Below are 56,841 nucleotides of genomic sequence, written 5' to 3'. Positions count from 1 at the left end.
GCACTGCGGCCGGACGCGGCGCGCGCGAAGGTCGCCTGGGCGATGGCGGTGACCGGGGAGGCCAGGTCGAGCGCGGTCTGCACGGTCCAGCGCCCGGTGCCCTTCTGCCCGGCCGCGTCGGCGACGATGTCGACGAAGGGGGCGCCGGTGGCGGCGTCGACGTGGGCGAGGACGTCGGCGGTGATCTCGATGAGGTAGGAGCCGAGGCGGCCGCCGTTCCACTCCCGGAAGATGTCGGCGATCTCGGCCGGCGCGTACCCGCCGACCTGGCGCAGCAGGTCGTAGGCCTCGGCGATGAGCTGCATGTCGGCGTACTCGATGCCGTTGTGGACCATCTTCACGAAGTGCCCGGCGCCGTCCGCGCCGACGTGCGTGGCGCACGGCTCGCCGCCCACCTTGGCGCTGATGTCCTCGAACATCGGCCCGAGCACGGCGTACGACTCGGCGGAACCGCCCGGCATGATCGACGGCCCGTGCAGCGCACCCTCCTCGCCACCGGAGACGCCGACGCCGACGAAGTGCAGTCCCTTCTCACGCAGGGCGGCCTCGCGGCGGCGGGTGTCGGCGAAGTGGGCGTTGCCGCCGTCGATGACGATGTCACCTGGTTCGAGGAGCGGTACGAACTCGTCGATGACGGCGTCGGTGGCGGCGCCCGCCTGCACCATGATCATGAGGCGGCGGGGGCGTTCCAGGGCGGCGACGAACTCGGCGGCGGTCTCGGCGCCGACGAAGTCGCCCTCGCTCCCGTACTCCGCGATCAGCGCGCGGGTGCGGGCCGGGGTGCGGTTGTGGACGGCGACCGGGTAGCCGTGCCGGGCGAAGTTCCGGGCCAGGTTGCGGCCCATCACGCCGAGGCCGGTCACGCCGATGGCTGCGGATGCGTTCACGGGGGGACTCCGTTCTGCGGACGCGTGCTGTGCCCGGAGGTACGGGTCGACGGCGGGCGGGCGTTCAGTTCCGGGACGATCACCTGGGGGATGTGGTGAACACCAGGCGCCGGCCGGGCTCGACGGGGGCGGTCCAGGCCTCCTCGACGTCGGCTAGCGGCACTTCCCGCGCGTCGGCGGTGAGGGTGCCCCGGGTCAGTTCGGTCATCAGGGACGGCAGTTCGGCGACGATGCCACGGGCGGTGACCGAGCCCTGGCCGCTGCCCATGAGCCGCAGGTTCGCCGCGCGCAGCACGGCGGAGGGGAGGGTGATCCCGGGGCCGGCCGTGGCGCCGATCTGGATCCAGTCCAGCGGGGCACCGCGGTCGGTGCGGCGGGTGAGGACGGCCGGGAGGGCGCGCTCGGTCGGCGTACCCCACGTGTAGTCGAGGACGACGTCGACGTCCGCGGCGGCCTCGCCGAGGCGGGCGTCGGCCTTGTCCGGGTCGCCGGCCAGGGAGACCACGTCGGTGGCGCCGAGGCCGCCGAGCAGTTCCAGGCGCTCGGGGTCGCGTCCGGCGGCCACGATCCGGTCGGCGCCGAGGTGCCGGGCGATCTGTACGGCCATCCGGCCCGCGTTGCCGGTGGCGCCGAGCACCAGGACGCTCCGGCCCGGCTGAAAGGTGATCCGGCGGCGCAGCGCCACCCAGGACGACATGGCGGGATTCATGGCTGCGGCGACGGTCACCGGGTCGGCGCCGGCGGGCAGCGGGACCGCCCGGCGCGGGTCGAGGACCGTCCGCTCGGCCATGGTGCCGGGGTCCCCGTCGTCGGCCACGAAGTACACGACCTGTCCGTCGGGCAGCCGGCCCACGCCGTCGACGCCGGGGATCAGCGGGAGGCGGCCGTCGCTCGTGTAGTGGGTGCCCGCGGCACCGGAGCGGACCCGGGGGTGCAGACCGGCGGCGATCATCTCCACCGGCAGCCTGCCCTCACCCGGTTCGGGGGCGGGGAACTCCTCGAAGCGCGGCGGACGGTCGAACGAACGGACCACAGCGGCATGCATGTCGACTCCTCGGCTCACATTAGTTCGTGACGCCAATTAAATTAGTTCGTGCCCCATACCAAGTCAAGTAGTTGGGGGCGCGTACTAACGCCCGTAGGATGGAGCCATGCAGAACAAGCCAACCGCCGAAACCCCGGGCACGGCCGAGGACATCGAGGACCTGGGACTCGTGGACAGCCTCGCCCAGCTGTCGTTCCTGGTGCAGGGCGCGCTCGGGAAGGTCGCGGCGGAACACGGCCTGTCGGTCGTCCAGTTGCGGCTGCTCGGCGTGCTGCGCGACCGCACGCCCGGCATGCAGGAACTCGCCCACCACCTCGGCCTGGACAAGTCGAGCATGACCGGCCTCGTCGACCGCGCGGAGCGCCGGGACCTGGTCCGCCGCACCCCCGCCCCGCACGACCGGCGCAGCTTCCTGGTGTCGATCACCCCCCAGGGGCAGCAACTGGCCCGGCAGTGCGAGGCGCTCGCCGACCGGCAGATCCGGGACCTCGCGGCCCACCTGACCGACGCCCAGCGCGCCCGGCTCTCGCAGCTCGCGAGCACGGTGGTGAACCACCGCAGCCGGCTCTGAGCCGGGCCGATCATCCGAACAGGCGAAAGTCGTGGCGCCGGGCGCGTGGGGCCGCCCCCCGGCGCACCGCCCGTCAGAGGATCCGAAGATGCGAACGGATGATCTACGGCTCCTCACCGCCGCGCTGGTGCTCCTCCTGACCGGCGCGTTCCTCACCACACCCGCCAAGGCCGACGAGCGCCCGGCCCAGTGCGCCTTCGGCACGCGCAGCACCCCGTCCCACACCGCCCGCAAACGCGGCACCGACCGCACCGATCACGCCGATCGCACCGCCCGCTGGACCGCGCCCACCGTCGGCTACCGGCTCTCCGCCCGCTACGCCGCCAGGGGCCGCCTCTGGAGACACCGGCACACCGGCCAGGACTTCGCCGTCCACGCCGGCACGCCCGTGTACGCCGTCGGACCCGGCCGCGTCGTGGCCGCGACCTGCGGCGACGCCTTCGGCAACCAGGTGGTGTTACACCATCCCGACGGCTACTACACCCAGTACGCCCACCTGTCCGTCATCAACGTCCGCCGCGGCCAGCACGTCTCGACGGGCCAGCGGATCGGCTCCGCCGGCTCCACCGGGAACGCGGAGGGCCCCCACCTCCACTTCGAGGTCCGCACCACCCGGCACCTGGGCTCCGAGGTCCCGCCGCTGCCGTGGCTGCGGCACCACGGCGTGAGCGTGCCCGGAACGCCGTCCCCGGCACACCCCCACCCGGCCCCGAGCACCCCGGCCGCCCCGGCCGCGGGTCCGGCGCCGTCGTCCGGCGGGCCAGGACCCACGTCGTCGCCGGCGTCGGGGCACCGCCGACCGGCGAGGCCGCACAGGACTCCGAGGCCCCACAGAACCCCGGTGGGACAGTGGCTCCCGACGCCGGTGTGGGATCCGGCGACGCTGTGGAACCTGACGGCACGGTGAAGCGCGCCGCCGCCGACGGACCCCGGCCGTGGCACGCCGGATACCTGGTGCGCACAGGGTCACGGTATGACCACATGGCGTGGCCGCGGTGCGCGGAGCGGCCAGACTGCCTCCCATGGCACGTCTGAGGTTCCTGTGGGTCGCCGCGCTGGTCGCCCTCCTGCTGCTGCCCGTGTCCCGGCCGGAGGTCCCGCGGCCCGCCGCGCCCGGGCCCTTCGGGGCGTACGTCGGGTACGGCGCGGACGGGGTACGGCGGGTGGCTGCGCTCGGGAGCTGGCTGCGGGACCAGCCCCGGGTCGGGCACACCTACCTGCCCGGGGACGTGTGGCGGAACATCGAGGGCGCCCCGGACTTCGTACGGCTGTGGGCCCGTTGGCGGCAGGCCGAACCCGACCGGCTCCTCGTCCTCAACGTGCCGATGCTCGAACACACCGAGGCACACGTCCCGGACGCCGAGGTGCGCCGCCAACTGCGGCTCGGGGCAGGCGGCCGGTACGACGTCCACTTCCGCGCCCTGGCCCGGCGGCTGATCGCGGTCGGCGCGCCGGACACCGTCGTCGTGCTCGGCTGGGAGATGAACGGGGACACGTACACCCATCGCTGCGGGCCGGACCCCGCGGCCTGGCGGGCGTACTGGCGACGGATCGTGACCGCCATGCGATCGGTGCCGGGCGCCCGGTTCCGGTTCGACTTCGCGCCCAACCGGGGGCGGGACGCCGTCCCCTGGACCGCGTGCTATCCGGGGGACGGGTACGTGGACGTGCTGGGGATGGACGCGTACGACGCCCCGCGCGGGATGTCCTTCCAGGAGCAGGTCGCCGAGCCGTACGGGCTGCGGGCCCAGGCCGACTTCGCCCGGACCCACGGCAAACCGGTCTCGTACCCGGAGTGGGGGCTGTACGAGAACGGCGACGATCCGGCGTACCTGCGCGGGATGCTGGACTGGTTCGCGAGCAGCCGCCCGCTGTACCAGACGATCACCGACTACTGCCCGCACGGCGTGTGGGGGTGCCACGGCAACCCCAGGTCCACGGCCGTTTACCGGTCCCTGATGAGGAGCTGGCCGCCTCCGCCACGCTAGGAGTTCGCGCTGGACGGGCCGAAGAACTCGATCTCGGCGATGGCCACCTGGGTGCGGGCCGACGCCTGGTACGACGAGTCGATCGTGAAGCGGACGGAGACGACGTCCGCCGCGCGCAGGTCGCGGACCTGGCCGCCGGCCGCCTGGTCGAGGGTGAGTTCGCGGGTCAGGGACTTGCCGTCGGCGGTCTTTATGGTCGCCGTCAGGCGGTGCGGCAGGGCCGACTTGTTCAGCTGCTCGTTGTGGGTCGACTCGCCGGAGGTGATGACGACGTTCAGGAGCCGGGTCGGCTCGTCGAAGTGCGCCTCGACCCACTCGCCCTCGCCTGCCCCGGCGATGCCCGGGCCCCACCACGTGTTGTTCAGCCTGTCGAAGAGCAGTTCCGGCTTGTGGCCCGCGTACGCGCGGGAGGCGCGGTAACTGTCCGGGGGGACCGGGGCGCGCTTGGCGAAGTGGTCGCGGGTGGCGCTCACCGCCTTCGGCGTGTTGATCGCCAGGACCGTGACGCCGGTGAGGACGACGGCGGCGACGATCCAGGTGAGGACGCGGTCGAAGGTGCGGCGGAGGCGGGGGCGGTCGCCTGCCCACGGGGTCTCTCTGCGGCGGAAGTCGAAGATGCGGCGCCACCAGGGGCGGTGGGCCGCGGGGCCGGTGTCGGGGTGGCCGGCCATGGGCATGGCACAGCGGGTGCAGAAGTGGCGGTCGGGGCGGTTGGGGGTGGCGCACCAGGGGCAGGGGGTGCCGCCGTGGGCGCCGAGGTCCTCGCCGGGGGCGCGGACGGCGGTGGGGCGTTGGGGGGTGGGGCGGCCGGGGAGGACGGGAGCGATCGGTTGGGGGGCCGGGGTGGGGGTGGGCTCGCTCACCGGGATGAGGAGGCGGCGGGCCCGGTCGTGGTCGGAGGTGGGGGTGGGGGTGGGGGTGGGTGCGGCGCCGCTGTCGGCGGACTGCGGGTGGGGGGTGGGGAGGGGGGTGGTTTCGGCTGTGGGGGACGTGGCGGTGGGTGGGGGCTGGTCGCGCAGTTCCCCGCGCCCCTGAGGGGGCGCTGTCGTGGGCGGCGCTGACAGGTCGCCGTGGCCCTGAGGGGGCGCTGTCGTGGCCGGTGTTGACGGGGCGCCGTGGCCCTGAGGGGACGCCGTCGTCGCCGGTGTTGACGGGGCGCCGTGGCTCTGACGGGGCGCTGTCGTGGCCGGTGCTGACAGGTCGCCGTGGCTCTGAAGGGGCGTGTCCCCGTGGCCCTCTGCCGGGGTTGTCGCTGTCGTTGCTCGGGTGTCTCGTTGGGGGAGGCCGGTGCCGCCGTCTCTGCGGGTGAAGGCGTCCCAGTCGGGGGCGGCGGCGGAGTTGGCGGGGGGCTGTTGTGGGGTCTCCTCGGCGGTGGCCGCCCAGCTCAGGACCGCGCCGCAGGCGTCGCAGAAGGACTGGCCCGGTTCGGCGACCGTGCCGCACTCCGTGCAGTTCCGGTTGGTCGTCATCGCTGCGGGGTCCTTTCGGCGGACGCGGTCACCTGGACCGTGTAGGGCATGTGAGCGGGGCGGGCGGCGGCCACGAGGTGTTCCAGGCGGACCTCGTCGGCCGGGGTGGGGGCGGGCAGCGCGAGGTGGACGTGCAGGCCGGGGCGGGGTGTGCCGGGGAAGGGGCCCAGCGGGCGGGCGCTCCAGTCGGCGCCGCCGCTCTCCGTGATCTCCGGTGTCACGCCGAAGGCCAGCCGGACCGTCTCGGACAGGCCCCAGCGGGTGCCCCGGATCCGGTGCAGGTAGGCGGCCGCGGCCACGGCGGCCCGGAGCAGGGCCTCCGATTCCGTGCCGTCGGTCTCGGCGCCGACCCAGGTACCGAGCCACTCCGCGAAGTCCAGCGGGGCCAGCGCCGGGTCGAAGTAGCTGGGCAGGCAGTCGAGGACGTTCGGGATCGGGGCGATCACGTCGTCCAGGCCGGCGACGAAACGCAGCGCCAGGTCGTCGTCGGCGAAGACCGCGGGGAGCATCGCGCCGATGGGGACGGAGGAGCCGAGGCCGTCGATGGACCCTCTCAACGGAGGCCTCCGGTCGGGTTGTTGCCGGTCATTCGCCGATCACCCTCACCCGGTGGTCGTAGGAGAAGACCAGCGACGGGGCGTCCAGGTCGATGCGGTCGGTCGGGTCGCCCCGCTTGCCGGTCAGCGGGTCGGCGGGGTGCAGGACGACCTCGTCGACGAGTTCGATGCCGGGGACGCGTTGCAGCACCGCGAAGATCTCGCCGGACTGCACCGGGCGCCCGAACGGCCAGCCCTTGCCGTCCGCGCCGCCGGTCAGCGGGTCCAGGTGGCGGTAGAGGGCGTCGTGGGCCTGGCGGCGGACGCGGTCGACGTCCACGCCGCGGAAGGCGTGCACGGTGGCGACGACCGTGACGCCCTGGTAGAAGGGCGGGCCGACCGCGAGCCGGGTGCCGATCAGCCGGCGTTCGTCCAGGTAGCGGGTGATGCGGTCCAGCAGGGCGTCGCCGGGCACGAGTTGCTCGAAACGGAGGCGGCCGCCCGGGTCGGAGACCGCCTGGGGTACCACCAGGACCCGTACCGCGTAGGAGCCGTGCTCGCCCTCCTCGCCCTCCAGGCAGGTGATCCGGGCCGTCTCGGGCGCGGCGCGGCGGGCCAGCTCCTCGTAGTCGCGCAGGGTCACCGCCCGCTCCTGGGCGCGCAGCGTGATCGGCGCGCGCACCTTCGCCTCGGCGACCGTCTCGCCGTCGACCCCGCCCCGCGCGGCCTCCCGGTTGACCACGTCCGCGACGTAAGGGATGGAGGAGCGCAGGATCTGTACGGCTCCCCGGGCCACGTTGCCGTCCCGGCCGCCGCCGGTGCGGTAGCGGCGGGCCCGGATGACCGCGCCCTTCGGGGCCACCGCGCCGTACTGGCGCAGCGAGCCGTCCGGTTCGCGGACCGCGGGGCCGAAGGCGATCTCGCCGGTGGTCGCGTCGAGGGTGAGGTGCCGGTCGTACGGCCCGGAGGCCGCGAAGTGCGGGACGACCTGCCAGTCCACCCAGCCGCCCTCGCCGTCGTGCTCGGCGGTCTGGAGGAGGAGCGGCGGGTTGTCACCGACGACGGGGGCGTGGGCGAGCCGCAGGCGCTGGCCGGGCAGGCCCGTCGACTCGCCGAGCGCCTCGTCCTCGACGGTCTCCGCGTGCACGGCGGCCGTGGTGCCGCCCACCGTGCAGGCCTCGACGAACCGGACCGTCGGGGAGGTGGTGTAGAACGGCTGGTCGGCGTGCGGTTCGGTGACCCGGCAGCGCAGCCAGCTCGCCTCCAGGCCGCCGTTGCGGGACAGCACGTGGCCGCCGGGGACGTGCAGGACGACCTCGCCGGGCCGGTTCAGGCCGCCGGTGCCGTCCCGGTCGACCTCGCACTCCCGCCAGCCGTCCTCCGTCCACGCCTCCCACACCAGCGGGGGCTGCCGCGGGTCCACGCCGACACCGTCGACACGGCTGTCCAGGTCCAGGGCGACCGCGCAGTGCGGGACGGCGGCGGAGAGGCCGAGCAGCATGCAGTCACCGGGGTTCGGGGACTCGGTGAAGCACAACAGGTCCTTGCCCTCGGCGAGCTCGTGGGTGAGGTCGACGACCGCCGAGCCCTCCTGCTGGCGCAGCAGGTGCCGCAACTCGCTGGGCACGATGGTCAGTTCGCGCTCGGTCGCGAAGACCACCGCCTCCTGCGTCTCGGTACGGCGGGTCGCCACCTCGGTGCCGACCGGCACCGGGACCGCCTCCTCCTGGGCCGCCGACAGCCAGAACGTCACCTCCGTGCGGGCGGCGGAGGGCGGGAACAGCGTGATGCCGACCAGGTCCAGGAAGGCGAGGTGGTTCTTCTCCGGGACCCGGTTGAGGCGGTACACGATCTGGTCGGCCATGTGCGCGACCGTCTCCACCAGCGTGATGCCGGGGTCGGAGACGTTGTGGTCGGTCCACTCCGGGGCGCGCTGCTGGATGTAACGCTTGGCGTCGTCGACGAACTGCTGGAAGCGGCGGTCGTCGAGGTTCGGGGAGGGCAGGGCCATCGGGATCAGCGGTCGCTTTCGGAGGAGTCCGGGGAGGCGGGCGGCAGGTCCGGCTCGTCGTGGGAGGGGATGACGTAGAAGGGGAAGACCAGGCTGCGCGGGTTGTTGGTGCCGCGGATCGAGTAGCGGACGTCGATCATCAGCACGCTCGGGTCGGCACCGGTCGTGACCTCGACGTCCTCGACCTCGATCCGCGGCTCCCAGCGGTCGAGGCTGGCGTGCACCTCGTGCTGGATCCGGCCGGCGGTCTGCTCGTTGACGGGGGCGAAGACGAGGTCGTGGATGGCGCAGCCGAACTCCGGCCGCATCGGGCGTTCACCCGGGGCCGTGGAGAGGATGAGGCGGATGGCCTCCTCCACCTCCTTCTCGCCGCTGACGAGGGCGATGCCGCCGGTGGGGCCGATCCGCAGCGGGAACGACCAGCCGGAGCCGACGAACTGCTCTGCCATCAGTCCCGCACCCGCCCCTCCGGGAAGACCTGCCGGCCGCTCATGCCGGAATCACCGTCCCCGCTCATGCCGGGATCACCATCACCGTCAGTCCGCCCATCATCAGGTTGCCCAGGACCGGCACCTCCGGGGCCTGGATCCCCACCGTGGTGAAGGAGCTGATCGCGACGGCGGCGTTGCCGCGCAGCGACAGGGCGGCGTTCGCCATCACGTTCACGGCGGCGGCGTTCACGGAGACCGCGCCCGCGGGGGACTTGATGTCGACGAGTTCCGCGCTCTGCAGGGACAGCGGCCCCCCGCTCCTGATGCTGAGCGCGCCCGCCGCCTTCAGCGACAGGTTGGCGCCCGCCTCGACCGACACCGACCTGCTGCCCTTGATGGAGACGCTGCCCTTGCTGTCCACGGTGATCTCGGTCTTCTGCCGGTCCAGGAAGACGGTGAGCTTGTCGTCGCCGCTGGCCAGCCGGACGCCCTGTTTGCGGCCGCGCTGGTCGAGCAGGTCCATGCGGTTGCCGACCCGGTCGGAGACGGTGTGCCGGGTGGCCCGGCCGCGCATGCCGTCGTGCAGCGGCACGTCCTTGACCCGGGTCGGCTTGTCCTTGCCGTTGTAGAGGCCGCCGATGACGTACGCGTGGTCGAGGGCGCCGCGGTCGAAGGCGACGAGCACCTCGTCACCGACGTCCATCGGGAAGACCCCGCCGCCGCGCACCCCGCCCCACTGCATGGTCCGGGTCCAGTCGCTGACGTAGGTGTCGTCCAGCCACGGGAACTTGAGCTTCACCCGCCCCTGCTGGAGCGGGTCCTGGACGTCGGTGACGAGGGCCTGCGCCACGCTGAGCTGCCGGTCGCCGCCGGCGTCCCCGCCACCGCCGGAGGCGACGCCGTAGAGCGACCGCCACTGGCGGCCGCTGACGGTCACCCAGGTCTCGTAGTGCTTGGCGTCGCCGAAGACATGCCGTACCGAGGTGACCGTGTACTTCCCCTCGAAGGGGTCCCCGACGTCCGCGAGCGCCACCGGAACCCCCGGCCGCAGCTTCGGGTTGCCCCGCACGACCACCTCCACCTCGGCGAACGTCGACGTGACGTCGTCGGAGAGGGCGTCGGCCGCGAACTTCACCTCGGCCTGCTTGTCGTACGGCGTGCGCGTCTCGACCAGCTTCGACGTCTTGAACTCGCCGGCCGCCGCGGCCGGGGTGGTGCCGATGCTGTAGCCGGTGTTGTCGGCGGGGGTCACGGTCGCCGTGAGCGTCTTCTTCGTCCGTACGTCCCAGCCGCGCGACTCGACCTTGTTCACCTGGTCGGAGGCGGTGACCGCGGTGCGCAGCCGCAGGATGTCGTGCCCGGCCTCCAGGACGAACGGGCTCTTGTCGCCGTCGGTCTGCGGCGAGGGCGCCCCGGAGGCGCTCTTCTGCTTCACGAACTGGAACTTGCCGTCCGCGTCCACCGACATGACCATCTCGTTCTCGTCGGCGAGCCGGGCCAGGAAGTCCCAGTCGGTGACGTTCGACTGGCTGATGAACTCGTAGACGGTCTTGGTGGCCTGGATCCGCCCGATCGGCACGCCGTCCTGCGCGGCCAGCTTGCGGGCGATGTCCGAGGCGGTCTGGTTGCGGTAGGCGACGACGCGGCGCTGCCGCATCAGCCGGAACCCGTAGTCGTAGCCCCGGACCACCGCGTAGCTGCCGGTGCCGTCGTACTCGGCCTCCATCCCGGTGACCTCGCCGGTGAGCAGCGGGTCGCCGGTGCCCTGGCCGTCGGAGACCGGCGTGATCACCACCGGGGTGCCGAACTGGACGCCCAGCTTGCCCAGCAGTTTGCGGGCCGGGTCGCGGAAGGTCAGCTGGAAGGCTGCGGGCACCCCGACGCCCTGGTCCACGTGGGCGTCGACGAGATACCGCCCGTACTCCGAGGTGGCGGTCAGCTCCTTGCCGCCGATGACGACCTTGACGACGTTCGAGAAGGCATGCTTCACCATCAGGACCGCACCTCCTCGGCGGCAGGCAGCACCAGTTCCGTCCCCGTCGGCAGCCACCCGGGATCGTCGATGTCGTTCGCTTCCGCGATCGCCCGCCAGGCGCTCGCGTTGCCGTACTCCCGCCAGGCCAGCGACTGCAGCGAGTCCCCGGCGACGACCCGGTGCACGCGCTGCGCGGTGAGCGCACCGGACGTCGGGTTCTGTCCCGCGGTCTTGCTCGGGATCTCGTGCAGCTGGAGCCGGCAGCTGGCCCGGATCGGCATCCCGCTCGTCCCGAAGAGGGAGTAGGAGACGTCGGCGGAGGCGACGTACGCCGTGAAGTTGGCCGTCGAGAACGAGCCCCACTGGAAGACCACCCAGGGCGGCGACGGCTGCTTGGCGGCGATGCTCTTGCTGGTGACCTCGCAGCAGGCCAGCAGCGACTCCACCTTCTTCATCACGTCGTTGCTGTCCGGGTCGTCGGACCGGTCCAGGAAGATCTCCACGCTCATCTCGCGCGGGTGGGTGCCGAGGAACTCCGGCAGCGCGCCGTCCCGTTCGATCGGCGCCGCCGACGACTTCCAGTCCGCCCGCCGGGCGATCGACAGCTGCGCCGGGTTGAACTCGAAGCCGAACGTCTTGATGATGCCGCCCGGGCTGGTGCTGGTGCCCACGGGCGGCTCGTGAATCGCGAGGGTGGCCCGCACGAGGCTCTTGCCGGCGCCCCGGCTGCTCCTGGCCATGATCTGATCTGCCTCTCTCGGTCAGCTCTGACGGCTCAGTCCGTGAATCCGTGGTGGGCGATCTCCAGGACCTCCGTGGCCACGGACGGACTGCCCGCGTCCAGGGAGGGCCCCTGCCAGCTCACCGGCAGTACGTCCAGCAGCCCCCACCGGGCCACCTCCGAGCCGTCCGCGCGCAGCGCCGTGATCTGCCCGGTGGGCCGCTCGATCCCCGTCTGCACGGACGAGATCCACTTCGCGACCTTCGAGGTGTCCGGGGTGAGCGGGCGGGTCAGCCGGATGTGGGAGAAGGTGACGCGGGTCGGCAGCTGCCACACGAACCCGTTGTTGCCGCCCTCCTGCCGCTGCTCGATCTCCACCTGCGACGACAGCCCCTCGCACCCGTTGAAGTAACCGAGGTCCTCGCCGTCGATGGAGAGGCTGAACCAGACTGTGGTTCCCGGGTCCTGGCGATCCATCGGGAGGCCTTTCTGTGGGGTGGTGCGCGGTCGTCGTGATCAGGGGCGGTCAGGGTCGGTCAGAGGTGGTCAGGGTCGGAAGTCGCGGAGCTTGCCCACGCGTTCGCGGTCGCGGCGGAGTTCGGTGCGGACGTGCCGGGTGATCCGGTCGATGATCCGGTGGACGAGGGCGTCCACCTGGAACTCGGTGAGGGCGCGCGGATCGAATCCGCCGGTCTCGACCGCCGTGTAGCCGGGCGGCGGATCGTCGGCGGCCGAGGCGGAGGCGGAGTACCCGGGGGGCGGTGGGTCGTCGGGGGGCGGTGGCTGCCTGGACGTCTGGGTCCGGGGAGCCGCCGGGCGGCTGGTGTGGGTGGCCGGCGCCTTCTTCAGGGAGCTCGTCGGGTGGTGGCCGCCGGGGGACGCGGTGGTGAGGGCGTCGCGCTGGACGGTGACGCGACCGAGGGGGGCGACGGGGAGCGGGGTGGTGGCGGAGATCGGGGTGGTCGGGCGCAGGGTGACGGGCAGAGCGGGCGTGGGGGCGGAGGTGGTGGCCGGCTTGACCGGCAGGGCGGCGGGCGGGGTTGCGGCCCGCTGTACGAAGAGGGGCAGGGGTGCCGCCGGTCCGGTGGGAGGTGGGGTGGTCACGGGGAGAGGCGACTGGACCTGGCGCCGCACGGCCGCCTGGCGGCCCCCGGGGCCGGGCGTGGCGGAAGAGGCGGGGGCGGCGGTGCGCTGGACGAAGGGGGGGAGGGGAAGGGGCGAAGGCGGTGCAGCCGTCGCCGAAGTGCCCGACGTGGCGGGGCCGGGAAGAGCTGGTGGTGGCGTCGTCGCGGGGCCGGTGGAGGCCGGGCGGACCGGCTGGGTCGGCGGAGTCGGCTGGATCGGCTGGGCACGCTCGGCCGTCGTCGTGGGCAGGTCCGGGGCCGTCGCTCGCTGTACCGGCCGGGGCGCCGCGGGGACCGGTTGGGAAAGGGCGACCGGCTGGTCACCCGAAGAACCGCTCGACGAACCCCGCGAGGAACCAGTCGACGGACCGCTCGAGGAACCAGTCGACGGACCGCTCGAAGAACCAGCCGACGGACCGCTCGACGCCGGTTGCCGCTGCACGGACGGCACAGCCGCCCGACGGCCGACGGGCCTCGCGGCGGTCGCACTCGCGACAGGGCCCGCGACGGGGGCGCCGAGGCCGAGGCGGGGTGCGCGGGGAGTGGTCGTACCGGCACGCTGTACGGAGGCGCCGGCGGGACCCGGCTGCACCGGAGCGGGCCGGGCCGCCGCGGCCGGGTCGGCGGACGACGGGGAGGGTCCCTGCGCGCGCGGGTCCGGCGGGGTCTGCGCAGTCGGCAGGGCAGCGGAGGAGGGCTGCGGGCCCTCCGTCGTCCGCCGCTGTACGGGCACCTCACGGACACCGCTCCCGGCGGCGGACGGAAGCGGAGCGCCGAGGCCGGGGCGAGGGGCATCCGGGGTCGTCGCGGCACGCTGTACGGGAGCCGGCGCGGAAGGGGGCGTGGCCGCCGCCGTCGTCGAGGTGCCGGCCGCGTCGTTCCGGCCGGGCTCACCCGCTGGCATCGGCACGGCAGCCGGTACGGCTCCCCTGCCTGCCGGGCGAGGCGCTTCGCGTACGGCATCGGTTGCGCCCGCGCCCTCCCGCACCGTCCGCTGCACGGGCGCCTCGCGGCCACCGCTCGCGGCCGGGGATACCGAGGGCCGCGCGCTCTGCGGGACGGCCGGGGCGCGTGGGACGGGGGGCGCGGCGCCCGCCGAGGGCGAAGCAGCCGTGGCGGATTCCGTGCCGGTGGCGCCGGTGGCCGCTATACCGGAGGACCTGGGCGTCGGTGCCGAAGTCGCCCCCGTGCGACCGCTTTCCGGCGACGGCGGCGTGTGCCGGGCGGCCGGGTCCGTGACAGTACTGCGCTGCACTGACGCCGTCTCGGGACTGCCGGGCGAGGGCGGGGTCGGCGGGGCCGGGGTGCGGTCGCCGCCGCTCACCGCCTGCCGTTGCACAGGGGTGCGCGCCCCGGCGCCGGACATGCCGGAAGGCTCGCCGTCGCCCGGCGCCGTTGCGGATGCCGAGGGTGACGCAGGCGCCGTAGCAGGGACGGGAGGGGGTGTCGGTGTGGGCGAGGCGGAGGTCGTACGAGCCGTAGCCCCGGGCGACACGGGTACCGAGGCCGTACCACCGCCACGGCCGGAGGACACCCTGGTCGGAGTCGGATTCGGCCCCGGAGCCGTCGTGCTCGGCCGGGCGGTCGCCGGTGCGGCACCGGACGCGGAGCGCTGTACGGCGGCAGGTGCCGGCGCCCGTCCGGGGACCGCGGCCCGCGGAGCGCGCGGGGCGCCGCCGGATGAGGTGGGGCCGTCACCGCGCGGACGCGACCAGCCGCCGGTCACCCGCACCGGATCCCCGCCGCCGCCCTCGACCGTCCGCTGTACGCCCCCGGGCGGCGCCGTTTCGCCGCCCGCTCGGTCACCCTCACCCGACGTCGGCACCGCGCCCTCGGTGGCCGTCACCCGGGGTGCCGACGGCAGCGTACGCCGCTGCACAGCCGTCACCGACGGGCTCGCCGACGCCGTCGTCAGCGCGCTGCGGCGCGGCGGGACGGGAGGGGCCGGCGCGACGCGCGGACCGGTGGCCGGAGCCGGGGCGACCGGAGTCGGCTGCGGTGCCCATGCCACCGGCACCGCGCTCGAAGCGGCGGGGGAAGTGGAGGCCGAGGTCGCGGCAGCCGACGTGACCGACCGCTGGACAGCAGGCACCGCCCGCTGCCCGGACCCCGGTGCGGTGGGCGCAGATCCCTTGTCCTGGACGGTCGACGGGGCCGCCGAGCCCGGCGCGCTGTTCCCGTTCCGTTTCCGTACGGCTCCCGGTGTTACCCCGGTTCGCCGCGCGGCCGCACCACCACCATGCCGGCCCGCCGACGGCACCCGCTGTACCGCCGGCGCCACCGATCCGGCCGGTCCCGAAGATCCGGAAGGTCCCGAGCGTCCCGCCGAAGCAGCCGAACCCACGGCCCCGGCAGACCCAATGGATCCGGCGGACCCCGCGGACTCCCGGAACGTGGCCCGCTGCGGGTCCGTCGTGGCCGGCCGCGCAGTTCCCCGCGCCCCTGACGGGGCGCTTCCGCCCCCGACCGCCCGCAACGGCACCACCGGAACCGACGCACGGCGGCCGGCCGTCGGCCCCGCCGGCCCCGCCGCTGCCGTCGGCCCGGCCAACGGCAGTGACTGGACCGGACGTTCGAGGCCGGACACGGCCCCCGCGCCGGATGTTCCCGGGTGGCCGCCGCCGGCCAGGCGGGCGCTGGACTCGCCGTCCAGGACGGCGTGCGAGCGCGTGCCCGTGAACGACGGGTTCTGCCAGGTCGGCAACCGGCCGCCGAAACCGGCGTCCGCGACCGGCCCGCCGGCCCCCAGCGCACGCTGGATCGGCGGCAGCCCGGACCAGGCCGCCGCCACCACGGGACGCGGCGCCTCCGCGGGAGCCTCAGGCGCGCTCCCGCTCCCGGTCCCGGACTCTCCGGCCTCGGACCCGCGACCGCGCCCCCGTACCCGATCCCACAGCCCCACCCGTCAGCCCTCCGCCCCTGCGGAGGCCGCCGCCCTGGTCACCAGAGACGCGATCTCCGCCGTGTAGCGGCGGCGGTCGGCGTGCTCCAGGTCCAGGATGTCCTCCAGGTTCCAGTGGAAGTGGTAGGCGACGTACGCGATCTCCTCGTGCAGCCGGTCGGTCGCGTACGTCACGATTCCCCCAGGCGGCTCCCGCCGAGTTCCACTTCGAAGGGCTCGGAGCAGTGCGGGCAGTTGACCGCGGCCCGGGTGTGTCCCTCGGCGTTGATCTGACGGTAGAAGTCCTGGAGGAACGCCAGGTCGGAGGCGAACATGTTCTCCACGACCCCGTCGTGGACGAGCGGGAGCGTGCCGAGGCGGGTGATGACCCGGCCCAGCAGCACCACCGACAGGAACGCGGGGTTCTCCTGGACCCGGACGTCCCGCAGCGGGACCAGCTCGTCCCGGGCCGTCGACAGGCGCATCACGCCGTCGCGGTGGACGGTGCCCTGCTCGTCGACGTACCCGCGCGGGAGCTGGAACGGGAACTCCGTGCGCAGCACCTCGACGGGCGCCTCCGGTTGCTGAGGGGCCTGGGGCACCGCCGCCTCCGGTGCGAGCGGCGCCCCCACACCCTGGGCCCTGACAGCCGAACGCCTCATTACTCGATGACCAGTTCTTCGAACGTGATGGTCACCGTCTCGGTCAGCGCGGACGCCTCGCCCGCCTTCACCGTGCTGGTGTCGATCTTGCTGCACCAGGCGTTGCGCAGGTTGTAGCGCTTCACCGGGTTGTTCTCGAAGTCCATCATGATGATGGAGGCGTTCTTGCGGGCCGTGGTCATCTGGCCGTTGATCGACTCGTTGATCCACTGGGTGAACGACGAGGACTGGGTCATACCGCGGACGACCGTGCAGGTGCCGTTCTTCTTCACGCCCGGCAGGTTGCGGACGTGGTTCTTCCCGTCCGGCGTGTTCTGCTGGTAGGTGATGACGTCCTGTTCCATCGTCATGCCGCTGACCTCGGCGAGGTACTCGACCATCACGCCGTCGATCTGCAGGCCGAAATTGTGCGATGTGAGGGCGTCACCCGGCTGGAGACTCATGTGTTACTGCCCGTTCTTCTCAAGGTGCCGTGACAACAAGGGGATTGGGGACCGAGGGCCCGCTACTCCTGCAGCTCGCCGCTGCCGCTGCTGAACTGGGCCAGCCGGAAGATCACGAACTCGGCGGGCTTGACCGGCGCGATGCCGATCTCGCAGATCACGCGGCCGACGTCGACCGACTCCGGCGGGTTGGTCTCCTCGTCGCACTTGACGTAGTACGCCTCTTCGGGCCGCTGCCCGAACAGGGCACCGCTGCGCCACTCGTTGACCAGGAACGCGGAGATGTTGCGCCGGATACGGGCCCAGAGGTTGTGGTCGTTGGGCTCGAAGACCACCCACTGGGTGCCGATCAGGATCGACTCCTCCAGGTAGTTGAAGTACCGGCGGATGTTCAGGTAGCGCCAGGCCGGGTCGGAGGAGAGGGTGCGGGCGCCCCAGATGCGGATGCCGCGGCCGGGGAAGGCGCGGATGCAGTTCACGCCGATCGGGTTGAGCAGGTCCTGCTCGCCGCGGGTGATCTGGAGCTCCAGGTCGACCGCGCCGCGGATGACCTCGTTGGCCGGGGCCTTGTGGACGCCGCGCTCGGCGTCGTTGCGGGCCCAGACGCCGGCCACGTGGCCGGACGGCGGGATCAGCCGGGACTGTCCGGAGGACGGGTCGAAGGTCTTGATCCAGGGGTAGTACAGGGCCGCGTACTTGGAGTCGTAGCCGGCCGTCTCCTGGCGCCAGACCCGGATCTGGCGGGCGTTGAGGCCCGGCGGCGGGTCGATGACCGCGACCCGGTCGCCCATCAGCTCGCAGTGCGCGATCAGGCCGAGCTGGACGGCCTTGACGGCCTCCAGGTCGATCGCGCCGCGCTGGTAGGCGGCCATCAGGTCGGGGACGGCCACCATGGACACCTCGTCGACGGCCTCCAGGCCGCCGAAGCCGGTGCGGTCGGCCGAGTCGCCGAGGTAGTCGGCGGGGCCGGGGTGCGAACCGGCGCCCGCGACGGGGGACGCGGACGCCGGCGTCTGGGTCGGGGCCACGAGGGCCACCGTCTGGTTCTCCGGCCGGGCCAGCTGCGCGGCGGGCGCGGCCTCGGTCACGGTGATGAGCTTGGAGCGCTCCTTGACCTGGGTGACCACGTAGTTGCGGCCGCCCTTCTTCGCGGTCACGTCGAAGGTCTCGGCGGTCTTGCCGCCGTCCTTGACGACCAGCTTGAAGCGTTCGGCGGGGCCCTCGCCCTCCGGGTCGGCGACCTCGACGCTCAGGTCGCCGGAGGCGATGGCGCTGACGGTGAAGGTGCCGAGCTGCTTGGCCTCGCCGGGCGGCAGGGCGGCCGGGGCGGCGGCACTCCCGACGGCGGCGGGCGCGCCGACGGTGCCCTCGGCGTCTTCCCTGCTGCCGCCGACACGGACCACGTAGGCCGCCGTGCCGCCGTTGTTGAAGAAGCCGTAGACGGAGTGCGCGAGGTAGTACCCGTCGGTGAACTCACCGAAGGACGCGACGTACTGCGTCCAGTTGGTCACCAGCGTCGGCTCGTTCAGCGGACCGGTCGGGGCCAGGCCCACGAAGGCCGCCACCGACGTGCCCACCCCCTCGATGGGGCGCGAGCCGCTGGCCACCTCCTCGACGTAGACGCCGGGCGACAGGTAGGACGGCATGCTCTGCTCTCCTCGGGGTACGAGACAGGAACGCTTCCCACCCTCACGCGCGAAGCGCGTCCGCCGAAACGGCCACCGGTGCCCGGGCCCGGGCACATCTGTTGCCCCCAAGGGCAACCCCTGGGGGCAGCCACTCGCCGTACGTCACCGACCACGGGTCGGGAGCGCCTCGAATCCCCTTCGTTAACCGGTCCGTTCCCCGAACAACCCCTTGTGAACCCGTCCCGTTCACGCGTTACCCTGCACGGCCAGACGGGCTGCGTCCCGTCACGGGCGCCCGCACGCGCCACCAGGACGACGCGGACGGGGCCCCTGGTCCCGGCGGGGACGGGAGTGCGCGGGATGCGGCGGAGAGGGAAGCCGGCGGCGGGCGAGGGCGCGGCGAGCGGGGCCGGGGTGAGCCGCGCCGGCCAGGGCAGAGGCGAGGGACTCCTCCGCCGGCAGCCGTCGATGCCGGGTACGCCGGGCGGGCCCCCGGTCGCCGTGGAGATGCAGAAGCTGCAGAGCACGGCGGGGAACGCCGCCGTGGCCGGCCTGTTCGAGGGCGGCCGGCCGCCCGCCCCGACCCGCACTCCGCCGCCCGTACCCGCCGGGGCCCGGACGCAGGGGCCGCTCACGCTCCCCCCGTACCTGGCTGCGATGACCTCGGCGGGCCTGTCCACCGCCTCAGGACTGACCGGCCACCCGTTCGTCGCCGCGGAGGTGACCCGGGTCACCGGGCAGGCAGGCGCCGAAGTGGAGGCGATCGGGCAGGAGCTGGCGGGCCGGCCGGAGACCTTCTACGGCCGCGGGCGGGCCTTCGCCGTGCGCGGGGTGAACGGGGCGGTGCACGACGTCACCGTCGCCATCAGGCCGCGGGACGAGGAGGACGCCGCCGCGCTGTCGTTCGCGGACAGCGCCCAGGGCGAGGACGCCGACATCAAGGTCGACCACCTGCACAACTCGGCGGGCACGGTCGCCGCCGACACGGTCCGCGCCCGCCGGTGGGGCGCCGCCGCCTCCGGCACCGTCCTGGTCCCGACGCCCACGCCCGGCGTCCTGGGCGGCGCGCAGCTCGCCGGCGGAGCCGCTCTGACCTCCACCCAGGACACGCACTCCTCGCGCACCGTGTCCGAGCCCCGGACCTTCCGCAGCGGCGGCGGCACGGTCACGGCGCGGCGCCGGGTGAGCTATGTCGTGCGGATCAAGCAGCACGGCGCGCGGGGCCGGCACCTGGCGAGCGGCGACGGCTCCCTCGTCATGCGCGTCCCGCACGAGCACCTGGTGCCGCACGGCACCGTACGGCCCGTCCCCGGTCCGGAGCTGAGCGAGGAGCAGGCCACCTCCGTACGGCAGGCCGTGTCCATGGCGGCACTGGCCGTGGAGGACCCCGGTGGTCCGCACGGCGGCGGGGGCGGGCTGTTCGACACCGTCGCCTCCGTCCTCGCGCCGTCGGTGACCGCGCCGGGCGCCCCCGGCCGGGAGCGGCTGTTCCAGGCCACCTCCGGCACGACCGTGCTGCAGGACCTGCCCCGGCTCCTCGCGGGCTGGGTGCCCGGCGAGGACCTGCCCGCCAAGGACGGCAGCGCCGCGAGCGCGTACCGGATGCGCGCCGACATCGTGTCGCTGACCCCCGGCTGGGGTGCGGGACAGACCCAGCTGCGCACCCACCAGCAGAGCGCGCACGGCGCGGGCCGCACCGGCTCGAAGGGCGCGAGCGCGCTGTTCGGGGCCGGTCCCGCGGTCGCCGTCGGCGCCCCGGGGGTACCGGTCGCCCGGTTCCAGGGCATGGGCTCCGCCGCTCTGAAGAGCGCCCGGTTCTCGTCGTCCGACCAGACCGTGGCCACCCGGAAGGGCGCCGAGATCCGCGGTGACAAGGTGCTCTACCTCGGCCGGGTCAGGCTGACCGTGCAGGGCGTGGGGCCCGCGTCCCCCGCGCAGCGGCTGCACCCCGAGCGGCGCACGGCCGAGCACACCCTGGACAGCTGGGTCAGCCTGAACGCCCAGGAGGCCCGGCACCTCGGGCTGCCGCTGCCGGAAGGCGTACAGGCGGACCCCCTGCGCCGCAGGCCCACCGAGACCGCGCCCGACGGGACCGAGCGCGAGACCGAACGCCACCTGCCGTTCGGCGCCGTCGGCAACAGCGTCTCCCTCACCCACCTGGACGTGCGCCCCCTCGTCGAGGCGCTGGAGCGGCTGTTCGCGTCCCGGCCCGAACTGGCCGGCTATCTGCCGGACTTCGGCACCGGAGACCGGCCGGCGGGGCAGTCCCCCGACCCGGAGGAGGCCGAGGCGCGCATGCGCAACTACCGCGAGCTCGTCACCGTGCTCTCGGAGACCAACCTGCGGGCGAAGAAGAACCAGCTCCTGGGCGCCGGCGTCCCGGTGCGGCTGCGCCGGAAGACCACGCTGCACTCCCACGACGTGCAGGTCCGGGTACGCGGACGGGTCGGCGAGCTCAGCTATCTCGGCGACACCGACAACTGGCTGGTGCGCAGCAGTTCGGGCGTCGCCTCCGGCGGGCAGACCGGCCGCACCACCGCCCGCCGGGCCGGCGCACAGGGCAGCGTCAACGTCACGCTGCTGCCGGGCGCGCTGTCCTTCGGCGTCACCGCCAACGCCGCGCTGGAGAGCGCGCGCCGGGTCCAGGGCGGCCCCGCGGTCCGGGGCGACTCGCTCAACAGCGGTGACGTGCGGACGAGTACGTTCGGCACCCGGCTGCTGCTCGACGCCAAGGTCACCATGACCACCCGGGAGCGCACCCTGAAACGCTCCCTCACCCCCGGCGGCCCGGGCCGCGAGCGGCCCGAGGCCCGGACCGTCGCCTCGCTGGGCGACCTGGACGCCGCCGTACCGCAGCACTTCGACGGGAGCGCGGAGGGGCAGGACGTGGAGCTGAGCACGCCCGCCGCGCTCACCGTGGGCGCCGGCGAGCGCCGCAGGACGGCCGCCCGGCGGTCCCGGCCGGCCAGGTTCCACCTCGCTTCCGGGGCCACCGGCATCCACGACCTGCTGACCCGGCCGCCGGGTACGGACACCGAACGGCAGGTGCGGGACTGGGACTTCGTGGAAACCGTCGGAGACGGCGAGCAGCTGCGGCAGCTGGCCTTCCGGCTGCTCGCCCTGGCCGCGCGCAAGGGCGACCGGGACAAGCCGGGCGACACCGCGTACCAGGCGGAGGGCCTCGCCCCGCGCCTCGCGCTGGAGGAGCGGCTCGGCCCGGAGTCCATCACCGCGGCCCTGCGGCAGGCGACCCGTACCGGCTGGGTGGTCGGCGACCTGCGCCACGCCCGGCGCACGGCCGCGCTGAACGGCGCCGTCGGCACCCGGCTGGCCCTCACCAACCCGCGGGTCCTGCACCGCAGGCCGGAGCAGAACGGGGCGGGCGGGGCCGGCGTCGAGAACATGGTCCTGGGCGGCCATCAGGCGTCGGGGCAGCACGCGTCGACGACGAGCAAGGCGGTCACCTTCAACGGCACCGGGTCGGAGCGCGGCTCGGGGTGGACGCTGGCCCAGAGCGTGTCACCCGCCTTCGGGCAGGCGACGACCACGACGGACACGTCGACGACCGGCGGCACGATCGAACGCAACTCCGTCCATCCCCGCTCCAGGCCGCTCTACCTCGTCCAGTGCGACCTGTCCGCGTGGATGGTGGCCGAGGTCGCGGTGAACGGCCGCGGCCCGTACGCGATGTCGCAGCGGCTGACGGTGCCGGGCGCCGTCGGACTCTGGCTCACCGAACCGCAGTTGCGAAGGGCGGGCCTGCGGACGCCGGAGGAACGGGCCCGGGAGCAGGAGCAGGCGCTGGCGGAGACCGCGGACAGGTGGCGGCCGGCGGCCGGCACCCCGGCTGCGGGCAGCGCCGGTCCGGGGTCGGAGTCCGGACCGGGGCAGGGGACGTCGGAGAAGGCCAGGGGAGAACTCCCGGAGCGGGCGGAGGGCTCCGGCGGGCGGGAGCAGCGCGTCGCTCCGGCCGCACCTCCGCGGGACGTGTCCGACGTACCGGCGCTCGCCGCGCACCTCCCGCTCGGGGCCGGCATGGTCGAGGACATGCCCGACTTCGTGCCGCTGCTCGGACGGCTGCGGGCGGCGGTGCGGGACCGGGCGCTGGCGGCGGACCTGCTGCCGGCCCGGGTGCTGGACGACAGGTTCGAGAACGTGCAGCGGCTGCTGCGGGTGCTGGACCAGGACGGCGCGGTTGGTCTGCTCGCCGGTGCCATGGACGGGGGCGTTCCCGTCGAGCTGCTGCGGAACAGCTCCGTCCCCGGCCGCCGGGCCACGTCGTACCGGGCCGTCTTCCACATCCGCCGCACCGGGCCGGGCACCGTGGCCGGGCCGTCCGGGAACGACCGCGAGATGGAGTTCGCGACCGTCGCGTACTCACAGCGCGCGACCAGCCGTCAGGAGAGCCGCACCAGCGAAGTCGACGCCTCGCTGACCGGTGCCGGCAAGCCGCACGACGACCTGGTCGGCAGCGCGGGCGCCGTCGCCGGCCCCGGCATCGGGAAGACCACGTCGACCAGGCAGGCCGCGTCCGCCCGGACGCAGACCGGCCTGCGCACGATCGTGGACACCGAGGCAGGCTCGGTGAACGTGACGGTCCCCTTCCAGGCGGAACTCGAACTGCGCTCCGCGGACGGCCGGCTGGCGTCCGTGACCCTCGACGGTTCCTTCCTGCACCGCGTGCTGGACAACGACCTGAAGGCCCTGGCCCGCGCCCGGCCGGAGCGCACCGCGGGACCCGCCCGGGCAAGCGCCGCCCCCGTGCGCGACGCCACTCCGGCCGCCCTGGCCGCGTGGCGTGCGGACGGCGCCCGACTGCCCGTGGAGGCACAGGTCAACGGCTTCCGGGGCGCACCGCAGATACGGGAGCTGGTCGGCCGGGCCATGGCACAGGCTCACGTCGGCGGCGGCTTCCGGAAGGCCGGTGACGCCGCGCACCACGCCCAGCGGGAGGCGGTGTCCACCGAGTGGCTCACGGCGGCGTTGCCGCTGCTGGTGTCGGCCGGCGCGCAGCTGCCGCCGGTGCACGTGTCCGGCGTGGCGGGCCAGGACGTCGCCTGCTCCCTGCACGCGCGGCTGCGCGACGGCGAGATCCTCGGCAGCGGCGACAAGATGACCTTCGAGACCGTCGCGCAGAGCGGCCCCGAGGGGCGCCCCGCGGCCGCCGACGCACAGCACGCCGCGCACCACGGCCGTGCCGCGCGGTTCATGGGCGGCGAGGGTCCGGTCCGCGCCGACTACTCGGGCATGAACAACGTCCCCGGCACGTACGGCCGCGACGGCGGCCCCACCGACGCCGCGGGCAGCGCCTCCGGCACGGTGCCGCTGCGGAAGCCGAAGGCGGCGTCGGTGCTGGTGCAGTTCACCCTGCAGGTCAGGGCCGTGGCCCAGGTGCGGCACCGGCACACCGGCGCGCTGCGGGGTCCGGCCGGTGCGGTCGGCGTGCAGGACCACACCCTCACGTACCCGGTGGTGATCCGGATGCCCGAACCGGCGGTGCGGCGCATGGCGGCCGCCGCGGGGGGCGGGCACGCGCCGGCCGACCCGCACGGCGTACTGGCCGCGGCGGACGGAGAGTCCTGAGGATGTTGCCCCCGAGGCTGCCCGAACGCCCCTTGCGCACCCGGCCCCGGCACTCGTAGTTGTGGTCAAGGGTCCGTCGCCGAAAGGTAGTTCATGCACGCACAGGAGGAACACAGCCAGGCCGGCCACCCGCAGGCCGTCCACCGCCCTGCGGCACGGGAGACGGCCGCAGGTGCCGACCGTACGGCCGTGACCGGCACCGCGGCCGGGCTGCTCGCTCTCCAGCGAACGGCGGGCAACGCGGCCGTGACCCGCACCGTCGAGGCGTCGCGCCACCGGCACGACGCGAGCTGCGGCCACCCGACGGCGGTGCAGCGGCAGACGGCCGGCGCGGAACTCCACGAGCACGACACCGCCTGCGGCCACGTGCCGGCGGTGCAGCGCCGGGCCCTGGTGCACCGGGTGATCGAGTCCCCGGGCCAGAGCATGGACCAGGCGCTGCAGTCGGAGATGGAGACACGTTTCGACGGCGCGGACTTCAGCGGCGTACGGGTGCACACGGGGTCGCTGGCCCGGGAGTCGGCGAAGGAACTCGGCGCCAAGGCGTACACCACCGGCCCCAACATCGTGGTCGGCGACACCATGACGAAGGAGGACTGGGCCCACGAACTGACCCACTACGAGGATCAGTTGAAGGGCCCTGTGCCCGGTACGGACTCCGGCGGCGGGGTGCGCGTCTCCGACGTCAACGACTCGGGTGAACGCCACGCGGTGGACAACGCCCGCAAGGTGATGAGCGGTCCGGTGCCGCCGGCCCAGCGGACGCCGGCGACGCCGGCGGCCGCCGCGCCCGCGGCCACCGGCGCCGTGCAGCGGGTCACCGCCGTGCAGCGGGTCACCAACCTGGCCGTGCAACAGGGGCCGTCCTGCTGGCTCTACGTGCTGGAGGCCATCGCCGAGCACCACGGACTGCCCGTTCAGGCGCTGTCCGTCGCGATGCGGGCCTACCCCTCCACGGCCGACCGCGACGACCGCCAGCGGGAGGAGAAGCAGAAGGGGAACAAGATCGAGGGGCGCCGGCTCGCGGTCATCATGACGGCGGAGGCGCTGGACTCCATGGTGCGCAAGCTCGACAACTGGCGCGCCCACCACGACCAGGCCGTCACGGACATCAGCCGCGACGAGGTCGCCCTCTTCGCCCGCCGGTCCATGGGGGCGGAGACCTCGCTCGACAGACTGGACTTCCAGGACGGCAGGGCGCAGTTCGCCTCGATCCGCGAGGTCTATTCCAAGGCCTCCGACCGCGCCAGGATGTTGATCCAGAAGGTCGGCGCGCCCGGCGACGAGGTGAGCAAGCTCCTCGACACCGCCCCCGCCCACATCGACGCGAGCCAGAGCCTCGACGACGTGCGCCTTGCCATGGAGAACCAGAGCCTGCCCTGTTACGCCGGTATCAGGCGGAGGTTCAAGCTGGGGAAGGACGACGACACGGCCGCCGGGGTGATCGACCTGACCAGCCGGTCGGCGAGCACGATGGAGAGCACGGTCCACGCCGTCCTGATCGACTCCTACGACAGCTCGGCCCGGGTCGTCACCTACAAGGACCCCAACTACGGGAACGTCTCCCTGAAGGTGACCCTCTTCCAGCTCCGGGCGATGGCCGGCAACAGCTCGCAGAGCATGACCCTGCGGCCCTACTCGACCGGCCCGCGCGCGAGGCCCGGACTCGACGACCTGACGGACTGACCGCCGCCACTCTGCCCCGCCGGTCACGCGATGTGCCCCAAAACCTCCTGACCGGCGCGGGCGACCACCCCTAGCGTGACGACGTGAGTCTCTGGACCTCCCTCGAACCCGCCTCCGCGACCGTGGACCCGGGCGCTTCGACCCGTGTACGCCTGCGGCTGCGCAACACCGGCGACGTCGTCGACGAGTACCGCTTCGAACCGGTGGGCCCCATCGCGCCCTGGACGACCGTCGAGCCCGCCACGCTCCGGCTCTATCCAGGGACCACGGGCACGGTCGAGCTCACCTTCGCCCCGCCCCGCACCCCGGACGCTACGGCAGGACCGAACCCCTACGCGGTCCGGATCACGCCCACCGAGCACCCCGAGGCGGTCACCGTCCCCGAGGGCAACCTCACCATCACGCCCTTCACCGAGCTGCGCGCGGAGCTGGTCCCGCCGACGGTCAAGGGCCGGTTCCGGGGGCGCCCGAAGCTGGCGATCGACAACCTCGGCAACACGAAGCTCACCGCCTCGGTCAGCGGCAGCGACAACGGCGACCAGCTCGTCTACGACCTGCACCCCAGCAACGTCCAGATCGAACCCGGCCGCGCCGCCTTCGTGAACGCCACGCTGAAGCCCCGGCGGATCATCTGGTTCGGGCCCAAGGAGCAGCGGCCCTACCGGCTCAGCGTGCAGCGGTCGGGGGTGCAGCCGGAGCCGGTCGACGGAACGTACATCCAGCGCGGCTTCCTGCCCCGCTGGCTCGCCACCCTCTTCGGCACCCTGATGGCCCTCGCCCTCACCTTCGCGCTGATCTGGTTCAACTACAAACCCCACGTCCAGAGCCTCGCCCAGGAACAGCCCGTGGAGGCCGGGGTGAGCAGCATCGCGCCCAGCCCCTCGACGACCCCGACCCCGCCGCCGGCGCCCACCCAGACGGCGGCCGCGGCGCCGGCCGCCCCGACCACCGAAGCCGGAAACGACAACGGCGGCGGTGGCGGAGGGGGCGGAGGCGGCGGGGGCGCGACGGCCACCGTCACGGCCAAGCCCAAGCAGGACACGGCCGCGACCGCCGTGAACCGGCTCGCCGCCGCCGACCCGGGCGGCCGGCACATCTGCTACCGCGCCTACATCCAGGGCACCGGCTGGTCGAAGCCCGTCTGCGACGGCACCATCGCCGGCACCATCGGCAAGAACACCCCGATCAAGGACATCAACGTCGCGGTGTACGGCGTCGACGGCTCGGCCGGCAACTCCTTCGTCTACGACTCCCAGTCCACCAACGGGCAGGGCAAGTGGCAGACCTGGACCAAGATCGTCGCCGACGGCAAGGACAACTACATCGGCAGCACGAAGCCGGCCGACCCCTACCTGGAGACCTTCACCCTCAACGTCGGCAACGGCCAGGTCTGCGGTTTCGCCCACGTCCGCAACGCGGGCTGGGGCAACCAGGCGTGCAGCGACGCCCGTCCGGCCCTGCTCACCCTGGGCACCTGGGACAACACGCTCTGGCTCGAAGCCTTCAAACTGACGGTGTGAACCCATGACTCTCTGGACCTCGCTCGAACCCGCCTCCGCGACCGTGGACCCGGGCGCTTCGACCCGGGTACGCCTGCGGCTGCGCAACACCGGTGACGTCGTCGACGAGTACCGCTTCGAACCGGTGGGCCCCATCGCGCCCTGGACGACCGTCGAGCCCGCCACGCTCCGCCTCTACCCGGGCACCACGGGCACGGTCGAGCTCACCTTCGCCCCGCCCCGCACCCCGGACGCGACCGCCGGCCCCAACCCCTACGCCATCCGCATCACGCCCACCGAGCACCCCGAGGCGGTCACCGTCCCCGAGGGCAACCTCACCATCACGCCCTTCACCGAGGTCCGCGCCGAACTCGTGCCGCCGACGGTCAAGGGCCGGTTCCGGGGCCGCCCCCAGCTGGCCATCGACAACCTCGGCAACACGAAGCTCACCGCCTCGGTCAGCGGCAGCGACAACGGCGACCAGCTCGTCTACGACCTGCACCCCAGCAACGTCCAGATCGAACCCGGCCGCGCCGCCTTCGTCAAGGCCACCCTCAAGCCCCGGCGGATCATCTGGTTCGGGCCCAAGGAGCAGCGGCCGTACGCCCTCACCGTCCAGCGGTCGGGCGTCAATCCACAGCCTGTGGACGGCACCTACGTCCAGCGCGGCTTCCTGCCCCGGTGGCTGGCCACCCTCTTCGGCACCCTGCTGGCCCTCGCCCTCACCTTCGCCCTGATCTGGTTCAACTACAAACCCAAGGTCGGAAGCCTCGCCCAGGAACAGGTCCAGGAGGCCGGGGTGAGCAGCATCGCCCCCAGCCCCTCGGCCGGCGCGCCCCTGGCGGCAGCGCCGGCGCCCTCGCCGACCCCGGTGGAGAAGCAGCCGGCGAACGACGGCGACACCTCGTCCGGCACCCAGGCGGGCGGCAGCGGCGGCCAGTCCCAGCCGACCCCGAAGGCGACGAAGAAGAAGGCCCCGAAGCCGGTCGTCCCGGCGACGAACATCCTGCTGCGCAACACGACCACCAAGAGGTGCGCGGACATCCCCGGCTACGGCAACGGCACCAGCAACGGCCCGGTGCGCGAGTACACCTGCGACGAGACCACCAACGACAACCAGCTGTGGAACCTCGAGGTGCGGTACGCGAAGGGCGGCCCCGGCTCGGCCGCGCTCTTCCAGATCCGCAACGCCAAGGACCAGCTGTGCATGGACCTGCCCGACTACGGTTCGGCCAAGCTGTCCTCGCCGATCACCGAGTACAAGTGCGACGGCACCAAGGCGGACAACCAGCTGTGGTGGATCGACAAGCAGCCCAGCGGCGCCTACTGGATCCGCAACTTCGCCAGCGACAACCTCTGCCTCGACGTGGCCGGCTACAGCACCGGCGGCAACGACACCAACCTGACCCTGTACTACTGCTCGAACACCGACGACCAGGAGTGGCTGATCGTCCACCCGTCCACGGACTGACCACCCGTCCGGCGACTGCTCACCCCGTCAGGGGCGCTGGGGGTACCCCCGGCCGAAGGCTGGGGGAGGAACTGCGCGACCGGCCACGACGGCGCGGCAGACACAGGACGGCGCGCGCCCCCCGTGCGTCACTCACGCCCACGTGCCCGGCACCAGCCGCCCCGCCTTGCGGTACTCGCGCCGCGCCCCTTCGAGCAGGTCCGCCGCGCCGACGGCTTCGCCCCGCCCCGCCGCGAGGTACGCCGCGGTCACCACCGCGCTCCGGATGGAACCGCCGGCGAGCTCGAACTCCGCTGCCAGCGGGCGCAGTTCGACGCCGTCCTCACTCGGCACGTGCACCAGCCCGTGCCGCCACAGCGCCAGCCGCTGCAACTCGTCCGGGAACGGAAAGTCGATCACCAGGTCCAGGCGCCGGGTGAAGGCCTCGTCGATGTTGGCGCGCAGGTTGGTGGTGAGCAGCGCGATGCCGTCGAAGGCCTCCAGTCGCTGGAGGAGGTAGGCCGACTCCAGGTTGGCGTACCGGTCGTGGGCGTCCTTGACCTCGGAGCGCTTGCCGAAGACGGCGTCGGCCTCGTCGAAGAGCAGCACGGCGTCGGTGCGGTCGGCCTCGGTGAAGATGCGTTCGAGGTTCTTCTCGGTCTCGCCGACGTACTTGTCCACGACGGAGGAGAGCTGGACGACGTAGAGGTCGAGGCCGAGTTCGGCGGCCACCACCTCCGCCGACAGGGTCTTGCCGGTGCCCGACTCGCCCGCGAAGAGGCCGAGCACTCCGCGGCCCCTGCCGCCGCCGGCGCTCAGCCGCCAGTCGCCGAGCACCCGGTCGCGGTGGCGGGCGCGCAGCGCGAGCTCCCGCAGTTCGGTGAGCGGCCGTTCGGGCAGCACCAGGTCCCGCCAGTCGACGGCGGGCCGGATCCGGCGGGCGTGCTGCTCCAGGCCGGAGGCGGACTGCTGGCGAGCACCGAGCCGCAGGTGGGCGGCGGTCAGCGGGGTGCCCTCGAAGGCGGCGAGGTCCTGCGCGGCGCGGGCCGCCCGGGTGAGGCGCTCGCCGCCGAGGTGGTACGGGGCGACGGTGGCCGCGAGGTCGAAGCCGGGGTCGCCGGGCAGTACGGCCGCCCAGGCGTCCGGGGCGGCGGCGCGCCGGGAGGGCACCTCGAGGACGAGGGGGTCACGGGGGTCGCACCACTGGGGGTCGTAGGGACGGGCGGTCGTCACCAGCACGGTGACGTCCGCGGCGGCGTCACCGCTCAACGCCTTGAGGACAGCGCCCGGTTGGTCGCTGTCGACCAGGATCGCCCGCCCACTCAGGCGGGCCTCCCGCAGCAGCTCCGGGATCCGCTCCTCGGGCCCGGTGCAGTGCAGCCCCGCCCGCCCCGCGAGCCGCAGCGCGGCGGCCGCGCAGCCGAGACCCTCGCCCTCCTGCCGCTCCCGCAGGAAGGCGAAGAGCGGCCCGGCGGCGATCCGCGCGGCCAGCCGCCCCACGAACTCCGGGTCGGCGGGCTCGCCGCCGTACGACAGCTCCCGCAGGTGTCCGGTGAGCGCCGCGTCCGGGGTGTCGTCGCCGAGGAGGTGGGCCAGGACCCGGTCGGGGACGCGCAACGAGCGGCTGAGGAAGGGGCGTTCGGGCTCCTCGACGGTGAGCAGGCCGAGCGCAGTGAGCGGGGCGGTGGGGTGGAAGCGGGCGCGGGCCGCCGCGAGGTGCGCGGGGGCGCCGCACAGGTCGAGGGCGAGGCCGACGGTGGCGCGGCGGCGGCCGACGTCGTCGTTGAGGTAGCCGTACAGCTGCTCGAAGGTGCGGTCGAGGTCCGGGGCGAGGGCGATGAGGAGGAGGGTGGTGTCGAGGGGGGCGAGGCGCAGGCGGGTGGCGAGGGCGGCGAGCGGGTCGGCGAAACCGTCGGCCAGGGAGGGCAGTTCGGCCGGTTCCGGCTCGGGGCGCAGGAGGTGCCGTACCGCTTCCTCGGAGAGGTAGAGGCCGCGCAGCGGGTCGCCGGCCGTCGGGTCGTCGGCGGAGCGGTGGGCGACCAGGGCGGCGACCCGGTCGCGCAGCGCGGAGAGCCGGGTGAGGAGCGCGGCGGCCGGCTCCAGGGAGACGTCCAGGGTCACGCCCGGCCCCTCCGGGCGGCCGCGGCCTCGGCGACCTGGCCGGGCCGGTGGGCCCGCTCCTCGAGGACCGGCGCGCCGTCGTCCATCCCGTCGCGCACCCGCACGGCGGCACCCTCGGTGACCGGCGGGCCGGCGTCGTACTCGGGATAGGCCGGGAAGGGCGCCGTGATCACGACGTCCAGGGACGGTTTGAGCTCGCCGCCGAGCGCCGACCAGATCTCGGCGAGGGAGCGCGCCTCGGACTGGATGCCGGCGCACGACAGCGGGATCGTCAGGCCCAGCGCGCCAAGTGAGCCCGGCAGTTCCGAGGGGTGGATCAGCTCCCGCGGGATCAGGGTCGCGAGCACCGCGCTGATCAGCCGGTGCTCGTCCTCCGGCCGCTTGGTCCACGCCGTAACCAGGTACGACAGCCGGAACCACCGGGGCGGCTGGCGGCGCTTGACCACGACGTCCCGGTCGTCGCGGACGTCGATGTGCCCGCGCTGGCGCCGGTTCACGTCCTCCCGGATGTCGTACAGGTAGCTGTTGATCACAGGCCCGTTGCGGCGGGCCGACCAGTCGCGGGTCGGCGCGTCGAAGGAGACCTCGATGCCGGAACCCTCCAGCGCACCGCTGGTCAGCAGGTTCCGCAGCACCTGGTCCACCTCGTGGATCACGCCGTACTCACCACCCCATGGACCCGCGCGGCCCCCTCGGCATACACACCCATCCTGCCCTTCGCCCCGGCCGCCCCCGCAGGCGCAGCCGGGCAGACCGGCCTGCCCCTGAGCCGGTGTCAGCTGCCCGACCGGTCAGATGTAGCCTTCCCGGAGGGCATGGGCGACGGCGTGGGCCCGGTTGCGCAGATGCAGTCGGGTGGTCAGCCCGTGCATCACGTTCTTGACGGTGCGCTCGGAGTAGGACAGCTTGCTGGCGATCTCACCGGTGTCGAGTCCCTCGGCGACCAGCCGCAGGACGTCCACCTCGCGGGCGGACAGCCCGGCGGCCGGGGCGCCCGGCCGGCCGGCGGCGCTGCGGTGCAGGGTGCCGACCTGGTTGATGAGCCGGCCGAGCAGGTCGGCGGGCAGGTCCCCGTCGCCCCGGGCGGCCGCCAGGACGGCTTGCACGAGCCGGAGTTCGGTGGCCTCGTGGCGCCATACGATGGCTCCGACCCCGCACTCGATCACATCGAGCAGCTCGGTCTCGCGGAGGGCCCCGACCACGAGTACGGCCCGCGCCCCCTCGCTGCGCACCACCCGGCGCAGCCGGGTCAGTTCGGGTTCGTCGAGGCTGTCGCTGATGAGCAGCGCCACCGTGCCGGGCCCGGTCTCGGACTCCTCACGTATCTCGACCTCCGGGTGGCGCCGCAACTGGCTGAGCGCGCCCTCGCGGGAGATCGGGTCCGGCGCGTACACCGCCACGGGCGTGCGGCCGACCGACGCGAATGAGCTGTTGCTGACCAACCGCTTCCCCTATGTCCACGTGCCCGTCGTCTCCGAGGGAACAGTGACGGGCGGTAGTACCCCAGCCTGCTGTGGCCAAAGGGGCAACGACAATCGTGGAGCACCACGAGAAGGACCACGAGATGTTCGGGGGCCCTGAGGTTGTGGGCGACTGCGGGCACCGATGGGGGTTGTTCACGCAGTTCCCCGCGCCCCTTTGAGGTTGGACCAGTGGACCCACCATCTTGGGGGGCGCGGGGAACTGCGCGACCGGCCACAGATCACCCGCACCCGTGAACGGACCGGCACCGACACCGACACCCAGATCCACAGCCCCGTATCAAATGTGCAGCCCCTGCAACAAACCCACCGTCCACCCCCGGCACCCCACAACCTCTCCCACTCCCGCCACCTCTAACCCCGCGAACCCACCAGCGCACCGCGAGGAGCCAGGCATGACCCGTCCGTCCCCTGAACTCGCCGCCGCCATGCACCTGTTGGCCGAGGAAGCCGAGCGCACGCTGGCCGGCAGCGGCCGCCTCGTGCTTCTCCGGGGCGCCACCGGAACCGGACGCACCACCGTGCTGGAGGCCGCCGCCGAGCAGGCGAGCGCCCTCGGCCTGAAGGTGCTCCGCGCCCGCTGCTCACCCGGCGACACCCCCATCTCTTTCGCGACCGTCCTGCAACTCCTCGGCCGGGTACCGGAGTTCGCCGATCTCGCGGTGGACGGGGACGAGCGGTCCACCGCCGCCGGCCTCTGGCGGGTGCTGCGCGCCTACGCCGACGACTCGCCGCTCCTGGTCGCCGTGGACGACGTCCACCTCGCCGACGCCCCCTCGCACCGCTGGCTCGTGGAGTCCGCCCGGCACATAGACCGCTTACCGATCCTCCTCGTCGTCAGCGAACGCAGCCAGTACGACCTCGACCCGCCCGCCCAAGGCTTCACCCACACCCTGCCGCCGGCGCTGGTCCGCACCCACACCCTCGCGCCCCTCGCCCCGGCGGCCGCCGCCGCCCGGGTGCGCGCCGAGTTCCCCGACGCGTCCCGGTCCTGGGTCGACGCCTGCGTCCGGGCGGCGGCCGGCAGCCCCCTGCTGCTGGGCGCCCTCCTCGACGACCTCGACGAGAGCCGGCACCGGGACGTGCCCGAGACGACGGCCGCCCTCTACCCGGGCGCGTACCCGGCCGCCGTCCAGTGGTGGCTGGACAGTGCGGGACCGGCCACCACCGAGGTCGCCCGCGCCCTCGCCGTCCTGGAGGAGGATCCCGACACCGGCCTGCCGGAGAACGAGGTCACCCCGCTCCTCGCCGAACTGGCCGACGCCGACCCCACCCGGGTGGCCGGCTGGCTCACCGCCATGACCAACCTCGGCCTGCTCACCCTCGGTGCCGACGGCCGCCCGCACTTCCCGCACCCCCTGCTGCGCGACGCGGTCCTCGCCGGCGTCCCCGCCGCCCGCCGCCGCACCGCCCACCGGGCGATCGCCGAGGCGATGCTGCGCCAGGACGCCCCCGCCGAGGCCGTGGCCCGCCAACTGCTCGCGACCGGACCGGTGGACGCCCCCTGGGCGCCGGCCCTGCTCCGGGACGCGGCCGCCGTCGCCCTCTACGAGGACCGCGCCGAGGACGCCGTCGCCTATCTGCGCCGCGCCCTGGAGGAACCCCTCCCCGACGACCACCGGCAGCGGCTGCTGACCGAGCTGGGCTCGCTGGAGTACGCGGCGCCCCGCTCCTCCGCCGCGATCCCGCGCCTCGTCGAGGCGGTGCGGCTGCCCGCGGCCCCGCAGGACCGGGTGCGCGCGGCCGTCGCCCTCGGCACCGCGCTGACCGGCCGGGGCCGCACCCGCAAGGCCGTCGAACTGCTCCGCTCAGTGAACGGCGAACTGGACGGCCACCCCGACCTGGTCCGCACCCTGCACACCGCCTCCGTCCTCCTGTCCGACCAGGACCAGGAGGTACGGCAGGAGGTCTACCGGCGGCTGTCCGAGACCGCCGACCGCTCCCCGGAGCTGGTCGGCACGGCCGGCCAGGCCCTGCTGGTGCGGCACGCGGCCTCCGCGGGCCTCACCTCCGCCCGGGACGCCATGCGGCAGCTGCGCACCCTGCTCGCCGAACCCGCCGACCCGCTCACCGAGCCGTTCCTGGTCGGCACCGCGGCCACCGTCGCCCAGTGGGCCGACGAACTCGACGAGGCGGAACGGCTGGTGGACCGCGGCCTGGCCGGGCAGCGCCCCGACCTGCTGCACCCCATGCACCAGGCGCTGCTCAACAGCCGTACGGACATCGCGGCGGCCCGCGCCGACTACACCCGCCCGGCCGCCGTCCCCGACGCGGTCACGCCGTCCAACGCCCACGCGCAGGCGCTGATCGCGCTCGTGGAGACCGGCCGCGGCGCACAGGCCGCGGGCCTGGTCGCCGGGATCGACCTCAGGGAGGCGCCGGACTCCTGGGAGCTGAACCGGTTCCTGTACGCGCGGGGCGTGGTGCGGGTCGCCGCCGGCGACCCGGCCGCCGCGCTGCACGACTTCCTGGAGTGCGGGCGCCGCCAGACGGCCCGTGACGTGATCAGCCCGGTGGTCACCCCCTGGCGTACCGCCGCCGCCGAGTGCCGGCTGGCCCTGGACCGCCCGCTGGAGGCCATCGCCCTGGCCGAGGAGGAGTTGCGGCTGGCCCGGGTCTGGGGCACCCCGCGCACGGTCGGCCGGGCGCTGCGCGTCCTCGGTACGGCGACCGGCGGCCGCCGGGGCCTGGAGCTCACCGAGGAGGCGGTGCGGCTGCTGCGGGACGGCGGCCCGGCCGGTACCGAGCCTGCGCTCGCCCTGATCGCGCTGGGCCGCCAGCTGACCGCTGCCGGTGAGGGGGCCCGCGCCCGCGACTGCCTGCGGGAGGCCGCCGAGCACGCCGAACGGCAGGGCGCGGTACGGCTGTCGGAGCTGACCGAGGAGATCCTGCGGAAGGGCGGCGCCCGCTCTCCCAGACGGCGTACCGGCGCCGCCTCCCTCACCGGCAGCGAGCGGCGGATCGCCGAACTCGCCGCCGAGGGCCGCACGAACGGGGAGATCGCGGCCCTTCTCCACCTGGCCCGGCGCACCGTGGAGACCCATCTCACGCACACCTACCGCAAGCTGGGCATCCGCCGCCGCGCGGACCTGCGCCCGGCCCTGGACCAGACCGCCCCCCGTCCGTAGCGGACGAGGGCGTCAGGGGGCGAGCCAGTGGGCCGCCGCCGCGAGGAGTGCCCGGACGCCCGTCTCGATCGTGGGGTCGGGGACGGGAGCGAAGTGCGGGGAGTGGTTGGAGGGGATCTGCGGGGGAATGCCGTCGCGGACCAGGGCCTCCAGGTCGACGCCCTCGTAGAGCTTGTGGTCGGCGCCGCCGACGAACCAGAAGACCGAGGGCACCCCCAGGGTCGTACCGAAGGCCCCGAAGTCCTCGCTGTTGGGGACGGGTGAGGTCAGCTCGAAGGTGAGGCCCGGGAACTCGCCGGCCAGCGCGGCCTGGACGGCCTCGGTCGCGTCGGGGTCGTTGTGGGTGACCGGGAAGGAGTCGATGGGGACGATCTCCGGCTCCCTGGACACGTCGGAGGCCGCGGCCTCGGCCCGTATGATCCGCTCCACCGCGGCGAGCACCCGCTCCCGGACGGCCGCCGTGGCGGTCCGTACGTTGATCTTCAGCTCGACGCTGTCCGGGATGATGTTCTCCTTGGTCCCGCCGTGGATCGAGCCGACCGTGACGACGGCCTGCTGGCCCGCGGCCACCTCCCGGGAGACGACCGTCTGAAGCCGCATCACCACCGCGGCGGCCAGCACCACCGGGTCGACGGTGGCCTCCGGCGTGGACCCGTGCCCGCCCCGCCCGAACAGCGTGACCCGCATGCTGTCCGCGCCCGCCATCAGCGCCCCCGCCCGGGTCCCGACCAGCCCGGCCGGCGCCGCCGCCACATGCTGGGCCAGGCACACGTCCGGCCGCGGGAACCGCTCGGCGAACCCGTCCGCGAGCATCTTCGGCGCCCCGCCCACCTCCTCGGCCGGCTGGAACACCGCGACCACCGTCCCCCGCCAGCCCTCCCGCCCGGCGGCCAGCTGCCCGGTGGCCCCCAGCAGACAGGCGACGTGCAGGTCGTGCCCGCACGCGTGCATCACCCCGCTGGTCTTCGAGGCGTACGGCAGCCCGGTCTCCTCCTGCACCGGCAGCGCGTCCATGTCGGCCCGCACCAGCACGACCGGCCCGTCCCCGTTGGCCAGCACCCCGACCACCCCGGTGCCGCCGACCCCCTCGGTGACCTCCCAGCCCTGCTCCCGCAGCCGCCCCGCGACGACGGCCGCGGTCCGCTCCTCCGCGAAGGACAGCTCCGGGTGCGCGTGCAGGTCCTCGTAGAGCGCCCGCAGTTCGGGAAGCCGGTCGCTCAGGCCGGTCAGGAGGGGGCTGGTGCTCATGTCGTCGTCTCCCGGGGTGTGTGCGTCGCGTGCCCGCCGAATCAAGGATCAGGATCAACCTCGCGACCGGGCTTCGCACGTGAACGCCGGAAAACGACGCGAACGACGGGGACGGCGACGCGGACCGTGCGGACGCTCCTTTCACGCCCTGCCCCGTGCCCCGGGCGCCGTCTTGCCGCCGCCCGCTCCCGCCGGGGACGATTCCCCCATGTTCGAGGGAATCGGCGGAATCGACGGACTCAAGAACCTGGCGGACAAGGCGAAGGACGTCGCCGAGGAACACGGTGACGCGATCGGGACCGGTCTGGAGAAGGCGGGCGACCTGGTCGACGAACGGACCGACGGCAAGTACACCGAGCAGATCGACACCGGGGTCTCCAAGGCGCAGCAGCTGGTGCGGCGCCTCGGCGAACAGGCGGACGACAAGCCGCAGCCGTAGAAGCCGCCGCCCCGGCCGCTACTCGTCCGTGGTCGGGCGGGTCCGGCCCGGCTCCGGCAACTCGCCGAGCTTCAGCCGGGCGTGCAGGACGTCGCCGATGAACAGGTCGTAGACCAGCACGCCGATCACGCCGCCGACCAGCGGACCGACGATCGGGATCCACCAGTAATCGCTGAACGTGGCCCCGTTCCCCGGGAACGCGAGACTCTTCCACCCGGCGAGCCAGGTGAGCACCCGCGGACCGAAGTCACGGGCCGGGTTGATGGCGTAGCCGGCGTTCGCGCCGTAGGACATGCCGATGGCGGCGACGGCCAGGCCGATGACGAACGGGCCGAGGTTGGACCCGACGGCCGTGTTGCGCAGGTCGACGACCGCGACGACGAACATGACGAGGAAGGCCGTACCGACGATCTGGTCGATCAGCGGCCCCCAGATCCCGCCGTGGAAGTACGGCGCCGGGAAGGTGGCGAAGATGGAGAAGGTGGCCTCGGTGTGCCCACCCACCTTCGGCGGCTTCGACGCGGCGTCGAACGCGTTGATCGCGTCGTGGTACACGAGGAAGACCAGCGCGGCCCCGGCGAAGGCGCCCAGTACCTGCGACACCCAGTAGGGCACCACCTTCACCCAAGGGAACTTGCGGCGCACGGCGAACGCGAGCGTCACCGCCGGGTTCAGATGGGCCCCGCTGACCCCGCCGGCCACGTAGATGGCGAAGGTCACGGCCAGGCCCCAGCCCCAGGCGATCAGGAGCCAGTCACCGGCGGCGAGGAAGATCGTGGTGGGGGTCTCCGCCCGCCCCGACCCGGGCAGCGCGGCCACTGCCATCGCCACGACACCGGCTCCGAACGAGAGGATGACGAAGGTCCCGAGAAACTCTGCCAGGCACTCACCGAGCAGGCCTCCACGGCTTCTGAGCCGGGAGGGCTTGAGGAGAGGAGGTATTTCCACAGCCATCGCTGGCCCCCTTTAGCCATCGCTGACTCCCTGAGAGGAGCAATCGGGCCGAACACCATATTGACCCACAAATGATGTTCGCGCAGATCGGTCCGTCCCGCCCGACGGGACCTCTCCTCCCCGGATCTATCCGTCGAGGTCGTCGGCGTAGTGCCGGAACCCGTGCCGGTCGCGGTGCATCCCCCACAGCGCGTCGGCGAGCACCGCGGGGTCCTTGCGGGCGTGCCCCGCGACGATGGCCCCCGGGATGACCAGCTGCCCCACGTAGATCCCCTCCCCCGCGAGCCGGTCGTGCAGCAGGTGCCCGTACGCGCTCTCGGCGGCGAAGGCGATGGAGGTCCCGGCCCGGTCGGGGTGCGGGATGACGGCCGTACCGCCGTTGACGAGCAGGATCGTCCCCCGCTCCAGCTCCCGCATCCCCGGCAGCACCTGCTGCACGGCGGCGACCGGCCCGTACACCGAGAACTCGACGGGCCCGAGCAGGTCCGCGTGGGTGGTCTCCAGGACCGGCAGCATGAAGTCCCGCTGCGGTACGGGGCTGTACTGGAGGACCTCGACGGTCCCGAGCTCCTCGGCGGCCCGCGCCAGCGCCCCCGCGAGGGCGAGCGGGTCCCTGACGTCGGCGGCGTACCCGCGGGCCCGGACGCCTTCCCGGGCCAGTTCTCCGGCCAGCGCGCCGAGCCGCTCGCCGTCCCGCGCCAGCAGGGCCACCGCGAAACCCTCCCGCCCGAACCGCCGGGCGACGGCGGCCCCCAGTCCGGGCCCGGCCCCCACGATGGCAACACTGCTCACGACGACTCCCGACGAGCGACACGGCTGACACGGCTGACACGGCACGCTTGCACCTACGTCCGTACCGCACGCCCCCCGACTTCACACGTGCGGGCCGTCTCCGGCCTTGGCAGGATGGCGGCATGGAACGTGTGCTTGGAATCGGCGGGTACTTCCTGCGGTCCGCCGACCCGGCGGCCCTGAGCGCCTGGTACCGCGACTGCCTCGGCCTGGACACCGACGACCACGGCCTGTGGCAGCAGCCGGCCGGACCGACGGTGTTCGCGGCCTTCGAGTCCGGGACCGACTACTTCGGCTCCCCGGCCCAGCGGACCATGCTCAACTTCCGGGTCCGCGACCTGGACGCGATGCTCGCGCAACTGCGCGCCAAGGGCGCGGACGTCGCAGAGGAAACCCAGGACATGGACGGCGTGGGCCGCTTCGGCTGGGTCACCGACCCCGAGGGCAACCGCATCGAACTGTGGCAGCCGGCCTGACCTCGGCTCACGGCGTACGCGTTGTACATCGTGGCCGTCGAGCTGTCGCCGTGGGTGTCGCCGTGGGTGTCGGTGACCGTCGAGCGCAGGCCGCTGTTGCTGACGGGCGGCCTCGGTCTGGACGCCCTGTCCCTCCGGCGGGCCCGGGGCACGGACCGGGAGCCGGCGAGCCGGTGACCCGCGGACGTCAGTCCTCCGGGGGCCCGCCCTCGATCAGGCGTTCCGCGATGTCGTCGGCCCAGGTCTGGGCCCACTGGCGGAGAGCGGTGATCTCCTCGGCGTCGGGGCCGTGCCGTGCGAACTCCCGGTCGTCGATCCAGTCGGTGCCGGTCAGCCGGGACTGCAGGTCGGCGAGGTCGAAGGTGTCGCGGGCGTGCCGGCGGCCGAGGTCCTCCAGGTCGGGGAGGGTCCAGCGGTCCGCGGCGGCGTGCACGATCAGGAGGTCGCGGGGCAGGCCGCGGTCGGCCAGGGCCCAGACCCGCATGCCGACCACGTCCTCCAGGGCGAGGGTCAGGCCGAGTTCCGTCCGGACGGGAGGCTGCCAGAGGGCCTCCTTGAGGAGGTTGACCTCGCCCTCCTCCGCCGCGACCGGGTCACCGACGACGAGTTGCGCGGAGAGGGGGTCCGTCTCGCGGGCGTCGACCCGCCAGCCGCGCTCGCGGAGGCCGCCCGCGACCGTCGCGGCGATCGTCCGCATGGGCTCCGGGCTCTGCGTGGCCGCGTCCACGGTCCGGCCGGGGCGGTCGAACAGGCCGTGGGCCTGGGCCGCGTAGTCACCGGCCAGTGCCAGGGGGTACCCGGCACCGACCGACAGCAGGTCGGGCAGCAGGCGGCGGTGCAGGTGGGTGACGTTCACGCGGCGGCGGGCGAGGAGGGTGCCATGGGGCGATTATCGCTGGCCGGGGGGCGGGCGACGCGAGGACTCGGCGCCGGCACCGGTCGATTCGGCCGGGCGGTGGCCCCGCAGCCCGGCGTCACAGGTGGCTGCGGCACACTCCGGTCATGGAGTCCACCCAGCCGCCGCCGTCCTCCTGCTGCGCGCCCGCCGTGCCCGCGCAGTTGCCGGTGCGGCCCTTGCCCGCCCCCGGCGGCAGCGCCGTCGGCGGTACCGGCATGGTCGCGCTGCCCGGCGGTGAGTTCCTGATGGGCGCCGAGGACGCCGACGGCTTCCCGGCGGACGGGGAGGGTCCGGTGCGGGCCGTGCGGGTGGCGCCGTTCCTCGTCGACGCGTGTGCCGTGAGCAACGACGAGTACGCCGCGTTCGTCTCCGACACCGGCTACGTCACCGACGCCGAACGGCTGGGCTGGTCGTACGTCTTCGCCGGGTTCCTGCCCGCCGCGCTGCGCCGGGGTGCGCCCCGGCCGCCGGAGACACCCTGGTGGTGTGCGGTCGCGGGGGCCGCCTGGCACGAGCCGGCCGGGCCGGGCAGCGGGCTGGAGGGGCTCGGCCGGCATCCCGTCGTGCACGTCTCCTGGTACGACGCCGCCGCCTTCGCCTCCTGGGCCGGCAAGCGGCTGCCCACCGAGGCGGAGTGGGAGTACGCGGCCCGGGGCGGTCTGGAGCAGGCCCGTTATCCGTGGGGGGACGAGCTGGACCCGGACGGGGAGTACCGGTGCAACATCTGGCGCGGGACCTTCCCGACCCGGAACACCGCCGCCGACGGGTACCGCGGGACCGCGCCCGTCGACGCCTTCGCGCCCAACGGGTACGGCCTCCACAACACTTCGGGCAACGTGTGGGAGTGGTGCGCCGACCGGTGGACGACCGAGCACAGCGGTACGGGCGGCAGTACGGACGGCGGGCCGGCCCACGGGACCGACCACGGCACCGCCCGCGTCATCCGGGGCGGCTCCCACCTCTGCCACGCCTCCTACTGCAACCGCTACCGGGTCGCCGCCCGCACCGCCAACACCCCCGACAGCTCCACCGGCCACACCGGCTTCCGCTGCGCCCGCGACGCGGGGTGAACCCAGCGGGGTGAGGCGACGGCCCGCGGTCACTCGCCGACGGGACCGATGTACGTACCCGGGTGGGTGGCGCCGTCCTGGAGCACCACGGCACCGCCGTGCCAGGACAGGTCGAACGACGTGCGCTGGTTCGGCGCGGTGACGACGACCGTGGTCGGTGTGAACGTGGTGGAGGAGTCGCCCTGCGCCGGCACCAGAAAGGTGATCGCGAAGTTGGTGGAGGCGCCGTTCGCCAGGGTGACCCGCTTCGGGGTGGCGTTCGTCCGCTGGAGCGACCACTTCTGACCGCTGTTGACCAGGTCGACGCCCGGGAAGCCGTACATCGTGCAGGAGTGGCCGCTCTTGTTGGTGAACGCCACGACCGCGTGCTTCTGCTGGCCCGTGCCGCTGCCCGGGTCGGCCCAGGAGTAGCCGAGCTGGGAGGCCTGGCAGGCGGGCACCGAGCCGGTGGCCGAGGAGCCTCCGGAGGAACCGCCGGTGGAGCTGCCCCCGGTGGCGGACGAACCGCCGGACGCCGACGAGCCCGAGGTGCTCCCGCTCCCGTTGCTCCCGCTGCCGGAGCCGCCCGTCGAACCGCCGCTCGAACCCGTCGAGCCGTCCGCCGTCGTGGAGTCGCCCGCGGCCGGGGCCGCCGAACCGCCGTCGGCGCTGACGGAGCCGCTCGCGGTGCCGTTGCACGCGGTCAGCAGGGCCAGCAGCGCGGCGGCGCCGGTCACGGCGACAGCGGTCTTGCGGACGTTCGTACGGCGGTTGCGAAGCTTCGACATGGGATCCCCCAGCGGCGGTGTCCTTCCCGGCTCTCTGCCGGACACCCCTTTCGATGCGGCCCCCGGACGGGAAGTTCGGAGACCGCCGTCACGGGCCCGTCGTGGTCGTGTCACGGCCGCCGTTACAGACGCGCCCGCTCACGCCATCCAGAAGAACACCGCCGTCATCCGCTTCTCCTCCAGCGTCTTTCCGGCGTAACCGGTCGCGCTGTGCACGAGGTTGGCGTTGTAGAGGAGCAGCCGGTTGTACTTGTGCGGGACGCGGACGTCCTCCTCGAAGTGGTCGCCGGGGACGAACCGGGTGCCGAGCGCCTCGACGAGGTTGTTGTGCGGGGCCTGCACGATGTTGCCGCCGAGCCGGCCGCCGGGCAGCGACTGGCGGTAGAACGCGGTGCCGCAGTCCTTGGCCACCCCGGGGTTGAGGTACAGCACCGCCGCGTACCGGCACAGCGCCCGCGAGTCGGTGTGCGGGCGCGGCTCGCTCTCGCCCTCGCCGACCACCTGGACGCAGTTGTGGTTGAGGGTGCCGCCGCCGGGCGCCTGCTGCACCCACAGCTTCCCGGCGCCGGTGGCCTTCCGCACCAGCTCCTCCACGACGGCGAGTTCGGCGGGTTCCAGGCCGGGCATGGTGCGCAGGCCGGGCCAGGTCTCCGAGGTGTACGGGTATCCCTGGACCCAGTCGTCCTTGGCCAGGCACCGCTCCCGTACGGCGTTCACGTCCGCGAGGACGTCGTCGAACACCCAGTAGTCGCGGCCCCTGGTGGGCTTGCGATAGGGCAGGACGGGCAGGGCAGGTCGCGCGGCGGGGCCCCGGCCGGCCGGTCCGTTGGGCAGGCGGGGGATGCGGGGGGATGACTGTGGGGGCATGCGGCGAAGCCTGCCCGCGACTTTGTCATGACCACTCTCACCTGGGGAAAGCATCACCCTCTCATGGTCAGGACATGGGACCACGACACCCCGAGCGGGGTCGCTCCTCACAAGTTCTTTACCAAACCAAAAGGTTCACGGCGCTTCCCCGTCCGTATTCCTCTGCGAACCGACCCCGCCCCTGCGCGGGACCCCCGACCGGCAGGAGGCACCGGTGCGCTTTTCGCGGAACGCGACGGGAACGCTGTTCGTTGGCGGAGCCCTGAGCTTCACCCTCGCGGCGCTCGCCTACCCGAGCATGCTGGGCCTGAACACCGTGTCCAGCGACACCAACCGGATCATCGCCAACACCCAGTGGGGCCCGCTGACCGAAGGCGACCGGGACTTCGTGGTGAAGGTGCGGGCGGCCGGCCTGTGGGAGTACCCCGTGGGCCAGCTCGGCCTGAAGAAGGGCCAGTCCCAGGCGGTCATCACCGCGAGCAAGCACCTCATCGACGGACACGCCGCGCTGGACGCCAGCTGCCGCAAGATCGCGCCGATGCTCAACATCACCATCCCCAACCTGCCCTCTCCGCAGCAGCAGGGGTTCGTCAACACCCTGACCGCGGACACCGGGAAGAAGTTCGACACGGACTTCGCCAACATCCTGCGCGTGACGCACGGTTCGATCTTCAACACGATCGCGAAGATCCGCTCGACCACCCGGAACACCCTGGTACGGATCCTGGCCGACCAGGCCAACGCCACGGTCCTGGACCACATCACGGTGATGGAGCAGACCGGCCTGGTCGACTTCCCGTCGGTGCTCTTCCAGGAGACGACCCCGCCGAAGCTGCCGGCCACCGACCTGACCCCGCCGCCCCCGGCCGCGGGCCAGCCGGAGGTCGTCCTCACCCCGCCGGTCAACAGCACGACCAGCCCGCCGGCCCTCCCGGGCGAGAACGGCTTCACGGGCAGCGGAGCCGGTGTCGGCACCGGCAACGCCGACGGCAACGCGGTGAACGCGACCCCGGGCGCCACCCCCACCGCCGGCTGAGTCACCTCAGGCGCCCAGCCACACCGTGGTGTCGGGCGGCAGCGTGCCGTCATGCGGCAACGGCACGCTCGCCAGCAGCACTTCGCCCGGCGGCAGCGGCACCGGCGCGTCCGACACGTTCGTGACGCACCGCCAGCCCTCCGTCCGGGCGAAGTGCAGCACGCCCGTCGGCGCCTCCGCCCAGGTCAGCGTCTCGCCGTCAAGGAGCTTGCGGCGCAGCCGCAGGGCGGTGCGGTAGAGCTCCAGGGTGGAGCCCGCCGTACCGGCCTGCGCCTCGACGGCGTACGACCCGAACCACTCCGGCTGCGGCAGCCAGGCACCGCCGGCCCCGAAGCCGTACGACGGTCCGTCCGCCGTCCACGGCAGCGGCACCCGGCAGCCGTCGCGGCCCTTGCGGGCGTGGCCCGTCTGTTCCCAGATGGGGTCCTGCAGGACGGTGCCGGGCAGGTCGGCGACCTCGGGCAGGCCGAGCTCCTCGCCCTGGTAGACGTACGACGAGCCGGGCAGCGCGAGCATGAGGAGGGTGGCGGCGCGGGCGCGCCTCAGGCCATGGGGGACATCGACGTGCGGCGTGTGGCCGCCGGACAGCAGCCAGGCGTTCTCGTCCGTGCCCGGCGGCAGCGTCAGCCTGGAGGCGTGCCGTACGACGTCGTGGTTGGAGAGCACCCAGGTGGCCGAGGCGCCGGCCGCGCGGGCGGTGGCGAGCGAGCCGGTGATGACCTCGCGGAGCGCCTCGGCGTTCCAAGGGGTCTGCAGGTACTCGAAGTTGAAGGCCTGGCCGAGTTCGTCCGGGCGGGCGTACAGCGCCCGTCGCGCGTCCGGTACCCAGGCCTCGGCGACGGCCGTGCGGGGCGGGCTGTAGGTGTCGAAGATCTTGCGCCAGTCGCGGTAGACCTCGTGCACCTCGTCGCGGTCCCAGTAGGGGTGGGTGCCGGGCGGGACCCGCTCCAGCGCCTCCTCGCCGGTCGGGCCGAACTCGGCGACGTCCCGCAGCGGTTCGGTGAGGTCCTTCACCAGGGCATGGGCCACGTCGACACGGAAGCCGTCCACGCCCCGGTCGGACCAGAAGCGCAGGGTGGTGCGGAAGTCGGCGCGCACCTCCTCGTGCTCCCAGTTCAGGTCGGGCTGCTCGGGGGCGAACAGGTGCAGGTACCACTCGCCGTCCGGGACCCGGCGCCAGGCGCTGCCGCCGAACACCGACTGCCAGTCGGAGGGCGGGAGTTCGCCGTGCGCGCCGCGGCCGGGCCGGAAGACGTAGCGCTCCCGGGCCGCGGAGCCGGGGCCGGCCAGCAGGGCCTCGCGGAACCAGGCGTGCAGGTGCGAGGTGTGGTTCGGGACGATGTCGACGATCACCTTCAGGCCCAGCCGGTGCGCCTCGGCGACCATCGCGTCGAAGTCGTCCAGGGTGCCCAGGCGCGGGTCCACGTCCCGGTGGTCGGCCACGTCGTAGCCGCCGTCGGCGAGTTCGGACGGGTAGAAGGGGCTGAGCCACAGGGCGTCCACGCCGAGCGCGCCCAGATGGGAGAGCCGCCCGGTGACGCCCCTGAGGTCACCGAGCCCGTCGCCGTCCGCGTCGGCGAAGCTGCGCGGATACACCTGGTAGATCACGGCCTGACGCCACCAGTCGGGGTTCCTGGAGGAGAGGTCGACCACGCGCGTTCCTTTCCGACGAGGGAGCAGGCAACCAGAAGCCTGTCCATATTGACGGGAAAGGGAACCTTCACACCGCACGGAGGGGATCATTCCCCCTGTGAGGGAGTTGTGGTGGACTCCCAACGCCCCTTGCTTCACCGCAGGTTGACAGGGTTCGGCACGCCCGACGACCATGGGCGCACGCTGTGGCGCATGCGACCGATGGGCCCGGTGTTTCTTCGCGCTCCGCGAGCATTCACGATGGGATATCCATGTCCATAGCCAGACATGTCACCGCGCGCCGCCTGCTGGGGACGGGCGTCGCGTCGTTCGCCCTGTGTGCCGTCTCCGTCGCCGGCGCGTCCGGCGCCTGGGCGCACGGCGCACCCGGCGGTGACGGCTGGAAGTCCGGCGGCCACTACAGCCCCGGCACGGGTGCCGGCACGGAGACCGGCACCGACAAGTGCCAGTTCTCGATCGACGGCTCGAACTTCTTCGACTCGGTGAAGGTCGACGACCAGAACCTGAAGGTCAGTGACGACGGCAAGGTCCACCTCAAGGTCCGGGCCGCCGCGGACGCCGCCTCCTGCACCGCCTCGCTCGCCTCCTACATCGCCCACGGCCCCTCCTTCGCCACCTCGGGGCAGCAGATCTTCGTCGACTTCGACTCGGTGACGGTCAAGCAGGGCCAGACCGACTCGCTCGACATCGCGGTCCCGGACGCCGGCTGCTTCGCGCAGATCGACCTCTACCGGGGCGCGACGAAGTTCGACGGGAAGGCGGACGCCAACGACGGCTTCCAGCACGGCGACCTGCCGGCCGGCCCGGACCACGCGGTCATCAAGGACAAGCTGATCGCTTCCTGGAACGGCGGTACGAAGGACTGCTCGACGACCCAGTCGTCCTCGCCGTCCCCGTCCTCCCCGGCGTCCTCGACGCCCTCCGCCCCGGCCCCGGCCTCCACCCCGCCGGCCGCGCAGACCACCACGCCGACGCCCTCGGAGACCTCGGCGACCGGCACGGCCTCCGCGTCCCCCTCCCCGTCCGGGTCGACGACCGCCCCGGCACCGGCCCCGAGCACGAACTCCGGCGGTGGCGGCGACCTGGCCCACACCGGCGCCAGCTCCAGCACCGGTTACATCGCAGGCGGCGCGGCCCTGCTGCTGGTCGGCGGCGGCGCGATCGTCGTCGCGACCCGGCGCCGCAAGGCGACCCGCGCCTGATCCCTTCGGGTACGTCCGTACGCCCCGGCCGTCGGTGACGGCCGGGGCGTACGCGTCTGCGGCCGGGGCCGGTGCGGCGCGTGAGCCGGCGAAGGGCGGTCCGGGTGCCGTCAGCCGGCCTGGGCCCGGCCGCCGGCGACGGTCTCCAGGTACAGCTTCACGTACCGCTCCACGTCGACGTCCAACGCCACGTCGACCAGGGCCTGTTCGCGGGCGCCGCCGTGCATCTCGGCCTCGCCGGGGCGAGGCCGGCGGTCGACGACGGTCTGGCCCCGGGTCGGGCCGGGGGCGAGGGAGACCTCGACCGGGAGGAGCCGGGTGGTCAGACCGGCCGGATCGGCGACGGCACAGACCGCGCCCGCGTCGCCGAGGCCGCCGGCCGGGTCGTCGCCGTCGGGCGCGTCGCCGTCCGGGTCCGGGGCGGCCGGCCGGTGGGCGAGAAGCTCCCCGGCGAGCCGGGCCCCCGGTTCCGCGCTCGCGCGCAGCCGTCGTACCTCCGCGCCCGGCACCACGACCCGCTGGAAGACGTCCAGGCCGTACATGGTGATCGGCACACCGGCGGTGAGCAGGACGGCGGCCGCCTCGGGGTCGTGCCAGACGTTGAACTCGGCGACCGGGGTGGCGTTCCCGGTGGCGACCGCGCCGCCCATGAACACGATCCGCTCGATGTTCCGGGTCACCTCCGGGTGGGTGCGCAGCAGCAGGGCGATGTTGGTGAGCGGCGCGGTGGGGATCAGGGTGACGGGGCGGGGCGAGCCGAGGATCTCGCGGCGCAGCAGGGTGACGGCGTCGACGTCGGCGGGGCGGCGGGTGGGCGCGGGCAGCCCGAGATCGCCCATGCCGTCCGTCCCGTGCACATGCCGCGCCGACCGCGCCGCCTCGATCAACGGCCGCTCGGCACCCCGCGCGACGGGAACGTCCCCGGCCCCGGCCCGCTCCAGCACGGTCAGGGTGTTGCGGACCACCCCGTCCACATCCGTGTTCCCGGCGACACAGCTCACCGCCCGCAGCTCCAGCCCCGGGTGGCGCACGGCGAACAGCAGGGCGAGGGCGTCGTCGACACCGGTGTCACAGTCGATGATCACGGGGGTGGGCTGACCGCTCACAGGGGGCTCCTTTCGCCGGGCCCGACTCTAAACGCCCTTGCGACCACCCTCGACCACTCGTGACCACTCTCGACCGCCTCCGGACTACTCCCCGTCGAAGTAGTGCCCCTGCTCAAGGTCCGCCACCAGCCCCGGCTCCTGCGGCTGCCACCCCAGCAGCTCCCGGGTCCGCCCGCTGCGCACCGGCACGTCCAGCGTCACGAACGCCCCGAAGAACCCGAAGTGCTCGGCGCGCCGGTCCTCCGGGACGCTCTGCACCGGAACCCCCAGCCGCCGCCCGATGACGTCGGCGATGTCCCGCACCGCGACCCCCTCCTCGGCCGCCGCGTGCAACTCGGCGCCCGCCGGCGCCTTCTCCAGCGCCAGCCGGTAGAGCCGGGCGAGGTCCAGCGTGTGCACGGCGGACCACTGGTTGGAACCGTCTCCGGCGTAGCCGGAGACGCCCGTGGCCCGCGCGATCCGGATCAGCGTCGGCAGGAACCCGCCCCGGTCCCGCGCACTGTGCACGACCGGCGGAATCCCGACGAGCACCGTACGCACCCCCTGTCCGGCGAGCTCGCCGAACAGCCGCCCCGTGGCGGTCCTCGGATTGGCGCTGTACGCCGCGCCGAGGTGCTCGTTGCCGTCGCCGTGGCCCATGCCGACCCCCAGGAGGGCCTTGCCGGTCCCGGCGAGCGCCTCGCCGAAGGCCTGCACCACGGTCCGGTCGGTGGCCGCCGCCCCGGCCATGTCCCCGGCGGCCATCGCCGCGTGGTCGAAGGCGAGATGGACGACGGCGTCGGCCTCGGCCGCGGCCGCCCGCAGGCCGTCCAGATCCTCCAGGTCGCCGCGGCGGACCTCGGCCCCCAGGGCCTTCACGGCCGCCGCGGAGTTCTCGGACCGGGCGAGGCCGACGACCTCGTGCCCGGCGTTCAGCAGTTCGGGGATGACGGCGGAGGCGATGTGACCGCTGGCGCCGGTGACGAAAACACGCATGACTGCACTCTCCCGAGGGACGAGAAGAAGGTGATGTGACTCGGTACCGTCACCATACCCTCGTGACGGTACCGAGTCACATCACTTAGGCTGTCCCCATGGCCCGATGGGAACCGAACGCACGACTGCGCCTCGTGCAAGCCGCGATCGACCTGTTCGGCGAGCAGGGGTACGACAGCACCACCGTCGCCCAGATCGCCGAGCGGGCCGGGCTGACCAGGACGACGTTCTTCCGGCACTTCCCGGACAAGCGCGAGGTGCTGTTCGCGGGCCAGGAGGAGCACGGCCGCCTGCTGGCCGAGGGAGCCGCAGCGGCACCGGACACGGCGACCCCGCTGGAGGTGGTGACCGCAGCCCTGGACACCCTGACCGGCTCCTTCACCCCGGAGCAGCGCGCGTTCGGCCCACGGCTGATGCAGGTCATCGACAGCCACAGCGAGCTGCGCGAACGCGCCGCGTTCAAGAGCCTCAACCTCAGCACGGTCCTGGCCACGGCCCTCCACGACCGCGGCGTGCCCGACCCCGCCGCGTCCCTCGCCGCCCACCTGGGCGCCCAGGCCTTCTCGGCCGCCTTCGCCCGCTGGATCACCCCGGCGAACGACCGCCCCCTCCCCGACCTGGCCCGCGCCTGCCTGACCGAACTCCGCGAGGCGACCGCGGCCCTGACGTAGCGGCCCTCACGTGGCGGGCCGGGTCACTCCCACAGCGCGGTCCCCCGCCCCGCCACCCGCTCCCGAATCCGCCCCAGCACGCTCCGGTGCACCATCACCGGCCGGTGCCTGCGGCCGTCCGCCCCGACGTACCGCAGCTCGAACCGCTCCGGCTGGTGGAAGTCGATCTGAACGGTGGACAGGGTGGACTCCCGCCCGGTGGCGTCCGCGATCTGCAGCACGCGGGGACTCACCCGGACGGACCGCTGCGGTGGTGGACGGGGGCCGGGGATGGTGGCGTGGGAGCACGCGTCGCGCCGACTGCGCGCTGCGCTGCTCCCGAGTCCTGGTCCTGGAGAGGCCCCCGCATGAAAGCCATCGCCTCCGGTCTCGCCGTCGTCGGCCTGCTCGCCGGCTCCGCCTGCACCGCCGAGCCGCCGCAGGCGTCCGCCCCGGCCGCCACTGCGACCACCGCCGAACGGCCCGCCCCGGCCAGCCCCGTCGCCTCGCCCGGCACCTCCGGTACGTCCGGCACCCCGGCGCTCACCGTCGAACAGGCGCAGGCCGCGCTGATCGACGAGGGCGACCTGGGTGTGCCGTGGACGGCGACCGACGGCACCGCCACCTGGCACGACGGCCTGCTCAAGGCAGCCACCGGCCAGGCCGACTGCCAGCGCCTCCTGGAGGGCCTGTACACCGACGAACTGCTCGGCACCCCCGCCGGCCCGCAGGCCGCCACCGCCCTCGACGACGGCGACGACGCGGCCCAGCTCCGCTACCAGGTCGACGCGAGCCGCTCCGCCGATGTCGAGCGGACCCTGGCCTGGCTGCGGACCCTGCCCCGCACCTGCGGGCAGTTCACCGCGCAGACGACCGCGGCCGGGACCGAGGCCGTCCGGATCACCGACGCCGGGCTGCCGAACGACCTCGGGGACGCGCGCCAGGGGCTCCGGATGACCCTCACCGCGCAGCCGACCGCCACCGACGCCCCGACCACCCTCACCCTCGACGTCGCCGTCGTCCGGGTCGGCGACGACGCGATCGTCCTCACCGCCGGCGCCCTCGGCACCCTCCCCGACGACACCACCGAGCAGGCCCTCGACATCGGCGCCCAGCGCCTCGCACAGGTACGGGAGAAGGGCCGGGCCCAGGCCTAGGGCCCGGCCGGCGCGTCTCGTACGGGTCCGAGGGCTGCTTCACCGTCCTCGCCGACGTCGCGTCCGGCACCGGCGGCCACGCCACGTCCGAGCCCGGTTTTCCCCTGGGGTGCCAGGTGCCGGTGATCCCGTCCCCTCACGGGACGGGCGGCGCAACGGACGGGGTGGTCCTACAGGGGCGGCTGTGCCGGTGCCGGTCCCAGGGTCGTCGTGCCCGGGGCCGTACGGTGGCCGAGGCCGGTCCGGTAGGCGTCCAGAGCCGCCTCCACCCGGCCGGTGCGGCGCAGCAGGTCGCCGAGGAGACGGCACAGGTCCGCCAGGTCGCCGGCCGCGCCCGCCCGCTCCAGCAGGCTCAGCGCCCGTACATAGTGCTCCTCCGCCGCCTCCGTGTCCCTGGCGTCCTCGGCGATGATGCCGAGCAGCCGGTGCGCGGCGGCCGAGTGGACCGCGCCGCGCTCGGAGGAGAAGTCGCCGAGCACGTCGTGGAGGAGATCGGCGGCCTCGTCCGACTTGCCCCGGCGGTGCAGGACGTCGGCCAGCTCGACCGCCGCCTGGCTGCGGTACAGAGCGGCGCGGGTCTCCGACAGCATGGCGAGAGCCTCCCGCAACTCCCCTTCCGCACGCTCCAGTTCGCCGTTCTGGGCGTAGACGTAGCCGCGCATCCAGTGGCAGTTGGCGAGTTCGGTACGGAGCTGGAGCTGGCGGTACAGCTCGGCGGCCTTGGCCAGGGAGGCGTCGGCCTCGGCGACCCGGCCCTCGGCGAGCAGGGTACGGGCGACGGACCGGTGCATCCGGGCGATCAGCGCGGGGTCGCCGGCCTGGGGGGCGAGGGCGAGGGCGAGTTCGGCGGCCTGGGCGGCGCGGGCGTGGGCGCCCATGTCCATGTACGGGCCGATGGCGGAGGCGTAGAGGAGCAGGAGGGCGTCCGGGTCGTGCAGGCCGCTGCGGTTGAGTTCGTCGAGCGTGGTCTCAAGGAGGTAGACGGCGTACCGGAGTTCACCGGCGAGGTAGTGGCTGACCGCCCGGCCGCGGATCGCCGGTACCCGTACCGGGAGCGGCTCGTCGGCCGTCCACAGCTCAGCCCGTTCGAAGTACTCCCTGGCCCGCCCCAGTTCACCGGTGTCCAGGGCGCATTCGCCCATCCCGAGCAGCGCGGTGGCCTGTTCGACCGCGAGCCCGTGCGCCTCGGCCTCCGCGAAGAGGTCCGCGTACTGGGCGGCGGCGGCCTCGGCCGCGCCGGTGGCCAGGGTGCGCTGCGCCTCGGTGAGCCGTAGCCTCAGGTCGGTGGCGAGGTGGGCGGGGCGCCCGCTGGCCAGCTCCTCGAAGCCGACACCGAGCCGGCCCGCGATGTGCCGCAGCGCCTCGTCGGAGGCCCGCACCCGCCCGGCCTCCAGCGTGGAGATGTAGGCGGGCGTATAGGCCGGTTCGGCCAGTTGCCGCTGGGTCAGCCCCCGCTCGGTGCGCAGTTGCTGCACCCGCCGCCCTATGGTCTCCGGATCGTCCCGCTCCTGCATCCTGCCATTCCCCCCAACTCCCCCAGAACCTCTTGCCGTTGAGCTCTGACTGCCCCTAGGTTAAACCGCGAATTAAACGTGCTTAACCCGCCCCTGTTGTTGCGAGGTCGCCGTGCTCGGACGCACATCCGCACGCCCCACCGCACGCCCCCGGTCCCGAGTCCGCTCGATCGGGGGGACCCCCACCGCGAGGAGTGTCGCGGCAGCGGTGATCGCCGTGGCCGCACTCATCACCGCCGCGAACGCCGGCCCGGCCCGGGCGACGGACAACGCCCCCGCTTCCCCCACCACGGCGACCGCCCGGCACACGGCCGGCCACTAGGCGCTGCGCCGGTCACGCGGTTCGTCCGCCGCGCCCCTCGCGGGGCACGGTTTTGCACCCCCACCCCACGATCGCCCCCGGCGGGACCCTCCCCCTGTCCCGCCGGGGGCCTTTTGCTGTGGACGGACGTTGATCAGTTCCGCGAATTGCCGCCCCCCGTTTTACAGAAAGCCCTTCCATTGAACTCTCAACTTGCCAATCTTGGAGTCCCGACCCGGATGTCATGTCCGGGTCGAAAAGACCGTACCAACGGACCGCGTCACCGCACACCAATCCCGGACCGTCGACTGGAGCCCCCCGATGTCCCGAACCCGGACCCGCCGCCTCGGCCGAGCCGCCGCCGTCGCGGGCAGCGCCGCCGCGCTCACCCTCGCCCTCCCCTTCACCGCCTCCGCCGGGGTGCTCCAGAACCTCCCGGAGAACGCGACCTCGTACGAGAAGAACTTCGAGCCGCTGTACGACTACGACACGGACAGCTGCTACCCGGCCGCCGCCATCGACCCCGACGGCAACCTCAACGGCGGCCTGAAGCCGACCGGTTCCGTCACCGGCAGCTGCCGCACCGGCCACCTCGACCACGCCAACACCTACTCGCGGACCAAGTGCAACAACGGCTGGTGCGGGACCATCTACGCCAGCTACTTCGAGAAGGACGAGGCGTCCCCCGGCATCGGCCACCGCCACGACTGGGAGTGCATCGTCGTCTGGGTCAAGCAGGGCGACTCCACCCCGTCGTACCTGTCCGCCTCCCAGCACGGCGACTTCGAGACCGAGGCGGTCGCCGACGTCCCGATGAGCGGTCAGCGCGTCCAGGTCGTCTACCACAAGGACGGCCTGAGCACCCACGACTTCCGGTTCGCCAAGTGGGGCGAGACCCCGGAGAACGACGACGGCGCCTGGCACCAGGAGAACCTGCTCACCTGGGAGAACATGGCCTCCAACCTGCGCACCGTCCTGAACGCCTCCGACTGGGGCGACGCGAACTTCCCGCTCCAGGACGCCAAGTTCGACGACCACCTCAACAAGGCCAAGCCGAGCGCCGTCACGTTCGACCCGTACGCCTGAGCCGGACGACGCCCGGCGGTCTTCCTGGACGGCCGGGCAGCTGATGAGGACGGACCGATGCCGGACAACGAAGGAGCCGCCAGGCTGGCTCAGCGCTTCCTGGACGAAGAGACCGGGCCGGGCGACGCCCCCCTGGCTCTCGTGGCGGAGGAACGCGCTCACGTAGGCGGCCTGTACTACTTCGGCTGCCAGTCGGTCGCCTGCCTCCGCAGCGGAGAATTCCGGGACATGGCCGTCGGCACGGGCGGCGTATCCGTCGACGCGGAGACCGGGACGTGCCGTGTTCTGGGCGCGGTCGAGGCCGCTGGACTCGACCTCTTCCGACGTGCCGCACCACATCGAAAGCAGGTTCTGCAAGCGCTCGGCCGAGGTTTCCCGGCCGAGCGTTCTGCGTGAGCGAACTTCTAGTTCGTCTGCAACTGCCGCAGGTGCTGCTGGACGTTCTCCAGTGCGCCCTCCCGGCGGCCCGGCACCCTGAGTCTCAACTCCGCGAGGGCGGGACCGAGTTCGCGGGCCCGTGCCGTTTCCTTGATGGCGCCCCACTGGTGGTGGGCCCGGTCCACGGCCGCCTCGACGGCCGGTGCGTCGGCCGGCTGCCCCGCGGCCAGCCGGGCATGCGCCACGGTCAGCCAGGTACGGCAGCTGCGCGCCGCGTCCCCCGCGAACATCGCGAGGTCGGCCCGTACCTCGGACCAGTGCAGGGCGTCCTCGGAGGCCGGCCCGTGCGCCCGCGCGGCCGCCTGCTCCCAGCGGGCGGCGAGCTCGTCCGCCTCGGCGTACCGCCCGTCCCGTACGGCCGCGCTGATCGCGTCGTGCGGATCCCCGCCGGCCGGGGTGTGCGTGCTGAGCAGGATGTCGGAGGCGACGTCCGCCCCGAGCCGCGCGACCACCTGCTGGTGCAGCTCCGCCATCGCCGGCCGGTGCCCGCTCCGCAGCAGGGTCGCCACGGCCTTCATGTACGACGGTGAGCCGATCCCCCGCCGGGCGGGCGGCGGCGCGATCCGCCCGTGCACGGCGTTGTTCCGCCCGCAGTCGAGCGGAACCGTGTGCAACTGCTCCCAGGTCTCCGGATCCGCGTGCAGATCGAGCACCAGCGTCGTCGCCCCGGCCGGCCGCAGTCGCAACTCCTCGCGGACCCAGTGCCAGGGCAGGCCGGTGTACCGGACGGTGGCCGACGTGGTCCGGGCCAGCGCGAGATGCGGCAGGCGCTGCTTGCGGTCCAGGTGGAGCTGGCCCGCGACGAACACGGTGAGCGGACCGGGGGCGGCCGCGGCGGCCCGCAGCCGGGTCAGCACCGCCTGCGGCTCCAGGGGGTCGGCGAGTTCGACGACGTTGGCGGTCTCGGTGCCGGAGAGTATCGCCGGGGGCACGGCCGCGAGCACGGAGAGCACGGAGGCCGCGTCCACCATGCGCGCTTTGCCTGTCGGCGAGGCCGCGATCAGCAGCACGGTTCCGGGCATCGGGCCCTCCCCCTTTGTTCCCCGTTTTCACTTACGCCAGCACGGTAACCGCTGCGCTTGCAAAGCGGGGGGTACGGGGGAGGTTTGGGCCGGGTAAGGACCGGTACGACCACCACGGGGGCTCGCCGAGACCACCCTTCCTGCCCCTGCTCCTCTTGACGACAACACCCTCCTGGTACCGCCCGGTTGCGATGTGCAGCGCCGTCGTGGCCGGTCGCGCAGTTCCTCCCCCAGCCTTCGGCCGGGGGGACCCCCAGCGCCCCTGACGGGCGCCGTGCAGCCCCCTGTTCTTCCGCCGCGACGGCGCTCGGCCACGACGGTGCGACTCGGCGGTGCCGAACTGTCGGTACTCCACCGACGTGGCCGGTCGCGCAGTTCCTCCCCCAGCCTTCGGCCGGGGGGACCCCCAGCGCCCCTGACGGGGCGCTGCAGTACCGCGTCTCTAAGAGGTCGCGGTGCGGCGTACCGCGAAGATCGTGGTGTCGTCGGAGAGGCGGCCGTGGCTGTGGCGCAGGACGCCGTCGCGGATGTGGGCGACCAGGCGGGTGGGGTCGGGGGCGGGGGCCTGGGTGGCTGCCTCGGGGAGGGGGAAGAACGTGCCGTCCCTGTTCCTCGCCTCTGTCACGCCGTCCGTGGTGATGAGGAGGGTTTCGCCGGGGGCGAGGGTGACGGTGAGGGTCGGTGGTGGGCCCTTCGACGCGGTCAGGTCGGCCATGCCGAGGGGGAGACCGCCGCCCGGGGGGAGGGGGCGTACCCCCGTCGGCCCCACCGCCAGCGGCGGCTCGTGGCCGAAGTTGATCATTTCCACGACGTCCGGGGCGTCCGGCGGAAAGCCCAGCAGGACCGCCGTGGCGAAGCGGTCGCCGTCGTCCCGGCCCAGCGCCACCGTGTGGCTCCGGTGTCGGATCATCCGGGTCTCCAGCCGGTCGGCCACCGTCGCGAGGTCCCGTTCGTGGTAGCCCGCCTCGCGGAACGTCCCCAGCAGCGCCGCCGCCGTCTCCACCGCCCCCAGCCCCTTGCCCTGCACGTCCCCGACCAGCACCCGCGTGCCGTGCAGCCCCGGCTGGATGTCGTAGAAGTCGCCGCCCACCCGGGCCTGGGTGTCGGCGGCCAGGTACACCGCCGCGTGCTCCAGCCCGGCCCACCCCGGCGGCAGCGGCCGCAGCACGGTGCGCCGGGTCGTCTCGGCGATGTCCCGCATGTGCAGCATCCGCCGTTCGCCGTTCCTGCGGATCACGCAGGCGAGGATGGCCAGCAGCCCCGCGAAGGCGACCAGGATGAAGTCGGGCAGGCCGGCCCGGTACTGGTGGGGCCAGGCGTTGTCCACGGCGACGTAGTCGAGGACGGAGAGCACCGCGAAGACCGCCGTCGTCCAGACCCCGCAGATCGCCGCCGCGATACCGGGGACCAGGACGATCCAGGAGACGATCCGGAACCGCTCCGTGGTGTTGAGGTCGACCGCCGTGATCCCGGCGAGCAGCAGGAGCGGCGCCACCCAGGCGATGCTCCGGCCCCTGGCCCACAGCAGCTCCTTGCGCCGCCGCTGGGCCTGGTGGTCGGTCACGAGAGTCAGGGAACCACGGGCGGGGACGCGTCGCACGTCGTGGGACGCGCCGTACGGAACGCCGTACGGGATGTACTGACCGACTTGCCAGGGGGTACCCGCAGGTGTGCTCTGGAAGGTGGGGGCGAGGAGAGAGGAGCACGCTCATGGCTCAAGCGGCACCCACGTCCGGCGGAATGCCCCGGAGCGGCCGGACGCCCGACGTGTTCAGCACACAGATGCACGCCAGGGCCCGGGTGGCCATACCGGTCGTGACCGGGCTGATCTACGGCTACTGGGCCGCGGCCAACCGGCGCATGGGCGGGC

General features: G+C 73.6%; 48 protein-coding genes and 1 pseudogene (2 of these 49 cut by a window edge). 19 read left to right on the top strand and 30 right to left on the bottom strand.

Annotated elements, in window-relative coordinates:
* Nucleotides 1-887, bottom strand: the 5' portion of a protein-coding gene (gene gndA / locus ACZ4UV_RS26770) for an NADP-dependent phosphogluconate dehydrogenase (RefSeq protein WP_451015981.1). It extends 553 nt beyond the left edge of the window; only the first 887 of its 1,440 coding nucleotides appear in the window; it begins with the start codon at nt 885-887; its stop codon lies off the left edge, out of view.
* Nucleotides 888-966: 79 nt separating this feature from the next.
* Nucleotides 967-1,932: a quinone oxidoreductase family protein gene (locus tag ACZ4UV_RS26765; protein WP_451015982.1), complete on the bottom strand. Its 966-nt coding sequence runs from the start codon at nt 1,930-1,932 to the stop codon at nt 967-969.
* Nucleotides 1,933-2,038: 106 nt separating this feature from the next.
* On the opposite strand from ACZ4UV_RS26765, the gene ACZ4UV_RS26760 reads away from it, so the two are divergent.
* The 3 genes from ACZ4UV_RS26760 to ACZ4UV_RS26750 all read left to right on the top strand — a co-directional run bounded on the left by ACZ4UV_RS26760 (nt 2,039) and on the right by ACZ4UV_RS26750 (nt 4,491).
* On the top strand, nt 2,039-2,503 hold the full coding sequence (locus tag ACZ4UV_RS26760; protein WP_451015983.1) for a MarR family winged helix-turn-helix transcriptional regulator: 465 nt from the start codon (nt 2,039-2,041) through the stop codon (nt 2,501-2,503).
* 88 nt (nt 2,504-2,591) lie between these two features.
* Nucleotides 2,592-3,410: a M23 family metallopeptidase gene (locus ACZ4UV_RS26755; protein WP_467841212.1), complete on the top strand. Its 819-nt coding sequence runs from the start codon at nt 2,592-2,594 to the stop codon at nt 3,408-3,410.
* A gap of 115 nt (nt 3,411-3,525) precedes the next feature.
* Nucleotides 3,526-4,491, top strand: a complete 966-nt coding sequence (locus ACZ4UV_RS26750) for a glycoside hydrolase family 26 protein (RefSeq protein ID WP_451015985.1) — start codon at nt 3,526-3,528, stop codon at nt 4,489-4,491.
* On the opposite strand, the gene ACZ4UV_RS26745 is transcribed toward ACZ4UV_RS26750, so the two are convergent.
* The 12 genes from ACZ4UV_RS26745 to ACZ4UV_RS26690 all read right to left on the bottom strand — a co-directional run bounded on the left by ACZ4UV_RS26745 (nt 4,488) and on the right by ACZ4UV_RS26690 (nt 18,390).
* Nucleotides 4,488-5,960, bottom strand: a complete 1,473-nt coding sequence (locus ACZ4UV_RS26745) for a zinc ribbon domain-containing protein (protein ID WP_467841209.1) — start codon at nt 5,958-5,960, stop codon at nt 4,488-4,490. The two genes, ACZ4UV_RS26750 and ACZ4UV_RS26745, sit on opposite strands and share 4 nt — an antisense overlap.
* Entirely contained in the window at nt 5,957-6,517 is a 561-nt protein-coding gene (locus ACZ4UV_RS26740; RefSeq protein WP_390045713.1) for a phage tail protein, read from the bottom strand. Before ACZ4UV_RS26740 ends, ACZ4UV_RS26745 begins: the two co-directional genes overlap by 4 nt.
* Before the next feature lie 28 nt (nt 6,518-6,545).
* Nucleotides 6,546-8,507, bottom strand: coding sequence for a putative baseplate assembly protein (locus ACZ4UV_RS26735; RefSeq protein ID WP_451015987.1), 1,962 nt, complete (start codon nt 8,505-8,507; stop codon nt 6,546-6,548).
* 5 nt (nt 8,508-8,512) lie between these two features.
* Complete coding sequence (locus ACZ4UV_RS26730; protein WP_181806072.1) at nt 8,513-8,956, bottom strand: GPW/gp25 family protein; 444 nt, start codon at nt 8,954-8,956, stop codon at nt 8,513-8,515.
* A gap of 64 nt (nt 8,957-9,020) precedes the next feature.
* Nucleotides 9,021-10,931, bottom strand: a complete 1,911-nt coding sequence (locus tag ACZ4UV_RS26725) for a VgrG-related protein (protein ID WP_467841204.1) — start codon at nt 10,929-10,931, stop codon at nt 9,021-9,023.
* The gene (locus tag ACZ4UV_RS26720) at nt 10,931-11,653 is read right to left on the bottom strand and encodes a CIS tube protein (RefSeq protein WP_351494129.1); all 723 of its coding nucleotides are present in this window, start codon (nt 11,651-11,653) and stop codon (nt 10,931-10,933) included. The genes ACZ4UV_RS26725 and ACZ4UV_RS26720 overlap by 1 nt, the downstream gene beginning before the upstream one ends.
* Nucleotides 11,654-11,688: 35 nt before the next feature.
* Nucleotides 11,689-12,111 (bottom strand): phage tail protein, encoded by a 423-nt coding sequence (locus ACZ4UV_RS26715; protein WP_089100302.1) that lies wholly within the window; start codon nt 12,109-12,111, stop codon nt 11,689-11,691.
* 69 nt (nt 12,112-12,180) lie between these two features.
* On the bottom strand, nt 12,181-12,738 hold the full coding sequence (locus ACZ4UV_RS26710) for a hypothetical protein (protein WP_451015989.1): 558 nt from the start codon (nt 12,736-12,738) through the stop codon (nt 12,181-12,183).
* Between the two features lie 2,925 nt (nt 12,739-15,663).
* Nucleotides 15,664-15,834 (bottom strand): DUF6760 family protein, encoded by a 171-nt coding sequence (locus ACZ4UV_RS26705; RefSeq protein ID WP_089100305.1) that lies wholly within the window; start codon nt 15,832-15,834, stop codon nt 15,664-15,666.
* Nucleotides 15,831-16,301: a hypothetical protein gene (locus ACZ4UV_RS26700; RefSeq protein ID WP_390045705.1), complete on the bottom strand. Its 471-nt coding sequence runs from the start codon at nt 16,299-16,301 to the stop codon at nt 15,831-15,833. The genes ACZ4UV_RS26705 and ACZ4UV_RS26700 overlap by 4 nt, the downstream gene beginning before the upstream one ends.
* Entirely contained in the window at nt 16,301-16,744 is a 444-nt protein-coding gene (locus tag ACZ4UV_RS26695) for a phage tail protein (RefSeq protein WP_093500609.1), read from the bottom strand. Before ACZ4UV_RS26695 ends, ACZ4UV_RS26700 begins: the two co-directional genes overlap by 1 nt.
* A gap of 62 nt (nt 16,745-16,806) precedes the next feature.
* Nucleotides 16,807-18,390: a phage tail sheath subtilisin-like domain-containing protein gene (locus tag ACZ4UV_RS26690; protein ID WP_390045703.1), complete on the bottom strand. Its 1,584-nt coding sequence runs from the start codon at nt 18,388-18,390 to the stop codon at nt 16,807-16,809.
* Nucleotides 18,391-18,732: 342 nt separating this feature from the next.
* Here ACZ4UV_RS26690 and ACZ4UV_RS26685 point away from each other — a divergent pair, with 342 nt between their 5' ends.
* The 4 genes from ACZ4UV_RS26685 (at nt 18,733) to ACZ4UV_RS26670 (ending at nt 28,611) form a co-directional block, all read left to right on the top strand.
* The gene (locus tag ACZ4UV_RS26685) at nt 18,733-23,955 is read left to right on the top strand and encodes a hypothetical protein (RefSeq protein WP_467841197.1); all 5,223 of its coding nucleotides are present in this window, start codon (nt 18,733-18,735) and stop codon (nt 23,953-23,955) included.
* A gap of 93 nt (nt 23,956-24,048) precedes the next feature.
* Entirely contained in the window at nt 24,049-25,641 is a 1,593-nt protein-coding gene (locus ACZ4UV_RS26680) for an eCIS core domain-containing protein (RefSeq protein ID WP_467841194.1), read from the top strand.
* Nucleotides 25,642-25,724: 83 nt separating this feature from the next.
* Complete coding sequence (locus tag ACZ4UV_RS26675; RefSeq protein ID WP_467841191.1) at nt 25,725-27,161, top strand: hydrolase; 1,437 nt, start codon at nt 25,725-25,727, stop codon at nt 27,159-27,161.
* A gap of 4 nt (nt 27,162-27,165) precedes the next feature.
* Nucleotides 27,166-28,611 (top strand): RICIN domain-containing protein, encoded by a 1,446-nt coding sequence (locus ACZ4UV_RS26670; protein ID WP_467841188.1) that lies wholly within the window; start codon nt 27,166-27,168, stop codon nt 28,609-28,611.
* 132 nt (nt 28,612-28,743) lie between these two features.
* Here ACZ4UV_RS26670 and ACZ4UV_RS26665 read toward each other — a convergent pair whose 3' ends face one another.
* The 3 genes from ACZ4UV_RS26665 to ACZ4UV_RS26655 all read right to left on the bottom strand — a co-directional run bounded on the left by ACZ4UV_RS26665 (nt 28,744) and on the right by ACZ4UV_RS26655 (nt 32,153).
* The gene (locus ACZ4UV_RS26665; RefSeq protein ID WP_451021938.1) at nt 28,744-30,711 is read right to left on the bottom strand and encodes an ATP-binding protein; all 1,968 of its coding nucleotides are present in this window, start codon (nt 30,709-30,711) and stop codon (nt 28,744-28,746) included.
* On the bottom strand, nt 30,708-31,367 hold the full coding sequence (locus ACZ4UV_RS26660) for a Pvc16 family protein (RefSeq protein ID WP_390045695.1): 660 nt from the start codon (nt 31,365-31,367) through the stop codon (nt 30,708-30,710). The genes ACZ4UV_RS26665 and ACZ4UV_RS26660 overlap by 4 nt, the downstream gene beginning before the upstream one ends.
* A 135-nt stretch (nt 31,368-31,502) precedes the next feature.
* Nucleotides 31,503-32,153, bottom strand: a complete 651-nt coding sequence (locus ACZ4UV_RS26655; protein ID WP_362580375.1) for a helix-turn-helix transcriptional regulator — start codon at nt 32,151-32,153, stop codon at nt 31,503-31,505.
* A gap of 434 nt (nt 32,154-32,587) precedes the next feature.
* Here ACZ4UV_RS26655 and ACZ4UV_RS26650 point away from each other — a divergent pair, with 434 nt between their 5' ends.
* Complete coding sequence (locus ACZ4UV_RS26650; RefSeq protein WP_467841185.1) at nt 32,588-35,320, top strand: LuxR C-terminal-related transcriptional regulator; 2,733 nt, start codon at nt 32,588-32,590, stop codon at nt 35,318-35,320.
* Between the two features lie 12 nt (nt 35,321-35,332).
* Here the strand turns inward: ACZ4UV_RS26650 and ACZ4UV_RS26645 are convergent, their stop codons facing one another.
* Nucleotides 35,333-36,568 (bottom strand): amidohydrolase, encoded by a 1,236-nt coding sequence (locus ACZ4UV_RS26645; RefSeq protein WP_451021936.1) that lies wholly within the window; start codon nt 36,566-36,568, stop codon nt 35,333-35,335.
* 208 nt (nt 36,569-36,776) lie between these two features.
* Here ACZ4UV_RS26645 and ACZ4UV_RS26640 point away from each other — a divergent pair, with 208 nt between their 5' ends.
* On the top strand, nt 36,777-37,007 hold the full coding sequence (locus ACZ4UV_RS26640) for an antitoxin (RefSeq protein ID WP_451021935.1): 231 nt from the start codon (nt 36,777-36,779) through the stop codon (nt 37,005-37,007).
* Nucleotides 37,008-37,025: 18 nt separating this feature from the next.
* On the opposite strand, the gene ACZ4UV_RS26635 is transcribed toward ACZ4UV_RS26640, so the two are convergent.
* Nucleotides 37,026-37,961 (bottom strand): MIP/aquaporin family protein, encoded by a 936-nt coding sequence (locus ACZ4UV_RS26635; protein WP_351486487.1) that lies wholly within the window; start codon nt 37,959-37,961, stop codon nt 37,026-37,028.
* Between the two features lie 126 nt (nt 37,962-38,087).
* Nucleotides 38,088-38,753 carry an SDR family NAD(P)-dependent oxidoreductase gene (locus ACZ4UV_RS26630; protein ID WP_467841180.1) on the bottom strand — a complete coding sequence of 222 codons (666 nt, stop codon included), beginning with the start codon at nt 38,751-38,753 and terminating at the stop codon, nt 38,088-38,090.
* A gap of 122 nt (nt 38,754-38,875) precedes the next feature.
* Here ACZ4UV_RS26630 and ACZ4UV_RS26625 point away from each other — a divergent pair, with 122 nt between their 5' ends.
* Complete coding sequence (locus ACZ4UV_RS26625) at nt 38,876-39,229, top strand: VOC family protein (protein WP_451019193.1); 354 nt, start codon at nt 38,876-38,878, stop codon at nt 39,227-39,229.
* A gap of 30 nt (nt 39,230-39,259) precedes the next feature.
* Nucleotides 39,260-39,406 (top strand): hypothetical protein, encoded by a 147-nt coding sequence (locus ACZ4UV_RS26620; RefSeq protein ID WP_467841177.1) that lies wholly within the window; start codon nt 39,260-39,262, stop codon nt 39,404-39,406.
* Between the two features lie 10 nt (nt 39,407-39,416).
* Here the strand turns inward: ACZ4UV_RS26620 and ACZ4UV_RS26615 are convergent, their stop codons facing one another.
* On the bottom strand, nt 39,417-40,085 hold the full coding sequence (locus ACZ4UV_RS26615) for a hypothetical protein (protein WP_467841174.1): 669 nt from the start codon (nt 40,083-40,085) through the stop codon (nt 39,417-39,419).
* A 146-nt stretch (nt 40,086-40,231) separates the two neighbouring features.
* On the opposite strand from ACZ4UV_RS26615, the gene ACZ4UV_RS26610 reads away from it, so the two are divergent.
* A complete protein-coding gene (locus tag ACZ4UV_RS26610; RefSeq protein ID WP_451019196.1) occupies nt 40,232-41,197 on the top strand; it encodes a formylglycine-generating enzyme family protein in 966 nt (321 codons plus the stop codon).
* Nucleotides 41,198-41,226: 29 nt separating this feature from the next.
* Here ACZ4UV_RS26610 and ACZ4UV_RS26605 read toward each other — a convergent pair whose 3' ends face one another.
* Both ACZ4UV_RS26605 and ACZ4UV_RS26600 read right to left on the bottom strand, forming a co-directional pair.
* On the bottom strand, nt 41,227-41,964 hold the full coding sequence (locus ACZ4UV_RS26605) for a DUF4232 domain-containing protein (RefSeq protein WP_467841169.1): 738 nt from the start codon (nt 41,962-41,964) through the stop codon (nt 41,227-41,229).
* A gap of 138 nt (nt 41,965-42,102) precedes the next feature.
* Nucleotides 42,103-42,831: a DUF6445 family protein gene (locus tag ACZ4UV_RS26600; protein ID WP_390045675.1), complete on the bottom strand. Its 729-nt coding sequence runs from the start codon at nt 42,829-42,831 to the stop codon at nt 42,103-42,105.
* A 214-nt stretch (nt 42,832-43,045) separates the two neighbouring features.
* Here ACZ4UV_RS26600 and ACZ4UV_RS26595 point away from each other — a divergent pair, with 214 nt between their 5' ends.
* On the top strand, nt 43,046-43,867 hold the full coding sequence (locus ACZ4UV_RS26595) for a DUF4142 domain-containing protein (RefSeq protein WP_467841166.1): 822 nt from the start codon (nt 43,046-43,048) through the stop codon (nt 43,865-43,867).
* 6 nt (nt 43,868-43,873) lie between these two features.
* Here ACZ4UV_RS26595 and ACZ4UV_RS26590 read toward each other — a convergent pair whose 3' ends face one another.
* Nucleotides 43,874-45,520: a glycoside hydrolase family 13 protein gene (locus tag ACZ4UV_RS26590; protein WP_451019199.1), complete on the bottom strand. Its 1,647-nt coding sequence runs from the start codon at nt 45,518-45,520 to the stop codon at nt 43,874-43,876.
* Nucleotides 45,521-45,771: 251 nt separating this feature from the next.
* On the opposite strand from ACZ4UV_RS26590, the gene ACZ4UV_RS26585 reads away from it, so the two are divergent.
* A complete protein-coding gene (locus tag ACZ4UV_RS26585; protein WP_467841162.1) occupies nt 45,772-46,722 on the top strand; it encodes an LAETG motif-containing sortase-dependent surface protein in 951 nt (316 codons plus the stop codon).
* A gap of 110 nt (nt 46,723-46,832) precedes the next feature.
* Here ACZ4UV_RS26585 and ACZ4UV_RS26580 read toward each other — a convergent pair whose 3' ends face one another.
* Both ACZ4UV_RS26580 and ACZ4UV_RS26575 read right to left on the bottom strand, forming a co-directional pair.
* A complete protein-coding gene (locus ACZ4UV_RS26580; protein ID WP_467841160.1) occupies nt 46,833-47,828 on the bottom strand; it encodes a nucleoside hydrolase in 996 nt (331 codons plus the stop codon).
* An 84-nt stretch (nt 47,829-47,912) separates the two neighbouring features.
* Nucleotides 47,913-48,803, bottom strand: a complete 891-nt coding sequence (locus tag ACZ4UV_RS26575; RefSeq protein WP_451019202.1) for an SDR family oxidoreductase — start codon at nt 48,801-48,803, stop codon at nt 47,913-47,915.
* A gap of 98 nt (nt 48,804-48,901) precedes the next feature.
* Here ACZ4UV_RS26575 and ACZ4UV_RS26570 point away from each other — a divergent pair, with 98 nt between their 5' ends.
* Nucleotides 48,902-49,474 (top strand): TetR/AcrR family transcriptional regulator, encoded by a 573-nt coding sequence (locus ACZ4UV_RS26570; protein ID WP_390045664.1) that lies wholly within the window; start codon nt 48,902-48,904, stop codon nt 49,472-49,474.
* A 50-nt stretch (nt 49,475-49,524) separates the two neighbouring features.
* On the opposite strand, the pseudogene ACZ4UV_RS26565 reads toward ACZ4UV_RS26570, so the two are convergent.
* Nucleotides 49,525-49,692: pseudogene (locus tag ACZ4UV_RS26565) on the bottom strand (threonine--tRNA ligase); the annotation flags it as partial.
* A 129-nt stretch (nt 49,693-49,821) separates the two neighbouring features.
* Between ACZ4UV_RS26565 and ACZ4UV_RS26560 the strand changes: the two are divergent.
* Nucleotides 49,822-50,610 carry a hypothetical protein gene (locus ACZ4UV_RS26560; protein WP_451019203.1) on the top strand — a complete coding sequence of 263 codons (789 nt, stop codon included), beginning with the start codon at nt 49,822-49,824 and terminating at the stop codon, nt 50,608-50,610.
* Between the two features lie 170 nt (nt 50,611-50,780).
* On the opposite strand, the gene ACZ4UV_RS26555 is transcribed toward ACZ4UV_RS26560, so the two are convergent.
* The gene (locus ACZ4UV_RS26555; protein ID WP_467841156.1) at nt 50,781-52,124 is read right to left on the bottom strand and encodes a helix-turn-helix domain-containing protein; all 1,344 of its coding nucleotides are present in this window, start codon (nt 52,122-52,124) and stop codon (nt 50,781-50,783) included.
* Nucleotides 52,125-52,746: 622 nt separating this feature from the next.
* Here ACZ4UV_RS26555 and ACZ4UV_RS26550 point away from each other — a divergent pair.
* Both ACZ4UV_RS26550 and ACZ4UV_RS26545 read left to right on the top strand, forming a co-directional pair.
* Entirely contained in the window at nt 52,747-53,511 is a 765-nt protein-coding gene (locus ACZ4UV_RS26550) for an NPP1 family protein (protein WP_451019205.1), read from the top strand.
* Between the two features lie 57 nt (nt 53,512-53,568).
* Nucleotides 53,569-53,907, top strand: a complete 339-nt coding sequence (locus ACZ4UV_RS26545) for a hypothetical protein (protein WP_467841153.1) — start codon at nt 53,569-53,571, stop codon at nt 53,905-53,907.
* 8 nt (nt 53,908-53,915) lie between these two features.
* On the opposite strand, the gene ACZ4UV_RS26540 is transcribed toward ACZ4UV_RS26545, so the two are convergent.
* Nucleotides 53,916-54,971, bottom strand: a complete 1,056-nt coding sequence (locus ACZ4UV_RS26540; protein WP_467841150.1) for a hypothetical protein — start codon at nt 54,969-54,971, stop codon at nt 53,916-53,918.
* 442 nt (nt 54,972-55,413) lie between these two features.
* Nucleotides 55,414-56,535, bottom strand: coding sequence for a PP2C family protein-serine/threonine phosphatase (locus ACZ4UV_RS26535; protein WP_467841148.1), 1,122 nt, complete (start codon nt 56,533-56,535; stop codon nt 55,414-55,416).
* Nucleotides 56,536-56,681: 146 nt separating this feature from the next.
* On the opposite strand from ACZ4UV_RS26535, the gene ACZ4UV_RS26530 reads away from it, so the two are divergent.
* Nucleotides 56,682-56,841, top strand: partial view of a hypothetical protein gene (locus ACZ4UV_RS26530; protein WP_451022683.1) — the beginning only. The gene runs 281 nt beyond the window's last position; only the first 160 of its 441 coding nucleotides appear in the window; it begins with the start codon at nt 56,682-56,684; its stop codon lies off the right edge, out of view.

Source organism: Streptomyces sp. NPDC028289 (assembly GCF_055565975.1).
Note: the sequence above shows the minus strand (reverse complement) of the source record. Positions and strands in the feature narration are given on the sequence as shown.

Bases quoted from the DNA above. Each gene is read 5' to 3' on its own strand.
- ACZ4UV_RS26625 (WP_451019193.1), top strand. From the start codon at position 38,876: ATGGAACGTGTGCTTGGAATCGGCGGGTACTTCCTGCGGTCCGCCGAC.
- ACZ4UV_RS26745 (WP_467841209.1), bottom strand. From the start codon at position 5,960: ATGACGACCAACCGGAACTGCACGGAGTGCGGCACGGTCGCCGAACCG.
- ACZ4UV_RS26685 (WP_467841197.1), top strand. From the start codon at position 18,733: ATGCGGCGGAGAGGGAAGCCGGCGGCGGGCGAGGGCGCGGCGAGCGGG.
- ACZ4UV_RS26560 (WP_451019203.1), top strand. From the start codon at position 49,822: ATGAAAGCCATCGCCTCCGGTCTCGCCGTCGTCGGCCTGCTCGCCGGC.
- ACZ4UV_RS26650 (WP_467841185.1), top strand. From the start codon at position 32,588: ATGACCCGTCCGTCCCCTGAACTCGCCGCCGCCATGCACCTGTTGGCC.
- ACZ4UV_RS26720 (WP_351494129.1), bottom strand. From the start codon at position 11,653: ATGGCCAGGAGCAGCCGGGGCGCCGGCAAGAGCCTCGTGCGGGCCACC.
- ACZ4UV_RS26545 (WP_467841153.1), top strand. From the start codon at position 53,569: ATGCCGGACAACGAAGGAGCCGCCAGGCTGGCTCAGCGCTTCCTGGAC.
- ACZ4UV_RS26730 (WP_181806072.1), bottom strand. From the start codon at position 8,956: ATGGCAGAGCAGTTCGTCGGCTCCGGCTGGTCGTTCCCGCTGCGGATC.
- ACZ4UV_RS26690 (WP_390045703.1), bottom strand. From the start codon at position 18,390: ATGCCGTCCTACCTGTCGCCCGGCGTCTACGTCGAGGAGGTGGCCAGC.
- ACZ4UV_RS26670 (WP_467841188.1), top strand. From the start codon at position 27,166: ATGACTCTCTGGACCTCGCTCGAACCCGCCTCCGCGACCGTGGACCCG.
- ACZ4UV_RS26605 (WP_467841169.1), bottom strand. From the start codon at position 41,964: ATGTCGAAGCTTCGCAACCGCCGTACGAACGTCCGCAAGACCGCTGTC.
- ACZ4UV_RS26700 (WP_390045705.1), bottom strand. From the start codon at position 16,301: ATGAGGCGTTCGGCTGTCAGGGCCCAGGGTGTGGGGGCGCCGCTCGCA.
- ACZ4UV_RS26725 (WP_467841204.1), bottom strand. From the start codon at position 10,931: ATGGTGAAGCATGCCTTCTCGAACGTCGTCAAGGTCGTCATCGGCGGC.
- ACZ4UV_RS26635 (WP_351486487.1), bottom strand. From the start codon at position 37,961: ATGGCTGTGGAAATACCTCCTCTCCTCAAGCCCTCCCGGCTCAGAAGC.
- ACZ4UV_RS26645 (WP_451021936.1), bottom strand. From the start codon at position 36,568: ATGAGCACCAGCCCCCTCCTGACCGGCCTGAGCGACCGGCTTCCCGAA.
- ACZ4UV_RS26610 (WP_451019196.1), top strand. From the start codon at position 40,232: ATGGAGTCCACCCAGCCGCCGCCGTCCTCCTGCTGCGCGCCCGCCGTG.
- ACZ4UV_RS26695 (WP_093500609.1), bottom strand. From the start codon at position 16,744: ATGAGTCTCCAGCCGGGTGACGCCCTCACATCGCACAATTTCGGCCTG.
- ACZ4UV_RS26600 (WP_390045675.1), bottom strand. From the start codon at position 42,831: ATGCCCCCACAGTCATCCCCCCGCATCCCCCGCCTGCCCAACGGACCG.
- ACZ4UV_RS26715 (WP_089100302.1), bottom strand. From the start codon at position 12,111: ATGGATCGCCAGGACCCGGGAACCACAGTCTGGTTCAGCCTCTCCATC.
- ACZ4UV_RS26640 (WP_451021935.1), top strand. From the start codon at position 36,777: ATGTTCGAGGGAATCGGCGGAATCGACGGACTCAAGAACCTGGCGGAC.
- ACZ4UV_RS26755 (WP_467841212.1), top strand. From the start codon at position 2,592: ATGCGAACGGATGATCTACGGCTCCTCACCGCCGCGCTGGTGCTCCTC.
- ACZ4UV_RS26550 (WP_451019205.1), top strand. From the start codon at position 52,747: ATGTCCCGAACCCGGACCCGCCGCCTCGGCCGAGCCGCCGCCGTCGCG.
- ACZ4UV_RS26760 (WP_451015983.1), top strand. From the start codon at position 2,039: ATGCAGAACAAGCCAACCGCCGAAACCCCGGGCACGGCCGAGGACATC.
- ACZ4UV_RS26765 (WP_451015982.1), bottom strand. From the start codon at position 1,932: ATGCATGCCGCTGTGGTCCGTTCGTTCGACCGTCCGCCGCGCTTCGAG.
- ACZ4UV_RS26555 (WP_467841156.1), bottom strand. From the start codon at position 52,124: ATGCAGGAGCGGGACGATCCGGAGACCATAGGGCGGCGGGTGCAGCAA.
- ACZ4UV_RS26585 (WP_467841162.1), top strand. From the start codon at position 45,772: ATGTCCATAGCCAGACATGTCACCGCGCGCCGCCTGCTGGGGACGGGC.
- ACZ4UV_RS26750 (WP_451015985.1), top strand. From the start codon at position 3,526: ATGGCACGTCTGAGGTTCCTGTGGGTCGCCGCGCTGGTCGCCCTCCTG.
- ACZ4UV_RS26735 (WP_451015987.1), bottom strand. From the start codon at position 8,507: ATGGCCCTGCCCTCCCCGAACCTCGACGACCGCCGCTTCCAGCAGTTC.
- ACZ4UV_RS26680 (WP_467841194.1), top strand. From the start codon at position 24,049: ATGCACGCACAGGAGGAACACAGCCAGGCCGGCCACCCGCAGGCCGTC.
- ACZ4UV_RS26575 (WP_451019202.1), bottom strand. From the start codon at position 48,803: ATGCGTGTTTTCGTCACCGGCGCCAGCGGTCACATCGCCTCCGCCGTC.
- ACZ4UV_RS26570 (WP_390045664.1), top strand. From the start codon at position 48,902: ATGGCCCGATGGGAACCGAACGCACGACTGCGCCTCGTGCAAGCCGCG.
- ACZ4UV_RS26540 (WP_467841150.1), bottom strand. From the start codon at position 54,971: ATGCCCGGAACCGTGCTGCTGATCGCGGCCTCGCCGACAGGCAAAGCG.